The following is a 56,712-nucleotide window of genomic DNA, read 5'->3' as shown; positions in this document are numbered from 1 at the left end:
CGGAGAGCATCAGGACGCGGTGATCGCGGCCGAAATTCTGCGGACTCTCGGCGCGCGAGCAGGGACGACGGCCGGGGAGAACGGTTTCACCTTCGGCCTGCTCTTCGAGCGCGAGCGCCGTGCCGCCGAGATGGCCCGGGACGAGGCGAGTCGGTTGGAGTTCTGATCGCCTGAACCGGTATATTTCCCCGATTCGAGGCTCGAAGGGTACTCTGAGTCGGAATCGAATTCGGGGGAGTCGACGATCATGGCCATTGCGCTCGGGGTGCACGTCGGTGTCGAAGAAGTGTCTGCTTCGCTGGTCGAGGACGATCTGCCCGAACTCGGGCCCATTTCCACTCGCACCGTGTCCGTGTCCGCGGTTCCCGGCGGTGTCGGTGACGCCGTCACCACGATGCTCGGAATCATGAGGGTGCAAGCGGCTCAGAACGACTTGCTGATCAGCGGTTCCGGGGTGGTCTGCGACAGCATCGCGCTCTGCGGGATCGTTCGCGCCGCTCTGGCCGCCCATCATGTTCGCGACGTCGGAGTGGTGGATGCCGGAGATCCACGGCTGGATGCCGACTATTCGCTGGACATCGCGGCGGCACTGATCGGCACCGCTGCCGCTCCCATCGAGTGGACGGGCGAGCCGGTGGCCGTCCCTGCGGAGGCGGTCGACGAGGACTGGAGTGGTTCCGACGGCGATGTGGCCGGTACGCCGCGCAGCGCACGGCTGACGATGATCGGGTTGGGCGTCGCGGTTCTCGCCGCACTGAGCGGAGCCACGGTGTGGGCGCTGTCAGCGGCCGGTCCGACACAGAATCCCGTGGTCGACACCGCGGATGTCGCGGAGATGCCGTCGGGCGGAGACGGCGAAGCCGCGTCGTCTTCGGTGGCGGTGGTCGCCGATTCGGCGGTCCCACCTCCTGGCCCGTCGGCTGTTCCGCCCGTCGAGGCCGGGTTGTCGGCGGCCCCCGTGTACGGGCCGGTGCCGGTCGGTACCTGGAGTGAAGCAGTCCCTGTGGGGCCGGTCCCCACCACGTTCGGCGAGGTGTCTTCGGGTGGCGGCAACTCCGGTGCCGTCGAATCGGGTGGCGGCAGACCGGGCGTGGTCACCGGCGGAGGCGGTAACGCTGGCAGTGGCGACTCGGACGGCGATGCGGGCGGCGGCAACTCGGGTGGTGGTGATTCCGGTGGTGGTGACTCGGGTGGTGGTGATTCGGGCGGAGAGGAAACACCGACCGTCGATCCTGCGCCCGAGCCGGAACCCGAACCCGAGGTGCCGTCCACGGACCCGTCCGAGCCGACCACCGAGGTTCCGGAGACCACCGAGCCCACCACCGATGCAGAACCGTCGGCGGATCCGGTCGAATAGCCTCCGATTCGTTGATTCCATTGTGAGCGAGCGGCTTTGATACTTGGACAAGTCCTTCGCGTGACGGGTATGTGAATTCGACTCCGACACCTGAACTTCTGCTCACGCGTCGCTACCATCGAGTGATCGACCAGTAGACGGTGAGTATCCGATGACCGACCATCCCGCAGTAGAACCGGTGACCCGCACGACTATCGACAGGGCAGTGGGTGTTCTCATCGCGCTGCGTGGCTGTAGTCCGGAGGATGCGTTCGCCGAATTGGCGGCGCACAGCTTCCGTTTCGATGTCTCGCTGGTGCAGTCCGCCCGTTCCATCGTCGCGGCCGCGCGTGGGATGGACTCGGCCAACGGTGTCGCCTGTGCGGCGATGTCGTCGGCGCAGGAGGAGTGGGGTCCACTGCTGGCGGACCGTCGAGATCCTTACGATCACGTCGCCTGAGATCGGACTGTACGAGTTTCGCTGCTTGTCATATCTCCCAAAACAAACCAAAAGTTCATTCAAATACCGAGATTGCTGTCCAGTCGGCGGTTCGGCGGTTACTATCGGCAGGTCGGAGTAGCCAGTCGAGTCGAGGAATCATGAGAACAGTCCTTGGTGTTTCGGTGGGTTCCGCCACTGCCCGAGGGGTCGCAGTCGATGCGATCGACGAGTCGGTGCGGTCGGCCCACATCGTTCACTCGTTCGATCCTGACGACCACCTGCAGGTCGCCATCGACTTGCTGGACTCCATGTCACGCGACCAGATGGTCGACCGAACCGACATCGTGTTGGCCGTACCCGACGATCCCGGTGCTCGCGCGCGGACGTCCGCCTACTCCACCTACGAGGCCGATCGCCTGCTGGTCGCTTCCGAACTCGGTGCTCAGCTGCGGTATCTGTGGGGCACGGGCCAGCTCGAGGGCGCTCGCACCGTCGCGGTCTGCGACGTTGGGGCGTCCGGCACCACGGTGTCCGTCGCAGACCCGGCCAGCGGTACGGTCTTCAGTTCGGTGCGCACCACGCTGTTCGGAGGCAACAGCTGCGACGAGCAGCTCGCCCGCTACCTGCTCTCGACGTACGGAGCGGACGAGTTGACGTCCGATCACGCCCGCGCAGAATTGGCGGTGTCGGTCCGCACGGCACGCGAGCAGCTTTCTCGACTGCGGGTGGCGGAAGTTGCCGGACCCTTCATCGGTGGTCCTGTCAGGTTGTGGCGCAATACCTTCGACGATGTCCTCGAGCGCAGTATTCGCTCTTTGGAGGACTGGGTGGCCAGTGTCATCGTCGACGCACCCTGCGCCGTGAACGCCCTGGTGATGGTCGGCGGCTGCGCCAACATCCCGACGCTCCGGCGCCTGTTTCGTCGTGATCTGTTGCTGCCGGTCGTTGCGCCGGCCAATCCGGAGTCCCTCACCGCGCACGGTGCGGCTCTGATGGCCGTCGACGCGGTCGCGTCGCGTCGACATCGCCCGCGTGGTGCCACGATCGCCAACGTTGCGCCGTCGCAACACGCCTCGATGGTGGGCATGGTGGGCTACCACGACTCTCCGCGACACCGCTCGGCTTGAACCCTCCGGCCTGGCCAACGAACGCCGTTGTTCGGTAGGTTGCTCGGGTAATGGTGAACAGTGGGGTACGAGACGGTGGGACAACAGTGGCAGAGCAGGTAGCGGAGTCCGGTACGGCAGCAACCGACGGGGAAGCATTCGATCCGGCAGAGCATGCTCGGAGCATGGTCGGTTATCACTACCGCACCGAGGACTACTACGAGGTGGGCCGCGAAAAGGTCCGTGAGTATGCCCGCGCCGTCCAGGACTTCCACCCCGCCCACTGGGACGGTGACGCCGCGGCCGCGCTGGGTCACAGCGCCCTCGTCGCACCTCTGACGTTCATGTCGCTGGTCGGCACCCTCGCGCAGAAGAAGCTTCTCCAGTCCATCGCCGAGGGCTACGACCTGAGCCAGATTCTGCAGACCGATCAGGTGCTGGTGTTCCAGAAGCCGATCCTTGCCGGCGATCAGCTGACGTGCGATGTCTCGCTCGACTCGTTCAAGACGGTCATGGGTCGCGACATGATGGTCACCAAGAACGTCGTGTCCAACCAGAAGAACGAACTGGTGCAGACCACGTACACCACGCTCCTCGTCGGTCGGTCCGGCGAGATCGATCCGGCCATCGCCGAGTCCGCGCAGAATCTGGTGATGTTCGGCGCGACGACCGATACCAGCGGTGCCGATTCGAGTGAGCACGACACTCTGTCCACTCCGCAGGAACACGAGCCGCTGATCATCGAGGAGTACCGGGGTCGGCCGGCGCAGAAGTTCGACGACGTGAACGTCGGAGACGAACTGCCGTCGCGCACGGTGCGCCTGACCCGCGGTGATCTGGTCAACTACGCGGGCGTGGCCGGCGATGCGAACCCGATTCACTGGAGCGAGCAGTTCGCCAAGCTGATCGATCTCGAGAACGTGCTGGCTCACGGGATGCTCACGATGGGCGTCGGTGGCGGTTACATCACCGAGTGGCTCGGCGACCCGGGTGCTGTGAAGGACTACACCGTCCGCTTCACCACCCCTATCCCGGTGGACACCCACAAGGCCGCCGAAATCGTCTTCACCGGCAAGATCAAGTCCAAGGACGAGGCGACGCGTACTGCAGTGATCTCACTGGGCGCGACATTCGAGGGCAAGCGAATCTTCGGTCACCGCGCTACGGCAACAGTGCAATTGGGCTGAGTGCCTGCGGCAGTGGTGTGGTTGAGTGCCCCGGGCGGCACTTGACCACACCACTCGATGCCCGGCTGACTGGCGAGTTGGTGGGCGTGGTCGCCTTCGCCGCGGATCGGCTCCCCGGTTTTGGATTTCTGACTCCGATCGGCGTCGGGTATCCATATCTGGGGAGCTGATGTGCAGGTGGGGGAGTGGATGTGTGGGTGGGGTCGCAATCTACGCCCCGGTTCGGAATCTACGCCCCCTGCGGGGGGGTGTGGATTGCTGCTAGGGGCGTAAATGTGTCGGCTGAACTCGGCGAGCGTCCGTGCAGTCGAGTACCACCTGGCGTACCGAAATGTTCATGATCCGCGCTTCTCCTTTGCGTGGTGTCGGGCCGCACGTGCGCGATTCCCGCATGCGCGGCAACACCATTGCTGATTGGGCCGATCCTTAAGAAACAGTTGACCGCATCGCGGGGCTTCGCACAATGCCAGGCGATCTCGATCCGGCGGGAGCCCTGTTCGTCGATGGCGTCAGCGCCGGTCGACTATGTGTTGGATGCCGGCGAACACGGCACCGATCACGATCGACGCCGTCAGGCATTCGGTCAAGAATACGAGACTCGACTCTCTGAACAGCGGCGACTCCGACATCTGCGCGGCCAGCGAGTCGGGGTGAACCAAGGCAATGCCGGAGACCGGCGGAGGACTGACGGTGGCGGCGGCCCACAAGGAACCTCCCAGAAACACCGAAATCGGCAAGGGCCACCAGAACAGCGACTGCCGAGATCTGCGAATCCATGCTGCCGCTGCAACCGTGCAGAGTGTCAGCGCGCTGATGACGAGCGACGACGGAAACCACGGCGGACCCTGTTCGGTGAACAGTTGCGCATAACCGAGGATCGATATGCTTCCGGACTCGCCGGAGATAGCCGCTGGGTCGAAGGGCGCAAGGGGCGCGGCGAAGTGCCACAGAAATGACAACGCTGTGGCCAGGGTCAGACCGAAAACTATTGCGGTCCAGCGCATCAGGATGACTCGCTCAGTGGACTATCCCCGTGTTCGGATCGTACTTGGGAGTGCGGTCCCATAGCGACGCGTCCGACTCCAGCGCCTGGCCCTCCTGGGTTGGTTCCACGCTGCCCGGTAGCTTCCGCCACTTGGCTCGCGGATCGGCCTCCGCTGCAGCACTCCGATCATCGCCCATGAGCAGCAGGCTACGCGTCGTGCACGCTGTGCGGGCGCTTCTCCGATTCGAATAGCGGCGGCTACGCGATGCGCACTCTGAGCTCGTTCACTTCCGAGCCATTCTTGTCGGTGACGCTGGGCGGCCTGTCGAACGCCACCATCGTCGAACGCCTGTAAGTGCCTGCGGCAGTGGTGTGGTCGAGTGACATGGACGGCATTCAATCGCACCACTGCGTAGCAATTCCCTCTTGGCACTCTCCGGTGGAGAGTGCTAATTTGGGTCTCGCACAGTGAGAGGCGGCCCGCCGCTGGGGCGGACGCATCGTCGTACAGGAGGTGGTTGCTGTGCTTCGCTTCGATCCGTTCCGTGACCTCGATTCCATTGCTGCCGGGATGCTCGGCGCGACCAGTGGTTCGGACCGCGCACCCAGGTTCATGCCGATGGATCTGTACAAACTCGATGACCACTACGTTCTCAATGCGGATCTGCCCGGTGTCGATCCGGGCTCGATCGATGTCGACGTCGATCGTGGCACTCTCACGTTGACCGCGCATCGCACCGCGCCCACCAGTGATGGCGTGCAGTGGCTTTCGTCGGAGCGTTTCGCCGGAACGTATCGCCGGCAGCTCTCGCTCGGTGACGGTGTCGACGCGGAAAAGATTTCGGCGTCGTACGACAACGGCGTGCTGACGGTGACGATTCCCCTCGCGGCCCGTGCCAAGCCCCGCAAGATCGAGATCGCCCACGACAACACGCAGCGAACCATCGAGACCCAGACCAACTGATCCAGCGCCGACGAGCTCGCAGTTATGCAGACGAATCGGACCCGAAACCCTGCGTAACTGCGAGTTCGGCGTTGGTCAGGATCGCGGTGGCGGCGGCATCCGGTGCTTGGGTCGGAATCCAGTGCGACACATCAGGTAACACCGTCAATGTGTAGTGGGCATCGACGTAGCGTTGCGCACCCTCGACGGCGGATCGTCCGATGAACGTGTCTCCGTCACTCCACACCATCGACGTCGGCACGGTGATGCGCAGACGGCCGATGCCCGGGTTCGAGAACGGCAGTCCGCGGTACCAGGTGATCGCGTGGTGCATGGCCCCGTAGTCGACGACCTCCTCCACGGTTCGTGCGAGATCGGATTCGCTCATTCCGCTTTTCTCGTACCACTTCTCGGCCCTCTTGCCCGGTCTCGTCATCCATCGCTCGGGCAGGATCGGCAGCTGGAAGAACGCGAAGTACCAGGAAAGTCGGAACTGCTTCGAGGTGAGCAGGGCAGTCATGAAGGCACCCGGGTGCGGAACCGAGAACGCCGTCAGCGACGCAACGAGTCGGGGGTGTCGGCCAGCGGTGACCCAGGCGATGTTCGCTCCCCAATCGTGTCCGACCAGGTGAACCGGTCTTCCGATCACCGCCATCAAGGCAACCACATCGTCCACCAACGCTCCGACGCGATAGTCGCGACGCCGCTTCGGCCGAGCGCGCGGCGAGTAGCCGCGCTGATCCGGGGCGATCGTGCGCATCCCGGCATCGTTGAGTATCGCCATCACCGCAGACCATGACGATGCCCGCTCGGGAAATCCGTGCAGCAGCAACACGACCGGGCCGTCGAGCGGTCCCTGGTCGAGCACATCGAACACGAAACCGTCGCGCATGTACTCGGTGATTCTCTTCGTCGCAGAGCCGGTCGTCAGCATGTGCTGGGCACCGATTGGCCTGCGAACACGGCAGCCAGGAACTGCATGGCCGCCTCGTCGCTGACATCGTGGCCCTGTTCGGGCTGTTCCTGCGCAACGACCGAATCGCCCAGGGCGCATGCCTTTTCGACGCCGTCGGCGGTCCACTGCGGCAGCACGATGTCGTCTTTCGCGCCGTAGGCCACGAACATGGGCACCTCGGTTCGCACCTGGGGGAGCGTGTAGCGATCGATCACGTCGAGCAGCTGTTGCTCCGATTGCGCTGAGTCAGCGGCGAACTCGTCCGGTGCCATCGCCTCGACGGCCCGCTCCTTGCCTTCGACGTCTCCACCCTGGCAGGTGAGCAGGAGCTCGTTGTTCTCTTCGGCGACACTGCCGCTGTAGTTCTTCGGGTCGATGGCGGGGTCGACCTGTTGTGCACCGTAGAGCAGGGACGGCATCAGTTCCTTCTGCGGCGGGGTGAGAGTTCCGTCCATCCCGGCCTGCACCAGGGGCTTGAGGTCAGTGGGCGGAGACAGCGACACCGATCCCACCAGGTCCAAGCCCTGACCGTAGGTGGCGGCGAGTTCGTTTGCAGCCCAGGCTGCTTGGCCACCCTGCGACAACCCTACGGCGGCCCAGCGGGTGGACGTATCGGGCAGTGCGCTCTGGGCTGCACGGGCCGCGTCGATCATGTTGTGTCCCGAGGTGCGCGGTTCCAGGTACGGGTGGGTGCCGCCGCCGGTGCCCAGGCCCTGGTAATCGGGCAGCACGGTGACGTAGCCGAGTTCGGTGAAGTCCTGCACAGCGAATTGGTAGCCGAGCAGGTCGGGGTACAGGGTCGGTCCGCAATCGGCCTGCACTCCGGTGGTGCCGTGCCCGTAGACGACGATCGGCCAACCGCCCTCGGGCGGGGTGCCTGCCGGAACGGCTGCTACTCCTGAGACCGCCGTGGGGGAATTGTCGACACCCGAGGTGGACTCGTAGACGAATCGATACAGCGTGGCGCCGGTGTCGGAGAGCTCTGCCGATCGATCGCCGAAGTCCTCGGAATCGAGAACGGTGCCCGGCACTCCCGTGAGGTCGTACTGCGGGGCCGGTGCGGTCGTCGTCTCGGCGGGCGTGGTCGCGGGCTCGGACTCGGGTGTGGAGCTGCACCCGACGAGCGCGGTCACCGCGCAGGTGGACGCCGCGAGTGCGGCCCCGACGCGTCGAGCTCGGTTCGGTCGACTGATGGCATTCACTCCCGCGTGTCTACCAGACCGTGGCGATAACCGGCAGGCTCAACTGCCAGTGCGCGTCCTGTGGACGTCGTCGACCAGTTCGTGAGTGACCCGGTAACCGGCGCGCATGCGCTGCATTTCCGCGTCGCGCACCAGGTAGGACTGCCGCGTGAGCTCACTCGGTCCGCCGGCCCGGAGCGTGCGCGCTTTGTTCACCAGCGGCAGCAGCGGCCCGACGAGCGACACGACATGCGTGAGTGACGAGGCCGGGATGTGCAGATCGTCCGACGCCTCGTCGCCGATCAACACGCGCTGCAGGGCAGACATCGTCGCCGACGCCACCGCGCGGGTCACCCCATGGGGCCCGGGTAGCAGGTTGGCGAGTTCGGGCACCAGATAGTCGTCGGTCAGGGCAGCGACGAAGTCCCGGTCGTCCTGGCTGGGGCCAGGGGAGGTGAGTCGGTACAGCTGCTCGATGCGGATGTGGTCCGATTCGTCGATCGGGTTGAGCTCGTGGTCGACGCCGACGACATGGCCGACGTAGCGCCACAGGTGGTAGATGTCGCCGAGTTCTGTGTCGGTGAAGCGCACGCCGACCCGGTGCATGGCGTCGAGCGCAATGTGGCCGAACTCGGCGATCGTGAACGCCATGTACGGCTGCGGGATCGGCACACCCCAGGCTTCGTCGTCCCACGTGCCGAGGTGCCGGATTCCTCGTCGGACATAGGCGTGGATCATTCGCACGCGCACCGTGTACGCGAATCCGTCTCCGTGCCTGGCCATTCCGCCCGGGGAGATGACTTTCTGCAGCCAGTTGCCCACTTCGATGGAGCGAATGGCCGGTTGCGAGACGTATCGACCAGTGATGGCCAGCGGTTTGCCGGCAATGGAGTTCTCTGCGCCGCGAAGCAACGATGCCGCTCCCAGCACGATCCCCATCACCGCGCTGTAGCGGACGAGGGCGTCGGCGGCGCGGTCGAGGCGGTCGTGATCGACCCAGTCCGGTTCGGAGTCCAGAAATGCGAACAGCTTTCGAAGCGCAGCCGGGGCATCGGGGTCGATTCCGTTCGTGAGAGCGGCGGAGACGGCGGCAGTCGACGACGAAGAACCGAAGTCCTCGTCGAGCACTCGATCGGCGAGCGGATCGGCTCGCCACATCGCGTCGAGCCATTCGCGTCCTGCCTGGCCGTGCATCGAGACGGCCTCGTCGGTGCGAACCAGGCCACTGGGAGCGCGAGTATTCATACATTTCAGTGGAACACGAGAATTCTTCACTTACTATTCACTTTCATGCCCGCCCAACGCCCGTCGTCACCGCGACCGCGATCGACTCCGCGTCAGCAACGCGCCGTCGAGATGCGGGCCCGACTGTTGACCGGAACCATCGAGTTGTTGCAGAAGAAGCCCGGCTACCTCCCGACGACGTACCAGCTCGCACGGCACGTGCACGTCAGCATCGGCACCGTGTATCGCTATTTCACCGACATCGAGTCCGTCATGGACGAGCTGCGAACCGCAACGATCCACGACATCACGATGCGGCTGGCCACCGGAATCGGACGCGCGATGGATCAAGCACCGGCCGACGCGATCGTCACTATCGTCGAGACACTCACTTCTGCGTTCGAGGAACACGAGGCGGTGGTCCGGACGGCCTTCGCAGCGGGTGGTTCGGAATTGGGTGGCCAGTGGAAAGACATCGAACGTCCACTGCTGCCCCTGGCGCGCATCTTGCCCACTCGCATCCGACCCGATCTCGACGACGACGCCCTCGACGATCTCGTCTTCCTGACGATGGGTGCCACCGCCAGCCTGTGCATGAGAGTCGCGTTGTTCAGACCCACGGGCTCGGACCGAACGATGTTGGTGGCCACGACGGCTCGCATGCTGCTCGCCGCGTTCGAGGGTGCCGACACTAGCGAAATGCAGCCAACATCGAATCCGACGCCTGAAGCGGGGCATAGCCGTCGGGAATGACGCGACGGCACCCGTCGAGTTCGACGGTCAAGGATCGAACGTTCAACGGCCCCGGGCTGACGTAGGTGGTGACGGCAGTTCGCGTTGCGACCAGCGAGCACGGCTCGGCCGGTGGCAAATCCTCGATCGGTAAGCGCATTTCGTCGGTCGTTCCTTTCACGGAGGTGCCGTCGAACAGGCAGTAGACGTAGCCGACCGTGAGGCCGACGGCAGGTTCGGTGCCCTCGTCCGGTGGAGTGAAATGCGGGGCGCAACTGGACAGGCTCAACCGTGGCCGTGCAAGAAGTGGGTCGCGATACTCCACCACGTCGACCACTCGAAGTTTCAGAATGGCGTCGATACCACCGAGCTTCGAGAGACCGCATTCTCCGATGGGCAGTGTCGGTTCCACAGCGCGGCCTCGGGTATCGACGAGCCAGAATTGTGGGGGTTCGACAATGGAGTACATCGGGCACAGATCGGCCGCCAGAGCGCGCTCGGATGGCTCGTTCAGCAGACGAATCGCAGTGGAGAAGTCCCCTTCTCGTCGCTGTTCGCGGTGGGTGACGGTTCCATCGGGCTCCACGGTGTCGCCGCCTTCGCACAGTATCGCGGCTGCGGGCGTGAAGCCGTCCGGGATCATCCCGGGAGTCGGTCGACGCTCCGATGGTCTCGGTCTATCGACCGGTTGCGTGGTCCCGCACTGGAAGGCGTTCGCCGATCCGATCTCGGCGATCGGTCGAACGGGCCCCAGCGAGGTCGGCGAGCCGCAGGTGACTGCCGTTATCGCGACAATCAGTAGGCCCACCGCCCATCGCCACGTCATGCAAGCACGGTAGACGCACTTCGGCAAGGGTGTTTGCGACCGTCGAATTCGGGGGATCAGTGCTGCTATGAAAATCGTGGTCGTCGTCAGTGCGGTCGTGGCAGTCGTGGTGTCGTTTCTCGGGTCGGGTGCGTGGATCGGAACGCCGATTGCCGAGGCGGCCGGTGGGGCGCTCAGTGCCACGTCGACGCTGGTGGCGCCCGCCGGCCCTGCGTTCTCGATCTGGTCGGTGATCTACACCGGGCTCGTCGCCTACGCCGTCTGGCAGTTCCTACCCGGCCGCACCGCACGCCACGACGCGTTGCGAGCACCGATCGTCGCGTCGATGTTGCTCAATCCGGCGTGGATTCTCGCGATTCAGATCGGGCAGGTGTGGCTGAGCGTGATCGTCATCGTCGCGTTGCTGGCGGTGCTCGTCCGCGTGTTCGTGCTGATGCAGCAGCATCGACCGGAGGGCATCGCCGATGCGGTGATCACCGACGGAACGATGGGGATCTACCTCGGGTGGGTGTGTGTGGCGACGATCGCGAACATCTCGGCGTGGCTGGTGAGTCTCGGGTTCACCGGTGGCGCAACGGTATGGGCGGTCATCGTGCTCGCGGTGGCAGCTGGTGTCGGGGTGTTTCTGGCCCGGTACTCGAGTGGTGCGCTCGCACCGATGCTGGCGATCGTCTGGGGACTGGGATGGTTGGCGCAGGGCCGCTTCTCCGGTGAAGTGGTCGATACGACTGTCGGCTGGGCAGCCGTTCTCGCTGCGGTGGTGGTCGCAATTACCACGGTAGGAACAAGGGTGCTTGGGCGAAAGAGAGTCTCGGCGGGTTAACCCCCCGAGGCCTGGTCACTTCCTCGAAGTGATGCGACGGCATCGTCGATGTTCAGCGAAGAATCGAGAACCGGCGCGGTGCGCAGGCACGCGACGATGAGGTGCACCAGCCACTCGACCATCTGCTCGACGTCGATGCTGACGTCCTCTTCGAGCCATCGGGCCGTCGCGCCGTCGATGGCTGCGACGATGCTCCGTCCGACGAGTCTGACGCCGGTGTTCTCCGCGTCCAGTCCGAGGCGCGTGGCCGCCGCTTCCAACACTGCGGTGCGGGCACCTTCGAATACTTCCCAGGCTTCGGGATCGGCACCTCTGCCGCCCAACACCATTCGCAGCGCCAAGCCGCGGTGCACGCTCAAGTACTCGAGATGGCTGGTCAGAGCAGCCCGTATCTGGACGTCGGGTGTCGAATCGGGAATGTCGGCAAAGGCTTGCGACATGGCCGAGGCAGTGGCCCGCATCGACTCGAGGTAGATGCCTCGCTTGTTGCCGAAGTAGTGGAACAACAAGCCATGGGCCACATCCGCCGACTCCACGATGTCTGCCACGCCGACCTTGTCGTAGTCGGCTTCCGCGAACAGGGCGACGGCCGCGTCGATCAGTCGCTGACGTGTTTCGGCGGCTCGGGCGGCCGCCCGGACTGACCGTGCAGCCGGCTTGGTGGCTCGATCTGGCACCGCACATCCAATCTGCCTCGGCTTGTCCGCCCGGCTGTTGCCGTCGGTTGCATACGAGCCTAGGTCGTCTCAGATGATCGGCGTGATGTGGTCGTGCAGTTCGAAGCCGAGCAGCGCCTTGCCGTAGGTTTCGATCGACACCCGCGGCAGCATGACGGCGTGGCGGGCACCGACATTGGAATCTCGCCAAATGCGCTGCAGCGCATTGACGTCGGCGAAGGCACCGGCTCCGGTGGCGTCGACGAGCATGTTGAGTGCCTCGTTGATGCTGCGCAGTGCGACGGCGGCGTCGCCGCGGACACGAGCGCGCGAGAGCAGGTCCGGGTACTCGCCGGCTTCGGCCCACCGCTTGACGTCCTCCGCTGCGCGGTATGCGTGCAGATGTGCGGTATCGACCTTCAGCGACGCTTCGGCGAGCAGCATCTGGAAAGCCACCGAGTCGGCCTGACGGTCGAACACCGTGTAGGCCAGGGCCTTCTGTGATGCCTTGATGCGGACCAGTTCGACTGCGGCACGGCCCATTCCGAGCTGCGGCCCGACGAGCACCATGACCAGCATGGGGCCGAAGGCCGAACGAGCGAATGCGGAGTCGGTACGTTCGGTCGCGTTGGCACCGCTGAACGCCGGAATCATCGAGAGCATGCGGTGTTCGGGAACGAAGACGTCTTCTGCGATGACGGTGTTGCTGCCGGAGGCGCGCATGCCGGCTACGTACCACGTGTCGTCGATGCGGTAGTCCGAGCGGGGCAGCAATGCCATGCCCTGGTCGAGCATGTCACCGTCTTCGTCGTTGATGATGATTCCGCCGGTGAACCACTCCGAATGCAGGCTGGCCGAGGCGTAGGGCCACGTGCCGGTGAGACGGTAGCCGCCCTCTACCTTGCGGGCGGTGCCGCCCGGGGTGACGACGCCGGCGATGATGGCGTCCGGCCCGTTCGCATAGATCTCGGCCTGAGCCTCGTTGCTGTACAGGCCTGCGGCCCAGTTGTTCACGTTGGACAGAGTGGTGACCCAGGATGCGCCGGCGTCACCTTCGGCGATGATCGCCGAGACGTCGAGCATGGTGCGTAGATCGGTTTCGAGTCCGCCGAACTTCGCAGGTGCTGCGACTCGAAATGCGCCCGAGCGTCGGAGGGCGGCGACAGTGTCCTCGGAAAGCCGTCGTGCCTTTTCGTTCTCGGCGGCACCGGCCTTCAGATCGGGTACCAGGGCTCGGAGATTGGTGAGCACATCGGTAGCGGTTGCAATGGGCAGCGCTTCGGTCGTCGTCATGGCTCCTCTTTCGGTTCTGCCCCATACCTGTGAGGCGGGTCTCACGAAACTAAGCCGATGACTGACTTGATGTCAATATTGACTTCAAATCAGGTATGTGGCGTAGTTGTGGGAACAATGCCGTCGAACGGAGGACCCGAGATGTTGAATATCGCCATGACGCAGGAGTTGCCCGCCCCTCAGGACGAGGTGTGGGCAACGATGTCCGATGTGAGTACGTTCGAGAAGTGGCATGCCCTGCACGAGGATTGGGTCGAGACGCCGCCCGAGAATCTCGAGGTCGGGTCGACGATGGTCGAGAAGATCAAGATCGCCAGCATCACCGACACCATCGAGTTTCGAGTCGAAAGCCTCCGTGCGCCGGAGGAATTGGTACTCGTGGGTGCCGGATCCACCGGCTCCAAAATTCGATTGACGATGCACTGCAGCACCCGCGGCACCGGCTCGGTCGTCACCCTCGAATTGGAGGTGACCAGTCCACTGTTGTTCGGCGTGGTGGGCAAAGCGCTGCAGGGCACGTTCAAGAAGAAGCTCACGGCCACACTGACCGGACTCGAGAGCTATCTCGCTACGAACTGACGCGTGAGGACGGACCGACGTCAGTGATCGGTGACATCGAGCGCGGCACCGACGATGGAGTCGGTGTCGATCTTGTGGTGCTTGTACACCTCGTCGAGTGATCCGACCTGCCCGAAGTTGCTCACTCCCAACGACGTCGAGGCCACCCGGTTGACGGTCGCGAGGAAGGCCAGAGTGTGCGGGTGGCCGTCGAGCACGGTCACCATCGGCGTCGCCCGATCGGCGGGGAGCAGCTGATCGAGAATCCACGACTCTCCGACTCCGCGTCCCTGCCTCGCTTGCAGGGCTCGGTAGAGCTCGCCCGGGCTGGTGATGCACAGAACGTCTGCGATCACGCCGACCTTGCTCAATCGCTCGGCAGCCTCGAGTGCTTCGGTGATCACGGCTCCCATGGCCGCGATGGTCACCGTCGCACCGTCCCGACGCACCAGTGGATAACCGCCGGCGACCACCTGGCGACGCCTGCGTTCCCTGGCCGCCGGGTCGGTGGGGACGTCGGCCTTCGACTGGTCGACGGGTCGCGTCGACAATCGTAGGTATGCCGAGGTTCCGTCGGGTCGGCCGAGGCGCGCGATGCTGGCGAGCAGGGTCCATTCGACGTCGATGGCGAATGCGGGTTCGTAGCTGACGCAGCCGGGCTGCTCCAGACCGATCGACGGCGTCTTGATCGATTGGTGCGCACCGCCTTCCGCGGCCAGCGTGACGCCGGACGGCGTGCCGACGAGGATCGATTGGCCGCCGGCGTAGATGCCGTACGACCACGGCTCGAGAGCGCGTTCGACGAACGGGTCGTACATGACGCCGATCGGGAACAACGGCTGTCCCCACCGGCTCCACGTGGCACCGAGTTCGCCCATCAGCCCCACGAGGTTGGTCTCGGCGATGCCGAGTTCCATGTGCTGACCGCTCGGTCCCTCGCGCCAGTGCATGATCGTTTCGGCGTCGTCACCGAACCAGTCGTGCCGATCGGATGATGACCACACGCCGACCTTGTTGACCCAGCCGCCGAGGTTGGTGGTGGAGCTGACGTCGGGGCTCACTGTGACAACCCTTTTCGCTGCTTCCGGGGCCTCGCGGGTGAGGTCTATCAGCGTGCGGCCCAGTGCGGCCTGAGTGGTGGCGGTGCCCTTGGGGGTTCGGCCGATGTCGGTGGGAACGGCGGGAGGAGTCGACGCCGGAACCGGTTCGCGGCGTAGCCGTTCCGCGGTGGCGGCGCACAGTCGTCCCGGTGCGCTGTCGTTTTCGAAGCGACCCCAGGGCGCAGCGGGATCCAGGTCGAGGCTGCGTGCGAGCTCTGCGTACTCGTCGACGGTGAGCAGCGAGGAGTGATTCTGCGGATGTCCCTGAGTGGGCAGCCCGAAACCCTTGACCGTGTACGCGACGATCACGGTGGGTCGGGTGTCGTCGATGCGAGAGTAGGCCTCGCGCAACGCATCCAGGTCGTGTCCGCCCAGGTTTCGAATGGACTCGGTCAACACGGTGTCGTCGAGGTCGGCGATGAGGTCTGCAATCGTCCTCGCATCCGGTCCCGATCCGGGCAGTCGGGTGCGCACTTCTTCGGCCGTGCAGCGCAGCAGACGTTGGTACTCGGGGTTCGGCATGTCCAGGATTCGGGTGCGGAGAGCATCGCCACCGGGTCGAGCGAACAGGTCTTCGAGCAGTCGACCGAATTTGACGGTGATGACCTGCCACCCGGCGGCGTCGAACATCTTCTCGAGACGGCGGGCGGCGATGTTCGGCACGACGCGATCGAGGGACTGGCGGTTGAGGTCGACGATCCAGACGATCTCGCCCAGTTCTGCGATACCCGGGTCGATGATCGCTTCCCACACGGCACCTTCGTCGAGCTCGGCGTCACCGACCAGTGAGTACTGGCGTCCGCTGAAGCCGGTTCGGGCGGAGTCGTCCGGGCCGAAGCGGTCCTCGACGAAGCGTCGCGACATCGCACCCCAGATCGGTGCGGTGGCACCGATTCCCACCGAGCCGGTCGAATAATCGACGGTGTCGGGGTCTTTCGAGCGCGACGGGTAGGACTGCAGACCGCCGTAGGCACGGAGCGTCGTCAGATACTTCTCGTCCAGTTCGCCGAGGAGATAGTTGATCGCGTGCAGCACCGGGGAGGCGTGGGGTTTGACCGACACGCGGTCTCCCGATTGCAGTTGCTCGAACCACAGCGACGTCATGATCGACACCATCGACGCGCAGGATGCCTGGTGCCCGCCGACCTTCAGTCCGGTGGGGTTCGGCCGAATCCGGTTGGCGTGGTGGATCATCGAAGTCGACAGCCACAGCACACGCTCGGCGATGTCGTGCAGGTCTTTGCCGTCACCGACCGGCGATCGGCGGTCGGCGGGGCTGATGCTGGTCATGGCAGATGGCTCCTGAATCGACGATGAAGAACGTCCTGATGCCGGCCGAGGCCGAAGGGCACGCGAGAAGAGCGGACGACGCGGGACCGAGTGTGGTCCTGTGGTCCGGGCGGGCGTTCGGGTTGCGAATCGCCGGATGGGTGCCACTGAGCTGCGATGGGGGACAGTGGACCAGTCGCTTCCCTTGTTGCGCAAGTGATGCCGCAGAAATAGTGCAGATTGCACAGTTCAGGGGTGCCTGCTGCTACCGAACTTGGTCGTATTGACCTCAATCGACTTTCTCGGGACGAGGGTGCGTTGCTGCCACGACCGCCTCGAAGGTGTCGACGACCAATTCGACCACCGCGTCGAGTCCGAGATCGGGGGTGTCGAAGTACGCATCGGCGGTCCGGTCGAGAAAGCCGGTCCACCCGGAGATGGCGGCACTCTGCAACGGAGACAGGGGTTCCGAAAGTCCGGCGAGGGCTGCCACCTGTCGAGCGCCCTCCGTGCGGGCTTCTTTGACGGCGTCTTCGACGACGGAATCGCCCAGTTCTCCTTCGCGAATCACCCGGACGTAGAGGGCGCGGTGACGTTCGAGGAACTCGATGTGGCGTCGGACGAAACCTTCCACGCGAGCCCGCACCGATTGCTCATCGGCCTCGGGTTCCTGGAATTCGGCCAGCTTCGCCAGGACGTCGGCCAACGCTGCCGCAACGAGGCCCTGTTTGTCGGTGAAGTAGTAGAACAGCAGCCCGTGCGCCACCCCTGCGCGACGCGATATCGCTGCTGCGCTGATGTCGGCACTGTTGCCCTCGGCCAGTAGCTCGATGGCGGCGTCGATCAGGGCCTGTCGACGGTCCATCCGGGGACGGGCTCGGCGGGACCGCTCGGCACCGGGGGACGCGTTGGTCGACACCGATCCGACATTAGTGCACGAACGGCCTGCTGGTTTGACCGATGCTCAATATATTGACTGCTAGTCAAACCCGTCGTAGCGTAGGTCACATCAGCGTTGCCGAGGAGAGGCGAGTTCGATGAGTTCGACGCAGGAAGAACAGGGCCGAGCGCCGTCGCGGGTGGGGCCCGACTACATCGCCCACTGGGTGGTGAAGTCCGCTCGTACCGAGGAGATGGTGCGGTGGTACGGCACGGTGTTCGGTGCCGAAATTGCGTACCAGGACGAGCAGATCACGTTCTTGACCTGGGACGACGAGTCGCACCGCCTGGCGATCGTCGCGGTGCCCAAGCCGGTGCGGTTCCTCCTCCCGCTGGCCAAGCTTCGGCGCAAGGCCTACGGAATCGACCACATCGCGTTGACCTTCGTCTCGCTCGAACGGCTCCTCGAGAACTACGTCCGGCTCAAGCGTCTGGGCATTCTCCCGGTGTGGTCCATCAACCACGGGCCCACGATCTCGCTCTACTACGAGGATCCCGACGGGATTCGCCTCGAGTTCCAGGTCGAGAACTTCGACCCCGACAACACCGCTGCGTTCTTCTTCACCGAGGAGTTCGCGAAGAACCCGATCGGCGTCAACATCGACCCCGATTACCTGCTCAGCCAGCTACGCAACGGCGTGCCGCACGAGGAACTTCGTCGGCGTGAAGCCGGAACTCGGCCCGGGCACCCGGTGATCGCCAACAAGAAGACCATCACGCCGAAAACTCTGTAGGGGGACTTCAAAGCTATGCCTGTCAACGTAATCCGTACCGCCGATGCCTGGTGGCGTCTCGATGGCGACCGCGCGATCGAGATCGACACGACGGCCGAGACCACCGGGCAGCTGCTCGGCGACCGCGATGCGATCACCGCCGCGTCGGGACCCGGCACGAGCGTCGCCGAACTCGAGCTCGTCTCTCCCGTCACCGCCCCGTGTCGGGTGGTGGCGCAGCTGCTCAACTATCGCTCGCACGCCATCGACGCCGGGTCGGACCCGAAGACTCTGCAGCCCACGTTCTTCCGCAAGTCCTCGGCGTCGATCAGCGGGCCGTTCGATCCCATCAGGCAGCCACCCGAGGTCGCACTGCTCGATTACGAGATCGAGTTGGGTGTCGTGGTCGGAGCTGAGATTCCGATCGGAACCACGGTCACCGACGACACGCTCTCGAAGTACGTCGCCGGGTTGGTGGTGGCCAACGACGTCTCTGCGCGTGAGATCCAGCTGACCAAAGTGCAGGTGTACGAGAGCAAGTCGTATCCCACGTTCACTCCACTCGGGCCGCGGTTGGTGCTTCTCGACAACGACGAACTGCGTCGCATCCCCGAGTTGCACATGAGCCTGGCCGTCAACGGAGAATCGCGTCAGGATCAGACGATCGGCAACGACCTGATCACCCCGCCCGCCGAGGCGCTGACCAGGTTGGCCAGGTTTCAGAACATGACGGCCGGTGATGTGCTGCTGACCGGCACGCCGATCGGGACCGCCATTTCTGCTCCGCCCAAGTTCGTGCAGAAGGTCGGCGAGTTGATTCCGCCTGCCCTCAAGTGGAAGTTCTTCTTCGCGCGCCAGGCGAAGAACCCGAAGTATCTGTCGGTGGACGACGTCATCACGGCGAGTATCCGTACCGCCGACGGTGCCATCGATCTGGGCATGCAGAGGACCGTGGTCCGATGACCGCACCCGTCGTCATCATCGGGGCGGGGCCGGCGGGAACAACTGCTGCACTTCTGTTGGCTCGCAGAGGGATTCGGAGCATCGTCCTCGAGCGTCGGGACAAACCACTGTTCCATCCGGCCGCGCATGTGATCAATGCCCGCACGTTGGAGATTTGGAGCGAGTACAGCCCGGAGCTGGCGAAGTCGATCGCTGCGATGTCGCCGCCGCACGAGACCGTCAACCTGATCAGCTGGTTCGGCGGTCTGGCCGATGGCGCGATCGGGTCGATCGACCTGCTCTCGGATCCCGAACGCAAGGCCATCGTCGAGAGCCAGAGCCCGTTCATGGTCTCGCACATCGGCCAGCACATCCTGATGCCGGTGCTGTGGGACGCGATCGAGGCCGAGCCGTTGGTCGATTTTCGTCGCGGCGTCAACGTGCGGTCGGTCGACCCAGCCGCGGACGGTGTCCGCGTCACGGTGGGTGGGGATTCCTCCGAGATACAGGCCCAGTACGTGCTCGCGTGCGACGGCGCGAACAGCCCGACTCGTGATGCGGCCGGGATCTCCCTGTCCGGGCCGGTTCTGGCGAACATGGGTAGCGCCTTCTTCACCTCCACGACTCTCTTCCCCGACGACGCACGGCCGCTGCTGAGTTGGATCTACACGCCCGAGCTGTGTGGAGTGCTCATCGCCCACGCCGAGCATCGATACATTCTGATGACGGCGTATCTCCATCCGGACCAGGAGATTGCCCGCAACGGTAGGCAGTTCTGGGCGCAGACGCTGCCGAAGGTGTTGAACGGCCACGACTTCGAGTTGGAGTCGACGGGCACGTGGGTGATGACGTCGCAGACCGCCGACAGCTTTCGGCGGGGTCGACTTCTGCTGCTCGGCGACGCTGCGCATCGGTTTCCGCATACCGGCGGCTTCGGACTCAACTCGGGAGTTCAGGACGCCCACAACATTGCCTGGAAGCTCGACGCAGTCCTGTCGGGAGCCGCGTCTGACTCGTTGCTGGATACCTACGACACCGAACGTCGACCGGTGGTGGAGAAGTTCGCGAAACAGAGCGTGGACAACCACTTTCGGATGGATGCCATCGGCAAGAAGGTAGGCATCACCAATGTCATGCTGGCCAAGGCCACCACTGCGATGGGCCGGGCTCCGCTGAACAAGATCCCCGGTCGATTCATCGCCCCGCTCGCCGCCATGGCAACGCGGAAGCAGATGAGTCGCTCCCGCAGGTTGAACCCACAGGTCGCCGGATCGGCCGGGTTGCGGCAGCAGATCGCCGATGCCATTCCGCTTCAGGTGGAGCACTTCGTCTCGACCGGCCTGCAGTTCGGCTACCTCTACGCCAGTTCGCTGATCGCGCAGGACGCGTCGAACACGCCGGCCGAGGACGTGGTCGATTACGTGCCCACCACCTATCCCGGTGCCCGCCTTCCGCATGCGGTGCTGTCGGTGGACGGCACGCTCGTGGACGCGCACGACGCTCTGGATCCGAACAGGCTGACGCTGTTGACGTTTGCCGGTGACGAGTGGGCTCCGGTGGTCTCGACGCTCGCAGCAGGCGGGCCCGGGGTGGTCACGGTTTCGGCCGATGCGCCGACCGGAACCGAGCGCAGGCACCTGATCGACCTGTACGAGGTGGGCGAGGTCGGGGCCGTACTCGTGCGCCCCGACGGACATGTTGCGTGGCGTACCGCAGGTTCGGCATCCGATGCCGGTGCGTCGCTCAGTAGCTTTCTGAACACGAACTGGGCCCCCTACTTCGCTGCCGTTTCCTAGACCGAAAGCGAACCTCGTATGGATGCGAGTGCGCCCGGCTAGAGTGCGCGCATGCACAAAGTACCTCGCGCGATTAGGGCCATGGGAATCAATGCGGTTCGTCTGTACAACCGCCTCGAAGTCACGGTCGCGCAACCGGTTCCCGACGAGCCCGTGTTGTTCGTGTGCAATCACGGGTTCGGCGGAGTGATCGATCTGAACGTCTTCGCATTCGCTGCGGCGTACGACGATCTGGACCTGTCCAGGGAAGTCATCGCGTTGACGCACCAGATCGCGTGGACGCTGCGTGCAGGGAAGTTGCTCGAGCCGTTCGGCGCTCGGCCGGCTGCTCGACAGAACGCTCTCGATGCGTTCGAAGATGGACACAATGTTCTGGTCTTCCCCGGCGGCGACCTCGATGCACTCAAGTCGTGGCGGCAACGCAACGAGATCGTCTTCGCCGGACGCAGCGGCTACGCCCGTCTGGCAATGGAGGCCGGGGTGCCGATCGGTCCGGTGGTGACTGCGGGAGCGGGTGAGTCTCTCCTGGTCCTCAGTAGCGGAAAGCGCATCGCCAAAGCGCTTCGGCTGCACAAGTCGTCACTCCGGGTCAAGACGGTGCCGCTGTCGATATCCATTCCGTGGGGCGTCAATGTCGGGGTGGTCGGGTTGCTTCCGTATCTCCCACTACCGACGAAGCTCCAGACGTCGGTTCTCGCGCCGATGCGTCCCGAGCCCGACGAGTCCGCAGAGGACTTCGCGCATCGCGTTCACTCGGTGATGCAGGCAGAACTCGACGAACTGACGAAGGACCGCATGCCGGTGATCGGCTGAGCCGAATCAGCGACTCTGATCGCGGGCGTCGGACGTGGGGTCGATGGCCGCGTGCACTCCGCCGCTGTACGACGTCGGAAGTTCCCGGCTGCACAGTGTTTCGGCCTCCTCGGCGGAGATTCCCAGTGCCCGCAGGACCCGCTGTGTCGTGCCGTCCACGGTTGCCGCTTCGTCGCGCTCGGGTTGGGCGAGCAGCAATCGCCCGATGGACAGCAGAGAACCGGCCACGATCGCGAGTGCGACATCTGCATCGTCCACATCGAATCGTCCTTGAGCGACGGCTGATTCGATATCGCGGCGTGAACGCGGTGCCAGGCCGCCGGCTGCGGCGAATGCCGCAGCCTCGGAATTGAGCAGCACGAGACTCAGTTGCGGCTCGAGGCGGAAGAGTCGTCCGGACAACCTGAAGGATTGGGTGAACTTCTCGACCGGGTCGTCCAGGCCCACGGTGAGTGAGTCGAGGTAGTCGCCTGCGGATTCGAGGGCCGCGTCGATGGCCGCCTGCCACAGCTCTTCTTTGGTCTCGAAGTAGTTGTAGAACGATCCATTGCTGACGTCGGCGGCTTGGGTTATTTCCAGGACGGGTGCATTGGTGTTGCCGCTCGCCAGGAATCCTTGCGCGGCCCGAACGAGAGCGGCTCTGGTGCGAGCCTTTCGGCGCGCGACACGGTTGCCTTCGACCACGGGCTGCTCCTACTCGACAAGTTGTGAGGCCAGCCTATCGCCTGTCAAATATGACGATTTCGTCAAAAACCTTGACTGGCGACGCTCTCATGGGTGACGATATCGTCATTAACTGACCTGCATCGAGGACTTGCACATGACTCACGCTGTTTCGATTCCCCAGTACCGAACGAACATCTACTCCACCGACGCCATTCTCGATCCGTACCCGCACTACGCGAGGTTGCGGGAACTGGGCCCGGTGGTGTGGCTCCCAGGTCAGCAGGTGTTCGCGATCACGCGGTACGCCGAGTGCAAGGCGGTGTTGCTCGACGACGAGACCTTCGTCTCCGGGGACGGCGTCGCGCTCAATCCCATTGCCAACCGGCTCGGCCGGGGTACGACCCTCAACAGCGATGGCGACGAGCACGCATCGAAGCGTGCAGTTCTGGCGCACCGACTGACTCCGAAGGCTGTTCGGAAGATGACCACGGCGATCTCGGAGAAGGCAGAAGGCATCGTCGACGCCGCGTTGAGCAAGCAGTTCGTCGACGGCGTCGACGACCTCGCAACGGCACTGCCCATGTCGATCGTTCCCGACCTCGTCGGCTGGCCCGAAGACGGCCGCGAAGACCTCCTCCGTTGGGCCGGCGCAACGTTCGACTCCCTCGGCCCGGTCAATCGACATTCGGCGACCGCGGTGAAGGCTGCCACCGAGATGCTGAGCTTCTCCAAGCGGGTGGTGCGCGAGCGGTCGGTCCTGCCCGGAAGTATGGGCGAGGACGTGCTGATCGCCGCCGACGAGAATCGACTCGAGAAGTCGGCGTGCCCGGCACTGATGATCGACTACCTCGGCCCATCACTCGACACCACCATCGGAGCGATCTCCGGCGCACTGGACCTGTTCGCTCGGCACCCCGAGCAATGGCAGGCGATACGGCAGAACCCCGACCTGATTCCCAACGCCGTCAACGAGGTCGTCCGGTACGAGTCACCCATCCGAGCATTTTCCCGACGGGCAGTGCGCGACGCCGATGTCGGCGGATCGAGGATTCCCGCAGGGGCCCGCGTGCTGGTGATCTACGCGTCGGCGAACCGCGACGAACGGGAATGGGACAACCCCGACGCGTTCGACATCACCCGCGATGCGGCTCGCCAACTCGGCTTCGGTTCGGGTACGCACGGCTGCGCCGGTCAAGGACTGGCGCGTCTCGAAGCGCAGACCATGCTTCGTGTGCTGGCACGTCGGGTCGAACGATTCGTGCCCTCGGGAACACCGAAAAGGGCCGTCAACAACGTCATTCACCGATACGAACGCCTGCCACTGAAATTGGTGGCTGCAGAAGGGACACCGCAATGAGAATCGCCGTCGACTGGGATCGGTGCGAAGGACATGGAATCTGCGCCGATCAAGCGCCCAAGGTCTTCAGCCTGGACGACGAGGGCGAGCTGCACTACGCCTTCGATGGTGGCGACATACCCGACGACCTTGCCTCCGCGGCACGTTCGGCAATCGGCGCGTGTCCGGTAGCGGCTCTCCGAGAGAGCAAGTGAGCGCCGCCGACCGTCGCATCGTCGTCGTCGGAGACTCCATCGCCGGGTGCACCGCCGTCCGCGAGCTCCGCGCCCGTGGGCACCAGGGTTCGATCGTCATGATCGGTGCCGACGAGGACGGCTGCTATGCAAGACCGCCGCTGTCGAAGCATGTGCTCAAAGGTGAAGCAGCCGAGGCAGAAACGTGGGACCTGTCGGATCTCGGTATCACGGCGATCGTCGATCCCGCGGTGTCGATGGATACGACGCGACGAGTGGTCACCACGACTGCCGGAATCGACGTTCCCTACGACGCTCTGATCGTGGCCACCGGAGCGTCCGCCCGGCGCATCGCCGGTCCTGATCAGGCGGGCGAGATCGTGCTGCGGACCTTCGCGGACGTCCGCGCCCTGCGTTCGACACTGGACGAGGCCTCGACCGCAGTCGTGGTGGGTGCAGGGTTCCTCGGCATGGAGTTCGCCAGTGCCTGCGCTGCACGAGGAATCGCGGTGACCGTCGTCGATGTGGATCCACCGTTGCAGCGGCTCCTGGGTTCCTTCCTGTCCGACGCGATAGTCGCGCGAGCCGAGGCTGCGTCGGTCGAGTTCGTTCGGGCGGACGCCCCCGTCACGTTGGTCGGTGATCCCGTCTCGGGTATCGAGTTCGCAGATCGAACGCTGACTGCCGACCTCGTTGTCACCTGCGCCGGTGATGAGCCGCAGACGAGTTGGCTGGACAACACCGGTATCGCGGACCGGATCGGGGTCGGTATCGACTACCGCTGCGCTACAGCGGTTCCCGGTGTCTTCGCTGCCGGGGATGTCGCATACTCGCGCACGGCGTCGCGTCGAGCACCGTTCTGGTCGAATGCCGTCGCGCAGGGCAAAGTTGCTGCGGCCTCCGCTCTCGGCGTCGAACCGACCTGCGCACCCACCGACGACTATTTCTGGACCGAGATCCTGGGGTTGTCCATCAAAGTCGTCGGTCCTCTTCCCCTGCAGGGAGATCCGACGGTTCTGGAAGGATCCGTGGACGACGGGTCTGCTCTGCTGCAGTGGACCCACGAGGACGGCCGCACCACCATCGTCGCATTCGGCATCAAGAAGCCCGTCGGTCTGCTCCGGCGGTTGGCTCGCGAGAACACTGTCTCCACTACCTGAGGAATGTAATCATGGCTATCGGCACCACACTTGTACGACGCCTTCCCGAAATCGTCGGGTTGGGCCGTGCGGCAATCGGAATCGCCCATATGATCGCGCCCACTCGCGCCAACGAACTCCTGGCCGGACCCGACGCCGCTGTGGCAACCACGCGTGCTGCCGCCCGCACCTTCGGAATCCGCGAGATCTACATCGGCGGCGGGCTCTATGCGGCCACCAGGTATGCACCGAAGTTGGTGCGCCCCTTGCTGCGCGCCGGGGTGGCAGTCGATGTCTGGGATACCGGTGCCTTCGCTCTGACCGCGTATCTGCCGCAGCGCACGCGCGTGGCAGGCTGCGCCATCGCCGGAGGTTTCGTTGTTGCCGGTGTGCTTGCCGATATACAGCTCTGACGTAGCAAGAAGGGAGTGGGCCGGTCAGAACACCAGCGAGCGCGCAGGCAGCCCGGCCACTCCTTCTCTGGCGAATGCTGCCCATGTCCGACGTACCCTGGCGGCCAACGCCGTCGGCGGTGTGTGGCCGGCCAGCATGGGCGCGTCCGACCACGCGTCACCGAACAGCAACGGCAATTCGATACAGTGACATGCCCCCAACGGTGCACCTTTCGGTGCCCAGTCGACTCGGTACGAAGCGACCCGTCCACCGGCGCGGTGCCACATCTTCACCATCGAATCCACACCGAACAGCATGTTGGTGACGAGACGGACGACCGGAGCGGTGAGCACCGAACTGACAACACCGAACCTGTTCAGCCACAGCATGTTCGACACGATGTCGACGAACGGCGCAGCATCGTCCCTGGTGTGACCGATCAGCAGTTCGACGCGAGTGGCTGTCTTGCGTAGGGCGGCGTCGGGGTCACCGGACAGTGGCTCTAGGTGAGCAACCGGCCCGAACGGCATTCCGCCCGCGGCGCCGAACCTGCGCACGGCCTGAGTCACGGCTCGCTCTGCATCGAGCACCTCCGACGCAGGTGCGGTGGCCGGGTCCGTGGAGAACCGACTCGCGAAAGCCTTTCGTGCCGTGTCGTACAGCGCCGAACGGCCCGAGCGCAAGCCGAGCGGTGCGCTCTGCACGATTGCTCGCGAGAACAACCCTGCGGCCGCCTCGCAGGCCATCAGCGAGAGGATGGCATCGCCGCCCGCGGACTGACCGAACAGGGTCACAGTGGTCGGGTCGCCGCCGAATCGAGCGATGTTGGTCGACACCCAGCGCAGTGCCGCGATCTGATCCTGAACACCGATGTTGCTGTCTCCCGACTCTTTCGGGGTCAGGTAACCGAAGCCGCCGAGCCTGAAGGTGACGCTGACGACCACGACGCCCTCCCGAACGAGCTGGTCCGCGTCGTACTTCTCGGCCTCGCCGCCGCCGGAGACGTAGCCGCCGCCGTGCAACCAGACCATGACCGGAAGTCCCTCGGCCGCAGCGGGAGCGGTCACCGACAGTACGAGACAGTCCTCGCTCTGTTCGAGCCGGTCGATCATCGGACCGGTGACATTGTCGAGCCGGGAGGGCAATTGAACGCAGGCCGGACCGCGGCGGGTGGCGTCGCGCGTCGTACCCGGGGTGTCGACCGGTTCCGGCCGCCGAAAGCGTGTGGCGGTGGCGTAGGGGATTCCCCGTGCGTGGATCAGCCCGTCGAATTCGACTGTCTCGAGATCTCCGCTGGTGGTGCCCGTGATCGTTCGCCGCGTCGATCCGGCCGTTGTCTCGTCGTTCAAGTCCAGAACCCCCCTGTGTCGAACAGCGTGAGCATATCGTCCGCCCGTGGCGTCATAATCGGACCATGCGGTCCAAGCAGAAGATTCTCGACGCCACACTCGGCTTGATCGCCGAGTCCGGCTTCGAGGGCGTCACGATCGCGGCCGTGGCTCGTGCTGCTGGTGTCACGCGTCAGACGGTGTATTCGATCTTCACCACCCGCGAGGACGTCATTTCCGAGGCGATGGTGGGGCTCATCGTCGAGGTCCTGGGTGGCATCAGGGAAAAGGCCGATCAGGCCGAGACTCCGACGGAGTTCATCGTCGAGACGATCGTCGCCGCGCGCAATCTCATTCGGCGCGAACCGGTGCTCAATTCGTTGTTGCGCTCGGGCAACGCCAACCCGCTGTTCGACGCGGACATGATGGATCGGGCGCTACCGGTGGTTCGTCAGTTCCTCGACGGCTACGTCGAGCGCAATCCAGGTTTCGACTCCGGGCAGTTCGACGGTATCGACGGGGTCATCGTGCGGGTGGGTCTGTCGGTGATCCTGTTCGACGACCCCTCCATTCACGAGGACGACGGTTTGCGTCACTATCTCGAGCGCTGGTTGATTCCCGTCCTGCGTTTTGGTTAGCCCGGAAAACTTGACACCTGTGGGCTCTTCTGTCTAGTTTTGCACGGCGCGTACGTGTGACCCGAGTCTCTGTGCGTGCGCATCCGCGACTGTGGGGGGAACGTGTCGAAGCTGAATCGTCGGTCATTTCTGGGCGCTACTGCGGTGGCCGGCCTGGCTGCAGTGGCGGGTACCGGCGTGGCCCGCGCAGCCACCGGCATTAGAACGCAGGTTCCGCTCACTCGTGAGGACCATCGCGTCGTCGTGATCGGATCGGGATTCGGCGGTGGCGTCGCGGCGTTGCGTCTGGCCGAGGCCGGCATACCCGTTCTGGTGCTCGAGCGCGGAAGGCGTTGGCCCACAGGGCCGAATGCGAATACCTTCCCCAACGCGACCGCGCCGGACAAGAGAATGCTGTGGTACGGCTCGAGCCCCAATCTGTTCGGTAGGCCCGTTCCGTTCGATCCGTACGTCGGTCTGCTCGAGGCCGTCCCCGGCGACAACATGACCGCGCTGTGCGCCGCGGGTGTCGGCGGCGGATCTCTGATCTATCAGGGAATGACGCTGCAGCCGTCGCAGGCCGTGTTCGAGACACACTTTCCGATCGAGCTCGACTGGACGAGGTTGAATGCAGTCCACTATCCCCGGGTCGCGCGGATGCTGCAGCTCGCGCAGGCCCCGGACGAGTTGATCGACACTCCCAACTATCGAGCGGCGCGGGTATTCGCGGACAGTGCGCGTCGAGCGGGGCTGCCGGTGTCGAAGATTCCGATGCCGATCGACTGGAACTACGCGCTCGACGAGACGCGCGGGGTGATGACGCCGTCGTACACCAACGGTGCGGGCGCGTTCGGAGTGAACAACGGCGGCAAGCATTCTGTCGACGTCACCTACATCGCGGCCGCTGAGGCGACCGGTCGGGCAACCGTGGCAACACAGCACAACGTCACGTATGTCGAGCGCGCTGCCGACGGCCGCTGGGTCGTCCACGTGGACCGAATCGATTCCGATGGAACGGTGTTGGAGAACAAGATCCTCACCACCGGTGCACTGATCATGGCGGCGGGAAGCCTGAACACCACCAAGATGCTCGTCCGCTCGAGCGCCACCGGGGCCATTCCCGATCTGCCGGACGAGCTCGGGCAGGGATGGGGCACCAACGCCGACCGCATCTACGTGTGGTCCAGCATCGAGCAGCAATTCGGTGCGCCGCAGGGTGGTCCGGTGGTGTTCGGCAGCTTGAACTGGGACGACCCGCGCACTGCACACACCGTCATCCAGGCATCGATACCACCACTGTCCTTCGACGCCCGCAGCACCATGCTCGTCGGCTACGGAGTCAGCAACGGGCGCGGCCACTTCGGCTACGACTCGGCGCGAGACCAGGCCCAGCTGTACTGGCCGGCCAACGGCGACTCCGTCATTCAGGACGGATCCATCGACCCGACGGTTCGTCGCATCGCCGGTACCGGCAGCATTCTCACCGACACCAATGCGCTGTTTCCATCCACCTGGCATCCGTTGGGCGGGGCCAACATGGGCCCGGTGTGCGACCTCGACGGCCGCGTACACGGCCAACGCGGACTGTACGTGCTCGACGGTGCCCTGATGCCCGGCAACACCGCGGCCTGCAACCCGTCCATGACCATCGCTGCGCTCGCCGAACGAGCACTGGACAACATCGTCGCTCGCGACCTCGGCACCGTCATCTGACACTCGGAAGAAAGAGACCGATGTACCCGTATCGCACCATGATTCGTGTTCTCGTGGGCACCGCACTGCTGGCATCGTCGGTGACCGCGCTCGGTACCTCGACTGCGCACGCCGATCCCGTCGACGACTTCTACGTGTGACCTGCGCAACTCGAAGACAATCCGGGGTCCGTCGTTCGGACGCAACCGATGTCGTTGTTCGCCGCTCTGCCCGGTGCGGACGGGGTGTATCCGGCGCAGGCGCAGCGCGTCATGTACACCTCCCGCACGCAGGACGGTGCGCCCGTCGGGGTGACGGGTACGTTCATCGACACCGAGGTGCCGTGGCGAGGTGCGGGCCCGCGTCCGACGATCGTCGTGGCACCGGGCACGATGGGTCAGGGAGACCAGTGCGCACCGTCGCGAGCCTTCCCGACCTCGATCAACGCTGTGACGCAACCGTTGTCGATCTCGTTCAACCAGGAACTGTTGTCCTCGGCGCTGTGGGGGTCGATGGGCGCGAACGTGTTCGTCACCGACTACATCGGATTGGGAACGCCCGGTATCCACACCTACGTGAACAGGCCGGAGCAAGGTCATGCGGTTCTCGACGGTGCCCGCGCCGCACTCGAACTCGCGGGTGATGCGGACGCGCCCATCGGAATCTGGGGCTACTCGCAGGGCGGTGGTGCCGCAGCGGCCGCCGCCGAACTCGCGTCGGAGTACGCACCGGAACTCGATCTGAAGGGAACGTGGGCCGGCGCACCGACGGCGGACCTACTGGATGTGTTGGGGACGGTCGACGGCACCCTGATCGGCGGTGTGATCGGCTATGCCCTCAACGGTTTCATCGAGCGGGACCCCACGTTGAAGCCGCTCGTGGACAGCAGGCTCACCGATCACGGCAAGGCAGTGCTGAACGAACTGTCGACCGAATGCATCGGCGACACCATTCTCGAGCATCCGTTTCTGCGCACGGAGTCGTTGACGAAGGACGGCAAGTCGATGCTCGAGAACCTTCGCGCCATTCCCCAGGCCGGTGACATCTTCGACGAGCAACGCATCGGTCGACGCACACCCAACGCTCCGGTGTTGATCACCAGCGGAATCAACGACGACACAGTGCCGTACGGCCAGGCCCGGCAGTTGGCGGACGACTGGTGCGGTCGCGGTGCGACCGTGCAGTTCAACAGCAACCCATTGCCGCCGATTCTGCAGGGCGCGGTGTTGCCGAACCACTTCGGTCCGCAGCTGATCGACGGCTACGGTGGAGAAGCTGCCCAGTTCTTGATGGACAGGTTCGCCGATCGTCCCTTGGCAGCATGTACTTTCGACTGATCATCGACCGCTGGCGATGGCGGGAGATGCGAGAGTTCTATCGCCGCAACCGTATCGACGGCGCGCTGAGCGCCGCGCAACGGGTGAACGACTATCTCGCCGTTGCCGACGCCTTCGGCCTCACCTGGCCTCAAAACGAGAGGCGTGTGCACGCACTCCTTCTCGATTTGGGAGAGTCCGATCCCTCGGCGGTGAGCAGGTCGATCAGAGGGAGTGCGGTGTCGGTGACACTCTGTCCGGTCATTCCGTTGCGGGCCCGTGCTACCGACTAGGGACGCCTCCCACCGGCGACACGTATCGCGTCGCATCCGGGCTGTCATCGACTCGGGTGGTCCGACCATCGTCTTTCAGCCGATCGTTCGCGCCGTCGACGGCGCGATCGAGGGATACGAGGCTCTCTCACGTTTTCCGGAAGGCGGCGGCACCACCGAGAGGTGGTTCGCCGACGCCGTGTGCTGTGGACTCGGGGCAGCTCTCGACACGTCTGCCGTCATGAATGCCCTGAAGGAGTCCGCTCAGCTCCCGCACGGATCGTTCCTTGCTGTGAACCTCTGTGCCGCAACACTACTGGCCGACTTCTCGTTGGTGGCGCACCTCGTCGAATTCGGGCAAAAGCGGCACCTGATCGTGGAGATCACCGAGCATGCCACCATCGTCGACGAGGTCGGGGTGCTGGCGGTGCTGGCCGAACTCCGACGCGGCGGCGTCGACATCGCCGTCGACGATGTGGGTTCGGGCTACGCGGGTCTACGTCACCTGGTGCTGCTCGAACCCGATGTCATCAAGCTCGACGCGTTCGTCGTGCACGGCATGAGGGAGAACCGGATCAAGATGGTGGTGGCCGAACTGATCCTGGAATTCGCGCGAAAGACCGGCGCGCGATGCGTGTTCGAGGGCATCGAGACCGACGACGATCTCGAGGCCGCCACGTCGATCGGGGCCGACCTACTGCAGGGCTATCGGTTGGGGCGCCCTGCAGCGATGCATCAGTTCACGCGGGACTGACTACTCCTTCCGCCTAATTTAGGCGATGTTAGGCGGAAGCTAGGCGTTCACTGTCACCAGTACGACGCAGACTCAATCGGCGCGGGTGAGCATCTTCACGTGTGGGATTCCCGCTTCCAGGTACTGCTCGCCCACTCGAACGAATCCGAAGCGCCCGTACCAGTTTTCGAGGTGCGCTTGCGCGGAGATTTCGACCACCCCGGGGTATGCCTTCAGTGCGGCCTCGACGAGTTCTCCGGCATAGCCGCGGCCACGACCCGCAACGGCGGTCGCGACGCGTCCTATGTGGACCGTGTCGTCGACGAGGACACGGAGGGTGGCCAACACCTCGCCGCTCTCGTCCTGGATCCAGAACAATTCCGTCGTCGGAAGTAGGTCCGCGCCATCGAGTTCCGCCTCGTCGACGATCTTCTGTTCGTGTACGAACACCTCGACCCGAAGCGCCATGATGCGGTACAGAGTGCTCGGGTCTACGCCTGCAAGTGGAGCATGGTGAAGGGCGGGCATGGGGTCCGTTTCGTCAGGGGAGTCGAACGATCCTCGCACGTCGGCGGGTGACGGCGCAGGTTCGGATGGGATCAGTGCTGCGGGTTGTGTTCCTCCCGCAGTTTGCGACCCTGCTCGACGGCCTGCGCATCCTTCTCGTCGTTCTTGTCCGATACCCGCGTGTCGCGCGGCGGCAGTTGCAGTCGCTTCTCGGCGACGATTCCTGCCTGGAGTTGACGGCCACGTTCGAGTTCGGAATCGAGTTCGGCTCCGAACAGCAAGGCCAAGTTGGTGATCCAGAGCCAGAGCAGGAACACGATGGCTCCGGCGAGTGAGCCGTAGGTCTTGTTGTAGCTGGAGAAGTTCGCGACGTAGAAGCCGAACGCGATGGTGGCCAGAATCCACACGATGATGCCCACCGCCGCGCCGGAACTGATCCATTTGAACTTGGGCTGCTGCACATTCGGCGTCGCGTAGTACAGCATCGCGACGGCGAGTATCACCACGATCAGAACCAGCGGCCAGCGAGCGATGTTCCAGATCGTCAGTGCGGTATCGCCGAGTCCGACGGCGTCGCCCACCGCTTTGGCCACGGGACCGCTGATCGCCAGCATCACGGCAGCCAGAGCGATGAGGGTGAGAGCGATGAGCGTCACCAGCAGCATCACCGGACGCAGCTTCCAGATGGGCCTGCCCTCGTCCACCTCGTACATGCGGTTCATCGCGCGGCCGAATGCGCCGACGTAGCCGGACGCAGACCACAGCGCGCCGGCGATTCCGATGATCAACGCAAAGCCGGCGGTGGGGGCCTGCACGAGCTGTTCGATCGGTTCGCGCAGGGTGTCGACCGCCGATTGGGGTCCGAGATCGCCGACGATCTGCAGTACACCGTCGACCGTTGCCTGTCCCTGCCCGAACACACCCAACAGCGAGACGATGGCCAGAATCGCCGGGAACAACGACAGCACGGCGTAGTAGGTCAGCGCGGCCGCCAGATCGGTGCACTGATCCCGAGAGAACTCACGAGCCGTCTTCTTCAGTACGTAGATCCACGAGGGTTTGGTCAGGTCTGCAGGTGAGTCTGCTTTACGCGGATCATCGGGGTCGGCTTCGGTGGGTGCGGGATCGGTTGCGTGGTCGGCCATTGTTGGCGCATACCCGGGCAGTGTCGATGAAAACAGAGGTGGTTACGGCGAAGGTTGCAGAGCCGGCTACTTCGCGAGTCGACGCAGCGCCACCTGTGCAGCGTTGTAACCGCCCATACCGTGTACTCCTCCGCCTGGAGGTGTTGCAGCAGAACAGATGTAGACCCCGTCGATGCCGGTCCAGTACGGGTTGATGCTCACGCGCGGCCGCAGGGCAACCTGGCCAGGATCGTTGGACCCGGTGACGATGTCGCCGCCCACGTAGTTGGGGTTGTAGGTGGGCATCTGGGTGGTCGACCGGACAGCCCGCGCCACGATGCGTTTGCGGACTCCGGGGGCGAAACGTTCGATCTGTTCGATGATCGCCTCGCCGGCGTCGCCGGTGTACCCGTTGGGGACATGGGCGTAGGTCCAGATCGGGTGAATGTTGCCCTGCGAGCGGGTGGGGTCGGCCAAGTACTGCTGGCCGAGCAGCACGAACGGCTTTCGCGGCATGACTCCTCGGTGGACGTCACGTTCCGCGGCGGCGACCTCCTCGAAAGTGCCACCGAGATGGACGGTTCCGGCGCGTCGGGCGCTCTGGTTGGTCCACGGAATACCGTCCTCGACGGCCAGATCGACCTTGAACGCACCGGGGCCGTAGCGCCACCGACGGTAGGGCCGAGCCACGCGCTTGGGAAGTGCGTCGCCGGCGATGTCGGCGATCGCGGTGGGGGAGAGATCGAGCATCACGATGTCACTGGTCGGAATCTGTTGCAGCCGAGTCACTCTGACACCTGTCTCGACCTTTCCGCCGTGTTCGGTGAGGATCGATACGAGGGCATCGCTGATCGCGCGCGAGCCGCCTTCGGCCACCGGCCAACCGTACTTGTGACCGGCAGCGATCATCATGACTCCCACGGCTGAGGTGGTGGGTCGAGTCAGCGGGTACAGCGCGTGGGCTGCGACGCCGGAGAACAACGCCCGCGCCTCGGGGGTACGGAACCTGCGGGCGGTCAACGACGCCGGAGCCAGGGCGTTGAGGCCGAACTTGGTCAGCGTGATCGGGTGCCGCGGCACGTGCAGCAGCGGCCGGAAGAAGTCGGTCGTCAGGTCGTCGAAGCGATCCGACAGTGGCCCGAAGAACCGTTGCCAGGCGTCGCCGTCGACGCCGAGCCCGGTCGCCGTCTCGGTGATCGACCGGTGCAGCACCCCGGCACTGCCGTTGTCGAGGGGTTGAACCGCGTCGATTTCCGGATACTTCCACGTCAGTCCGTGGGATTCGAGATCGAGACTCGCGAAGAACGGTGACGCGGCGCCCACCGGGTGCACGGCCGAGCAGTCGTCGTGCAGCACGCCGGGAAGGGTGAGTTCGGAGGTTCGGGTGCCGCCGCCGACCTTGTCGGCCATCTCGAGGACCGTCACCTCTACGCCCGCCATCGCCAGCGTCACCGCGGCCGCGAGACCGTTGGGTCCCGATCCGACGACTGTTGCCGTGGTCATCGCTGCCCGGCCACGTCGGTCGTCGATGTGACGGTCACCGGAATCGACTCCGTCTCGTTCAACCACGACTGACGGGTGATCATGTCGGAGACGGCTACTGTGCCCTCCTCGATGAGACCGGTTGCCGCGTCGACGATTCGGTAGCTCTGGGTTCCTCGGTGCATCGGCTGCCCTTCGATCATGACCACACGGATGTCGCCGTCGGCAAAGTGGCATTTGCGTTGCAGCGCTTCCAACAACTGTTGATTGTGCAGGTGCCCTTCACCGAAGTTCCATCCGAGTATCGCTCCGGCCAGGAATTCGCCCTCTCGGATGACGTACTCCTCGCGGTTGCCCACTGCCCGCGAGATCAAACCCATGTGCGCTCGTCCGTGGCTGTGCATCGACCGCCAGGCAGTGAATTTCTGCATCATGAACTCGCTGGTGTCCTCGTCGTACAGTTTGAGCAGCTGAAACTTCGTCATGGGAGCGGACTTCACGATCTCGTTCTGCAGTCGTTCCTCGATGCCGGGTCGCAGGATCCAGGTGTTGGTGGCCCAGTTGCCGGCGTAGTAGCGCATGCCCATGAGGAACGAGATCCACTGCGGCTTGGTGCCTCCGACGACGATGCCGGCGATCAACGCGACGACGATCAGATACGGCCAGATGCTGGTGGCGTTCCACAGCGAGTACTCGCTGCCGGTGTAGTTGCCGAACAGGAACCACGCCGCTCCGATGACGAAGAGGTTCCATTCCAGAGGTACGCCGGCCGGGAAGGTCGAGAGGATGAACAGGTGAAAGATGGTGAGCCCGATCAGGACCACGGTCGTCAGCGTCGAATTCACCGAGAAGATCAGGATGGCAGGCAGGATGTACTCGATGACGGTTCCCTGATGGGCGGCGAACTTCGCGAAGGTGGACGGCCGCATGTCGTCGGGGAAGTTGCGGTACAGCTTGCGCTTGAGCCACGTGCTCGGCAGCAGTGGGCTGTTGGAGATCATCACCGCCACCACGAACGGGAAGTGATGGTTGAGCTTGGATGTCGCGGCGCCCCACCAGATGGCCAGCATGACCAACTTCAGCGCGATGATCATGTCCACGAAGGGGAACAGGAACGCGATGATCATGACGAAATACTGATCCGAGCGCGCGGCCAGGAAGATGGTCTTGTCGCGCAGGCCCACCAGTATCAGCAGCGCGATCACGGCGATGGGGACGCTCGGTGCGAGCATGCCTGCACTGCCGATGCCGCCTACGACGCCGTCGGAGATCAAGCCCCAGATCAGGACTCCGAGCAGGCCGGCGTATGCGAGCACGTCGACGGGGGTGCGAGTGTCACCGGACGTGAGTGGAATTCGCTTCGGCCACGGCGCGAGCCGCATCGTTCCCGGGCGCAGCCAGTAGGTGAACCCACCGACTGGCGGGAAGAAGCGCATCGTCAACGGCCCTGATCCGCAACCGAATCCCAATACCTCGAACAGGACGGTGAACAGAACGAATTTCTGGAACACGATGGGTTGGGTCCACCACGATCCGATCTCCGACAGTGTTCCCAGTCCCGGCGTCGACGAGGAGATGATCCACAGCGGGATCGTGACGTAGGCGATCATCTTGATCACGTAGAACAGATACGCACCGACGGGTGTGCCGAAACCGTGTTCGCCCCAGTGCTGGACTTGGATTTTCAGGCGTTCGAGCTGGGGGAGGCGACGCCACTGTCCGAGGTCGATATCGGGCAGGGTCGGTGACAGCAGACCCATCGTGAGTCCTTTCGATGAAGGTGGTTTGGAGTTAGGTGGAGGCGGGCGCGGTCACGCGTCGACGCAGTGAGGGTTTGTCGATCTTTCCGACGGGGTTCTTGGGAACCTCGTCGACGACGATGATGTCGACGGGCCACTTGTACTTCGACAGTGAGCGTTGGACGTGCGCGTCGATGTCGGCCTCGGTGACGGTGGCATCTGCGGTGAGCGAGACGAACAGCACCGGTTCCTCGCCCCGGACCTCGTGCGGCCGACCGATTACGGCTGCCTCGTAGACACCCGGTAGTTGGTAGACGACGTTCTCGATCTCCTTGGGGTAGATGTTCTCGCCGCCGCGGATGATCATGTCCTTGGCGCGATCGACCAGGACGAGATAGCCGTCCTCGTCGAGACGGCCGATGTCGCCGGTTCGCAGCCAGCCGTCACGGACGGTCTCGGCGGTTTCCTCGGGGCGTCCGAGGTAGCCACGCATCACGTTGGCTCCCTTGATCAGAACCTCGCCGGGGCGACCGTCGTCGATGGTGTTGCCGTTCTCGTCGACGATTCGAATGCGTTGTCCGAGCAACGGAAGTCCCACTGTTCCCGGCTTACGTAGACCGCCGAGGGGATTGACCGTCGACGCGCAGGTGCCTTCGGACAGGCCGTACCCCTCGACGACGGGAACACCGAACCGGTCCTCGAACGCAGCGAGCAGTGCCGGGCTCGCCGGGGCCGCTCCGCACACGGCGAATCGCAGGGAGCTGGTGTCGGGCACCACCGTGTCGGGGAGGTTGGCCAGCATTGCGTAGATGGTCGGCACACCCGAAAAGAACGTCGGCCGTGCGGATTCGACGCGACCGAAGAATGTTCTCGGGTCGAACCGGCCCGCGATGGTGGCTCGTCCACCGGCGGCGAGGGGCGAAAGAATGCTGACAACGATGCCGTTGACGTGAAACAGCGGCAGGATCAGCAGACTGTGTACCTCGGGGTCGAGGGCGAATGCGTCGATGGACATCGTCGTCATCGCACTGAGGTTGGCGTGATCGAGCATGACGCCCTTGGGTTTTCCCGTTGTACCGCTGGTGTAGATCAGCAGGGCGAGGTCGTCCGTGGCAGTGGCCACCGGGGCATCGGTCAGCCGGGCCTCGTCGGGGCGTTCGGTCAGATCTGTCAGTCGGGTGATGTCGTACGGGGTCTTCAGCACCAGCTCCGGTGCCGTGATCACCAACGCTGCTCCGCAGTCCTCGAGCTGGTAGCCGATCTCCTTCGCAGTCAGCGACGGATTGACCGGTGTCGCAGTCGCACCAAGACGCCACGCCGCGAACAGCGCGATGACGAACTCGACCTGGTTCGGCAGCATGATCGCCACAACATCGCCGTGCGAGATGCCGCGGCCGGACAGCAGCGCTGCCGTCGAGCGCACGGCGTCGCGGAAGTCGGAATTCGACAGTGATACTCGATCGTCGGCGACGGCAGGCACGTCGGGTGCGGTCGACGCGCGGAGATCGACAAGGTCGGGCAGGTGCATGAGGGTCCTTCGCTGGGAGAAGCAGTCGCCACAACGCTAGGGAGGTTGTGTGACGCAGGCCATATCCCCTGGAAATGAAGTTTCCCGCGCCCTTTGTCTCGTGGAGACAAGTCTCCGGTTCGGAGAATGCGTCTGTCCCAGGGACGCGGACGGCCTATTGTCGAATCCGTGCAACCGCCGCTGATCAACGTCCATGCCGAGTCGGCCGTCGAAGTTGTCGTCGCGTCCGTCATCGCCGAGATGAGCGCGCATCTGGTCGAGGAGTCGCGCAACATTCGTGCCGTTCTCGAACGTGAGATCGCGGAGCTGGGTGGGGACAATCAGCTGCTCGAACTGCTCGGCGCAAGTATCGAGGGCAACGTCGACACCGTCTTCCATGTCCTGCAGCACGGCATCACAGCAGACCATCTGCATGCACCCTCCGCAGCGATGGAGTACGCCCGCAGGCTCGCCCAGCATGCGATCCCCGTGACCGCGCTCGTGCGCGCGTATCGGCTCGGCCAGACGACGCTGCTGGATCGAATCTTCGCCAAGCTGCAGGCATCGTCCATCGATCCTGTTCTGGGACTGAAGGTCTCGCATCACATCGTTGCGATCAGCTCGGTGTACATCGACTGGATCTCGGAGCAGGTCGTCTCCGCGTACCAGGTGGAACACGAACGGTGGCTCGCCAACCGGAACAACGTCAGAGCAACTCAGATTCGGGAGCTGCTCTCGACCGGAGGTCCGACGGACGATCGACGCGCGACGATGCAGATCGGATATCAACTGGCGCAACACCATTGCGCGGCAATTCTGTGGATCGACGAGCCCGAATCGGACCGGGACGGTCTGCCGGCGCTCGAACAGTTGGCGTGGCGGATCTGCGAGACGATCGAAGACCGCCCGACGCCTCTGTTCGTGGCCGCCGATCGACTCACCGCCTGGGTGTGGATTCCCTTGGGCCAACGACCGGACAGGCTGGATCTCGGCAGGATTCGCGCCCTACTCAGCGCGGACGAGTCCGGTGATGCCCATGTCGCTCTGGGTACCGTGCAGTTGGGAAGTGCAGGATTCAGAACCTCGCACCTTCAAGCGCAGCGCACCAGAGCGATTGCCGTCCTTGCCGAGGACGGTCGACGTCCTGTCACCTGCTACACCGACCCCGGGCTTGCCGTCAGCTCGCTCGTCAGTTCCGACCCGGTCCGCGCACACGAATGGATCAGGAGCACCCTCGGGCACCTGGCCGACGATACCGAAGTGGCGCACCGTCTTCGAGATACATTGCGCACCTTCTTCGATTGCCGATCGAGTCACAAGGCCACTGCACTGGCACTGCACCTGCACTACAACACCGTCAAATATCGAGTAAAGAGCGCCGAACAGATGCTCGGGCATTCGATCAACGAGAACAGATTCGATATCGAACAGGCTCTGGTGCTTCAATCCTGGCTCGGCAGTGCGCCGGGGTCGATGGAATCGTGATCACGGCACCGTTGCTTCCAGGGGTGTGTGCCTCGCATTGGACGTCATCGAGGTGGGATCAAGAGGTGAACTCTCTCGACCAGGCCCAGTGCGGTGTCGGCATCCACGCCTTCGAATACTGCACTGTGTATCCCCCGCATGGCACCGGTGAGCAGGTGGGCTGCAGCGAATACATCTGTGTCGCTGTGGATTTGCCCTGCTTCCATGGCGGAACGGAGCAGCTGGGCGATCGCGTCGACGAAACTGTCGTGCCAGCGTTCTGCCGAGCCCTCGGATCTCGGTACTCCGAGATTGCGGAACAGGACGTGGGTGCGTGGGGTGTCGTAGATGCTCGCTGCCGCGATGCGGAGAAATGCCTGCAGCTGCTCGAGTGGGGTTTCCGGCCACGTGGCGGCCGCCGATTTCTCATGGATGCGGCCGATCAGCACCGTGGCTGCGTCGTCGACGGCGGCCTGGAAGAGCTCACGTTTGGTGGGAAAGTGGTGGAACGCGGTTCGCGGTGCGAGACCGCATCGGAGAGCGACACTTTCGATCGTGATGTCCGCGTAGTCCGCGTCCTGCAGCAGTTCCTGGGTGGCCTCGATCAGTCGAGCCGCTGCGGGCCCGGGTTCGTCGGTAGCCGAAGACCCGGCCCATCGGTAGAGCGTCGTGGTGTGGATGCCCAGCGAGGTCGCCACGTCCGCCGGGCTCTCGGAACCGCCGAACGCACGGGCGACCGCTTCCTGCCGATCGGCGAGTGTGAATCTGGAGACCCTGGCCATGTTCGTGACACTACATTCCTCGTCGGGTGCCGAGTTCGGCTCGGACCTAGCGGAGCATCCGCGCGAGGGTGGGCAGTAGAACTCGCGCGGGGACGAGACCCGCTGCGATGGCCTGAACAGTGTTTCGTCGGCCCGAAATCACCTGCGGGCGAGACCGTCTGGTGTCGAGTGTGCGCATCGCAGTAGCAACGACCTCAGTCGGTGTTTGGTAGGTGCCGGCTGCTGCAGCGGTGTCTCCGATGACGTCGAAGAATTCGGTGCGGGTCGGGCCGGGATTGAGCGCGAACACTCTGACTCCGTGTTGTCCTGCTTCGTACCACAGGGACTGGCTGAAACTGAGCACGAATGCCTTGGCGGCCGCGTACACCGCGAGCGACGGGACGGGCTGGAATGCAGTCGTGCTGGCGACGTTGACGATGGTTCCGTCCCCGCGGTCGATCATGTCCGGGAGAAACGCCGAGCAGATGTCCACGACAGCGCGGATGTCGACGGCAATGAGGCGCTCGAAGTTTTCGGCATCGCCGTCTGCGAACGGTCCCTGTACCGCGAACCCTGCGTTGTTGACGACGAGATCGATCTGCTCGGGCACGGCCTCGCGTAGTCTGCGTCCGCTCGCTTCCTCGGACAGGTCCCAGGACACTGTGCGGCAACGGATTCCGTGGGTTTGCTCGAGCTCCTTCGCCAAGGCGGTCAGGCGGTCTTCTCGTCGTGCGACGAGTACGAGATCGGAGCCTCGGGCGGCCAGTGCTCGGGCGAACTCGGCACCGATTCCCGAACTTGCACCGGTCACCAAGGAGCGGCCCGGCCGGTAGTGAGAATCTCGGCGGTTCATCGGTCCGAACCGACGGGCGTGCGCCCGAGCTCAGCGGCCGAGCGTCGTGCGAATTCCTCGTACGACGTCGGAGCGTGACCGAGCAGAGTCGGAAGAACCGTCAGGTCTCCGGCCGGGAGGCCGTGGCCGTCGTAGTGGGTCATCATCGTGCGGTACGCCTCGCGTGCATCGGCGGGCCAATTCTTCATGTCACGAGGGTTCGACGCGGCCTGTGCGCCGCGCAGGAGGTGGCCGATGGAGTTCAGTTTCGTCGATTGCACTGCATGCCCGACGACCGAGGCGAGTGCGGGCAGCACGTTCAGTTGGTTCGTCAACGACGATGGGGGGATCCGAATGGCGGTGACCCGGTGGCCCAGCACATCGGACCAGATCTGAGCCATCTCGTGTCGTGTCAGTTCCACGGTGGACAGGTCGTAGACGCAACCGGTGTGCGGGGATGGGTCGATGAGGATGTTCGCGGCTGCTTCGGCGACGTCGGCGACATCGACAACGCCCATCACGCTGTCCGGTGACACCGGGTACGGCATGACTCCGGCCTGCAGGAATTCCCACACTTCCAGGTAGTTCTGCATGTAGTGCGACGGGCGGAGCACCGTAGTTGGAATTCCACTGTTCTGCAGTATTCCTTCGGCGATGTCCTTCTGGTGATGGTGCGTCAATTGATGCAGGTTCGGATGGATCACGGAATGGAAAACTATGTGCTGCAACCTGTTTGCTGGCCCCAGTTCGATCAGGTGATCGATGATGGGTTTCTCGTCGATGATCTGGGTCGGTGCCGCGTGGTAGAGAACGTCGGCCCCGGCCAAGGCCCTACGAAGCGTGTCCTCCGATCTGAGATCGCCCACGACGACCTCGACGGCCCCGTCCTTGCGGGTGGTCGCAGCTTGCGCGCCGTTCTTGACCACCGCCCGCACTGGCACGTCCTGCATTGCGAGCTGTCGAACGAGCAAGCGGCCGACACCACCCGCGGCACTGGTCACTGTGATCATGAGGCCTCCTCGACGGTGAGCTCGGCGGATGCGGAGCGTTGTTGCGAATATTGCATAGTAAATGCAGATAACGCAAGGGCGCTACGACCCCAGAACTGAAAAATCCGGTGCAGCTGACCGCGCTCAGCGCGGCTAGCTGCACCGGATTCGGAGTGGAATCCAGTCTCAGTCGGTGGTCGTGCGTGTCGACTTCACTGCGCGTTGGGCCGGCTGCGGTTCGATCGAACGTCGAGACCAGTAGCTGGCGAGTAGTGAGCCCGAGACGTTGTGCCACACCGAGAAGATGGCCGCGGGCAGGGCTGCCGCGGGGCTGAAATGCACCGATGCCAGAGCCGCGGCCAATCCGGAATTCTGCATGCCGACTTCGATGCTGACCGCGCGTCGGCTGGCGACGTCGAGTCCGCATGCCTTGCCGATGCCGTACCCCACGGCGAGTCCCAGCGAGTTGTGCAGCACGACGGCCAGGACGATGAGGGCTCCGATGGACAGCAGTGTCGGTGCACTGGCTGCAACCACGAACAGCACCACCGCGGTGATTCCCGCCACCGAGACCAGCGGCAGAGCGTCGAGCATGCGGTCGATCACCGCGGGAAACAGCAGGCGCAGAACAACTCCCAGTACGACGGGAACCAGCACGATCTGCAGAATCGAGACGAACAACCCGCCCGCATCGACTGGCAGGAACTCGCCGGCGAGCCACAGCACGAGCAGCGGCGTGAGAATAGGTGCGAGCAAGGTGGACACCGACGTCATGGCCACCGACAGCGCGGTGTCGCCCTTGGCGAGGTAGACCATCACGTTGGACGCTGTGCCGCCCGGAGCCGAACCGACCAACACCATCCCTGCGGTCAGTGCGGCAGAGAGGCCGAGCAGGTTGGCGATGCCCAGACCGAGTAGCGGCATCGCGAGAAACTGCGCGGCAACACCGAGCAAAAGTGCCCACGGTCGTCGAGCGACGACGGCGAAGTCGGACAGCCGCAACGTCATTCCCATGCCGAGCATGATGATCGACAGCAGCCACGGAACGGCCGGAGTGCCGCCGCTGAACGTGTCGGGAGTGATCAGGGCCAGTGCTCCTGCGGCCACGACGATCAGGGCGAACCACTTGCCGGTGAACTCGCTGATGGATTTCAGCTTGGGCATGCGGAGTCTCCTGTGCGGTCGGGGCACGGCCCAGGGCGGGCGCGCAACCCACCGAGCCTAGCGGCAGCCTCGACGGGCAGGTGCTCACGTTGCAGACACTCGAATAGAACGAGACCAATCGGACTCGTTCTGGCAGTATCGACCTTGACGTGAACCGCTGCCGGCCACAACCGAAGGACGACGAACGCATGACGCCACCGTGAAGAAGCTCTCGACGGTGGCATTGCTGATCCTGTTGGGCGCAGCCGGGACGTACAACGGACTGTCGTTGGTCTCCGACCCCAGCGGGCGGTCACTGGGCCTGAACGTCGGAATGCTCCCTGAATGGCATACCTGGGACTACCGCATATCCGGGTTGTTCGTGCTGATCTTCCTCGGTCTCGGACCGTTGATCTGCGTGGCTGCCGTGCTTGTCGACGCCTCCGAAGCTGCCGTGTGTGTCGCATTGGTGGGGTTGGTGACCATCGCGTGGGTGGTGTGGCAGATCGTCGTACTCGACATCGACGCTCCGCTCGCCCAAGTTCCTCTCACCCTGTTGGGGGTTGTGTTGACCGTCCTCGCAATCGGCGAATTCCGTGCGCGTGCCCGCGATCGGAGTCGGCAATAGCGTGACAGCGAGCCGCAGTGGTTGCACGGGACGCTCCACTCGCGGCCCTGGCCGGAGCGAATCCCCGTGTGTCGCCGAGGAGTGGCGCATCAGTTGCTCAGGAGTCGACGTCCGATCGCAGGCCGCGCCGGACTCTGGCAACAGTCACCCCAGCCAGGATCACCCCAGCGACCGTTATGAAGTCGGAGTCGGTCAACCTCTGTTCGCGTCGACCACGTACAGCACTGCGCCTTCGATGGGGGCGTTGAAGAACAGCCACAGGATGGAGGAAGCAACCAGCGATATCGCTGCGGGCCACGAGGGCGTGGCGAGACACCATGAGGCAGAGTCGAACACCGCATTCATCAGAACGAGGGCGTGAACGGATCGGTAGTCGGCACCGGTGCATCATGATCGAATGCGGACCGTCAGGTCCTAGTCTGTTCACGTGCACAACGAGGATCATCGCGAAGCCAACCGCGAACTACTGGACTCGCTCCTGTCTGCGGTAGCCCTTGTTGTCGGAGGTGGGCTGGGTGTGTTGGGTGCCGTGTGGGCACTGAGAGTTGCGCCGGATCTTCCCTCGATTTTCGCCGTGCCGGTTCGAGATCGGGGCGGAAGCGCGCCTGACGTACCCCTCACGTATTGGCTGACCTGGTTGGTTCCGCCGATTATCGTGTACGGCTGCTACGGGCTGATCGTGTGGGCTGCGCGCCCGTCGAGGTGGGTAAGCGTTTGCGCCATTGGATCTTTCGCTGCGGTCTACGGACTTCTGGCCATCTTCTGGATCTCACTGGACGTGGAGGGTTTTTCGCCGGGTTAGGGCTCGCAGCTATTTCGCCTCCTGGTCCGGACTCGAGCTGCCGAACGTGCCGGTCCAAGCACATCGACGTTCGGATACTTGCTCCACCATCTAGCCGTCAGATTTCACCAGGCCGTCAACTGTCTCGGCTGCGGGACTCGGTCGGTCAGCGCCGTGGTGCACACTCCGCGGGGCAGGTCCGTGCACATACGGCGGTTAGGCTTCCTGCATGGTGCGATCAGCGTGGTGGGTTTTGACCGTCGCCGCGCTGGCATTCACCACGTGGGACGCGACCGCGCTGACCATGTCGGATATGTCGATGTCATGCTCGAAGATCGGCGAAGGCGCAACCTATGATTGCGGCGACCGAGCCATCGATGTGCTGGGGGTATGGCCCCTGATCGGAGTGGCACTGTTGCTCGCAACGCCACCAGCAGTGGCGGCGATCGCGATGCAAAAATCGGTGTCCTGGTTTGCTGTCGTCGTCCTCCTGGGCTTGTTCGTCGCCGGAGTGTTCCGCATCACGAGTGACTCCTACTCGAAGTTGCTCATCTTTGCTCTTCCCGTGGCCGTCATCGGATCGATCATCGCGGCGTTCCAACGAACTGTCCCAGGAGAGCGAATGCCAGCAAGTAACCCCGGCGCATTTTCTTAGAGGACTGTTCGTCAGAACCCGCTGGATCAGAAACACCGACGGGCTCATCAGCGGATGGACGATGGGTAGATATTCGGCCCAATCCTGCTCGCTCCGTATGGAAGCGTGGATGCGAGCGTCAGGCGAGAATCAGAGCCTTCAATCCCAGCGGCTGAACCAGCTACCGCCGCGCAGCCCTGCTCCACCCAGTCCGCGCGATGTCCGTGGCTTGGTGGTCCATAAGCGCTCCACACCCTCCGAGCTTCGGGATGGCGGTGATGATCCGAACGGGTCCACATCTCACCGTCCCAGCAACTGCACAAGACGCTCCACTCGACTCCCCGATCGGCGGGATTCACACGTGCGCGTGGAGGAGTGGAGCAGAAGTTGCCTCAGGAGCGGCTGACCGGACCTGAGCGTTCAGTATCGAGTCGAGTGCGCGGAATCCCGCGTGCACGGTGCGATCGTGAACGGTGAGGTGCGCTTCGCCAGCAAGATTGGCGAGCTCTACGAACCCCGCACCACGTCGTAGGCCGGCTTGGGGCTGAAGTCGGTGCGCAGCAGTCCGTAGTTCTGCTCGGAATCGGCGGGGTCGGTGCCCGAGTCACGCAGCGAGTGCACGAATACCGGGCCGACGTACGGCAGCGACGACGCCTTTGCCAGGCTCGAGCCGATGATCGCGGCCTGTGCGTCCTCGGTGACGGCCATTGGTCCGTTGCCGGTGGGTGCGCCGAGTTCGGTGATCCAGATCTTCTTGCCACCGTCGCCGTTGGCCACCATCGTGCCGTAGGCCTGATCCACCTGTGCCCATTGTCCGTTGGGGTCGTTCTCGACGGTGAAGGGGAAGGTGTAGGGGTGCATGGCGACGGCGTCCATGAATCCGCCTGCTCCGGCGGCGTACATCTGCTGCAGGAAGGTCACCGGCGCGGTGGTCCAGGCTCCGGCGTTGATGGTGGTCGCCAATCCGGCGCTCAGCACGGTGGCTCCGGCGTCGGCGTTGTGGATCGCGGGGTAGGCCGCACGCAGCATGTTCGTGTAGCGGACGGCGTCGACGGGTGCGAAGAAGGTCGGGATGTTGGGCTCGTTCCACACCTCGTAGTGGTCGACGCGCTCGCCGAGGTGCGCCGCAGCTGCGCCGGCGAATGCGCCGAAGGCGTTGGGATCCAGGGGAACTGCGCCGGGCAGAGGTGAGGCGATGCCACCCTGCGCCCATCCGGGGGTTCCACCCAGCACGGCCAGTACCGAGTAGCCCTGCGCCGTCGCAGCGTTGATCACGCGATCGGTGTTGCCCCAGTCGAAGACGCCCGGTGCTGTCTCGATTGCCGCCCAGTTCACCACCACCCGTACCCACGATGCACCGATGTCGCGTCCGGCACCGAGTTCGTTGTTCAGCGTTGCGTCGTCGAGCGTCAGAAACGGCGCTCCGCCGGTGAATCCGAGTCCGGCAGGCGGGGCCGCATGTGCGACGGGTGCAGAGAGGCCGACGGCGATCGCGGCGGCTGCGGCAACGGTGAGCAGACGGGAGCGGAGGGTCATGGCGATCATCCTAAGGTGCTCGTGAGCGGGGCGCTGATCAGTGCTTCGACGGTGGAATGGGGCACGCGGTCGTTCCAGCGCGCGGTGTTCAGCTCGTAGATGCGCTCACCTGCCTTGACGGCGGCGGTGCGGTCTAGCAGGTAGCGGCGGCATTCGGCGACGAACTGCTCGGTGTCGTCGAACGTGGGCAACTCGAAGATCGAATCGAGCGACCCGACGGCCGCCGAGGTTCCGACGACGGGTAGTCCCTTGCTGGCTGCGTCGAGAATCTTGACGCGCACGCCGCCTCCGGTGGCGACCGGGGCGATCAACGCTCGGCAGGTGCCGAGGAACTCCTGCAGATCGTCGACGAATCCGAGATCGCGAACCCCGGCTGGATAGACGGGATCCTTGGCACCCGGGGCCTTCGCACCGATGATGCACAGTTCGGCACCGTCGATGCCCGCGGAGATCGCCGGCCAGTACTCGAGCGCGATCTTGAAGGCCTCCTGGTTCGGTGGCCAATCACGAGTTCCCATGAACACCAGGCGTTTCGCGGTCTCGGACAGGTCCAGCTGCGGCGCGGGTTCGAGAGTGAGGTCGATCCACCGAGCGTCGCGCACGCCCTTGCTCCGGTACATCTGCGCTTCGTCGGCATCGTAGGTCCCGACGGCATCTGCCGCGCGGGCGACGCGAATCTCGTCCCGCAGGATGCGTGGTGCCTCGATACGGCCGATCAATCCGCGCGTCACCTTCCACACCTGCGACTCGGTGTTGACGGTGTTGATCGCGAACGGTGACCCCAGCTTGGACGACCTGAGGAACGATTCGGCCATGTAACTGTGTTCGGCCACATACACATCGGAGGTGGATGCGTCGATGGCGTCGCGGAAGGCGTCGACGTCGTAGCGTCCGTGCACCACCGAACGCGTCGGCCGCAGCGACTTCATCAGCAACCCCATATCGACCGTGGGCTTGGGGACGCGCACCACGTCGGGGGCCACGTCGGTCTCCTTGGACAGGCAGATCGAACGAACCTCGAACGCCTCGCGGGCGAGCTGCATCATCAAGCGCGACAACGCGATATCGCCGCCGTGCTCGGTGACGGGGTCTTTGGACAGCAGGAATGTCGCGCGTCTCATTGTGTCACTTCTTCTTTCACCGGATGCCGATACAGGGCGCGCATGAACCAGACCAGCAGCACGGCATCGGTGATCACCGAGGCCACGGCCGCGCCGACAGCATCGAAGGGGAACAGGCACAGGACGAGAACCATCTTCAGCGGTGCCAGCGTCGCTGCTGCCATCACTCGTGTGCGGTCGCGGTGCTGCAGGTAGAGCACCGTGGTGAACACGTGGTTCATCACTCGCATCACCACGAACAACGACATCACCACGAGGGCACCCGCGACCTGCGGGGACGCCGGTGTGAAGAAGAGCAGCAGACCGGCAATCAACAGCAGTGATCCGGCGGCGCAGCCGAGAACCGCGGTGTGCTTCAAGGCCGGTCCGGCACTGACGAGTCCGTCTGCTGCGCGCAGCTTCTCGTGGAAGGTGTTGCCGAAGGCCTGGCCGATGAAAGCCACTGCCCAGGCCGTCACTGCTGCGACGGAGTAGTAGCCGGCGATGGTGGAGTCGGTGAGGAAGCCGAGCAGCAGCACGTCGCCTTGGATGTAGACCGCGTTGGCGAGGTTCTCCGAGAACAGCATCGACATCTCGCGCCACGATCCGGGGATGCGCGGAGCAGCGACGCGCGTCCGCACCGCGGCCAGCACGGCGATGACGAAATACGGTGCGGCGTACAGCAGACTGGCCACCGTCAGATTCGGGTCGGGCACGGCGAACAAGTACGCCGTCGCGAGCGCGATGGACGTGGCTTGGCGTGCTGTGTCCAATCGCTGGGTGATGTCTGGGCGGCCGTCGCGCAGTGCCCTGCTCTTGTAGGCATTGAACACCAGCTCGCCGCCGCCGATCACGAGGGCGAACCAGGCGATGTAGTTCACCTCTACCAGGCACAGTCCGCCGACGATGAGAACGGCACCGAGGAGCACGCGAGTAGTGCGCTCGCCCAGAAACTCTCGTTCGCTCACGCGAATCGAGCGCACGGTGAAGGGATGATCCAGTGGTGCTGCGATGATCGCGGCGAGGGCGAACGCCATCGCGTATTGGCCGTAGTCGGAGATCCCCAACTTGGCGATCAGCGCGATGGTCCACAGCAGGCCGATGCCGCGGCCACCGTAGGTCCACAGTGCAGCGACCCCGGCCTTGAGCAGGTTGGCGTTCATTGCGCCGCCCACACGGAGACGAAGTCCTCGACGACGAGCTCTGCGGTGTGGGAGATGCGAAGCGCCTCGACCTCGCGTCGAAGTTTGCCCAGCGCAATCGGATCGGTGATGAGGTCGGCGGTGGCGTGGGCGAGTTCGGCGACACCTCCGTCGACCACGAGGGCTCCGCTGTCGGACTCGGCGAGAGCGCCGACCTTCAGGCAGGTCACCGGGGTCTGGTACGCGATTGCTCGCGTCACGACCGAGGACGCGGGGAACGCATCTCCGTAGATACTCCGTTTGCCGTAGGGCAGGACGAGTGCGCGGATGGACGCGAAGAAGGCATCCTCGTCCGGTCCGTTCACCTCGCCGAGGATGTCCACGCCGTCGACGGGGTCGAGCAGTTCGGTTCCCCGGCCGGCGATACGGATGGCGATGTCGCGGGGAAGGCTGTCACGGAGTTGCTGGATCTGGTCGAAACCCTTGCCGCGATAGACCAATCCGAAGAGACCGACCGCCAGCGGCCGCTCCTCGGCAGCCTCTATATCAGGGCGCGCGGGAACGAAGAGAGCACTGGCCTTGGCGGTGGCGTCGGGATACTCGCGCGCGAGCGAATCGGCACCGGAGCGGGTGAGAGCGAACAGCGTCCGGCTGCCCGCCACCCGGCGTTCGAGTGCCCGCCATGCCGACCGAAGTGGGTAGTGCAGGCCGTGATTGAGCAACTTCTTGCTCGCGAGGAATCTGGTTCGTGCGGGCCACCAGACCAGTCCGGGCGGGTCGTGCACCGTAGCGGTCACCAACGGGTCGCCGGTGAGTCGGGCGGTTGCCCAGAACGGCATCACCGAACCGCCGCTGAGTTCGCAGTGCACGATGACGCGGCCCGGGTCGGCGTCGACGAGTTCTTGAATCGCTCTGCGGTGACGCAGAATATCGCGCACCGAGTGCGATCCGGGTCCCTCGTGGCGATACTCGATCACCTCGGCGAAGTGTGGCCGAACGGCGTCGGCGAAGTCGTCGGCATAGTCGCCCACGCCGCCCACCCCGGATCGGGGGGCGACGTAGACGAGTCGGCAGTCACGCAGGATCATCAGTAGAACAGCGGCCGATACTTGGGGCGGTAGGCGAGTGCCTTGGGATCACGCATTGCTCGCACCTTCGCGGGCACACCGGCGACCACTTCGAGTTCGCCGACATCCGCGCGCACCATCGAGCAACCACCGACGACGGCACCGCGGCCGAGGGTCACTCCGCTGAGAAGCGTGCTGCGACTGGCGATCCACACGTAATCGCCGATGACGCAGGGCTCGAGGATCGGTGTGAATTCCGGCGAGTTGTGATCGTGGTACCCGCCGATGATGTGGGTGTCGCTGGCGATGACGACGTTGTTGCCGATTGTGATTCCGCCGCGGGCGTCGAGCATGCACCGGAACCCGATGGCGCAGGCGTCACCGATGGTGAGGCCCTCGGGATCGAGGATGGTGGTGCCGCGGAAGATCGAGGTGTCCTTGCCGATCGTCGCACCGAAGGCTCGCAGGAAGTTCTGCCGAATCCAGTGTGACGGAATGTAGGTCACGATCATGTTGAAGCCGAGGGTGCCGATGCGATTGCGCAGCTTCCGCTTGAACGTGATGTCCTGCATCTTGTAGTTCGACACGTCGTAGATCTCGTTCTCGGGCTTTTCCACCGCTGTCATGCTGCAATCTCCTCGGTCATGTCGAACTCGATCATTGCTTGGACGACCTGATCGAACGTCTTCGTCGGTTCCCAGCCCAACAAGTTCCGGGCTTTGGAGGCGTCGCCGACCATTCTGGCCGAATCGGTCGGCCTGAGCATCTCCGAGTCGCTGCGCACGTAGTCGCGCCAATCGTCGATGCCCACCGCCTCGAAGGCAGTCGACACGAAGTCGGCGACACTGTGTGCCTGTCCGGTGGCGACCACGAAGTCGTCACCCTTGCCGTACTCGGCCATCGCGACCATGGCGTCCACATAGTCCGGAGCCCAACCCCAATCGCGTACCGCGGTCAGATTGCCCAGCTCGAGTGTGGTCTGATTCCCTCGGGAGATGGCGACTGCGGCCTTGCTGATCTTCCGAGTCACGAAGGATTCCGGTCGCCGCGGTGATTCGTGGTTGTAGAGAATGGCATTGGTGGCCTCGAGTCCGCGTGATCGATAGACATCGACCATGTGGTGACTGAGCGCCTTCGATGCACCGTAGGGCGATGTGGGTGCAATTCGGGTCGCCTCGCTCTGCAGCGAGACACCGGATCCGGCGAAGATCTCGGCACTGGATGCGTTGATCATCACGATCCGCTTTCCCGACGCCTCCTGGTGGGTGAAGCAGGCATCGAGCAGTGCTGCTGCAGAGACGCCGTTGACCCTGGTGGTCAGTACCGGGTCGTTCCACGACCGCCACACCGAAGAGATTCCGGCGAGATGAAAGACGTAGTCGGGGTCGGTTTCGGTGACCAATGCCGTTGCGGCGGTGTGGTCGCTCAGGTTGGTTTCGTGCTGTTCGATGAGGGGGTTCACCGAGTGGTGGGTCCCGCCAGGCTTGGCGACGCCGTGCACTGCCCAGCCGCGGCCGAGCAGAAGTTCAGCGAGGTAGCTGCCGTCCTGGCCCGCCACTCCGGTGATCAGAGCGGTCGGGTGGGGCCCGGTGTTCACGCGATCTTGACGGTGTCGGGGGACTGTTCGGCGAGGTCGTTGCGCACCATCATGGCCACCAGTTCGGGGAAGGTGACCTTGGGCTTCCAGCCGAGAGCTGCTTGTGCTTTCGACGAATCGCCGACGAGCAGATCGACCTCGGCGGGCCGGAAGAAGCGTGGATCGATCTTGACGTAGGGCTCCCAGTCGTCGATGTCGACGGCAGCGAAGGCATGGTCGAGGAGTTCGCGAATCGAGTGGGTCTCACCGGTGGAGATGACGTAGTCGTCGGCCTGGTCCTGCTGCAGCATCAGGTACATGGCTTCGACGTAGTCGCCGGCGAAGCCCCAGTCGCGCTTGGCATCGAGATTGCCCAGCGAGATCTCGCTCTGCAGCCCCAGTGCGATGCGTGCGACGGCCTGGGAGACCTTTCGGGTGACGAATTCCGGTCCGCGGCGCGGTGATTCGTGGTTGAAGAGAATCCCGGAGCTGGCGTGCATGCCGTAGGACTCGCGGTAGTTGATGGTCATGTAGTGGCCGTAGACCTTGGCGACACCGTACGGCGAGCGTGGCCAGAGCAGTGTGTCCTCGCGCTGCGGCACCTGCTGCACTTTGCCGAACATCTCCGAGCTCGATGCCTGGTAGAAGCGAACCTGCTTTCCTGCCACCTGCTCGTACAACCGGGTCGATTCGAGCATGTTCAGTACTCCGCCGCCGGTGACGTCGGTGGTGAGACGGGCGTTCTCCCAGGAGTACGCCACGAAGGAGACGGCTCCGAGGTTGTAGACCTCGTCGGGATCGGCCACGGCGAACGCGCGCATCAGCGCGGACAAGTCGAGTAGGTCTCCGTGCAGAATCTCGACCTGGGGGAGTACTCGCTCCAGCATCGGTGCTTTCGGATTGTTCTGTCCGCGAAGCAAACCGAACACTTTGTAACCCTTGCTCAGCAGCAGCTCTGCGAGATAGAGGCCGTCCTGTCCGGTGATGCCGGTGATCAAAGCGCGCTTGTTCATCGCGACGCCGTCCTCTCGATTCGTTCTGCATTGATCTCGGATACTGCGGAAATGAGTTCGGCAGCGAAGCGTTCTTCGCTGAACTGCTCCACGTGTGCCTGAATCTTCAGTGGTTCCCAGGCCGTCCGTTCGAGAGCGGTGACCGCGTCGCGAATCGAATCCGGTTGTGGCTGATCGAAGTACACCCCTGAGATGCCTTCCTCGACGGTGTCGAGAAAGCCGCCCCAGCGGAGAACGGCGCTGGGTTTGCCGTGGTAACCCGCTTCGATGGGGGTCAATCCGTAATCTTCATAGCTCGCGGCGATCAAACCGTTACAGCCCTGGTAGAGCCAGGTCATCTGTCCCGATGTCAGATCACTGAGCATGAGAACGTTGTCGGACTTGATCTTTCGTAAACGGTCGGCCTCGGGGCCTCGACCGACGACGATCAGCTTGCGGTCGGTGCCGGCGAATGCGGCCATCACCTTGTCGACGTTCTTGTACGGCAGCAGCCTGGAGATACACAGGTAGTAGCCGCCGCCGTCGAGCCAGGCGGTGGCCTCGGGGATGGCTTCCGCGGGGGCGGCCTCGACCGTGAACGGTGCAGGTACCACCGTGGAGGGAATGCCGTACGCGTCGGTGATGCGCTGCTGTATCACGGTGGAGATGGCGAGGTAGCGATCCGCCGACGCTGCGGCTCGCCGGTCCCACCGGCGCAGCGGCCACGAGAGCGCCTTGAGCGCAACACGTTTGGTGGGGCTGCGGCTTTCGCCCAGATACATCTGCGATTCGTACAACCAACGCGCAGGTGAATAGCAGTAGACGAGTTTGTGGCCGGAGGCGTGGAAGCCGTGCGCCCAGCCGCTGGTGCTGGTGAGTACCACGTCGGCGTCGACTTTGATGGACGAGGATGCGAAGGGCAGCAATGGAAGTGCGGCGCGGTGATTCTTGCGCAGGAAGCCGACGCGGTTCAACGTCGACGGGCGCACGTCGAGTTCGGAGAATTCGGGGAACGTCGTCGACGGCTCGAAGAGCGTGGTGTAGATGGGGGCGTCCGGGAAGGCGCGGGCCATGGCGAGGACGACCTTCTCGGCACCGCCCCGCTGGGTGAGGTAGTCGTGCGCAATCGCGACGCGGAGGCCGTCGGTCATATTGCGAACCGATTAAATACTGGTGTAATCAACTGTGACACAACACTATCCGTCTTCATGAGCTACCCATCGTGTCGGTCCGTACTCGAGTCGAGCTAGGGGCATCTCGAAACGCCTGTTGGCGCTCTGACGTGCGACGGTGCACGACAAGAGCGTCGAAATTCTGGGCGTCCCCCGACGAGACGTGCGAACACTGGACATAATCCTGCCACGAAGAGTCATTCGTTCGCGCTATATGAATATCTGTTCCGACAAGAAATAGATAGCGTTAAGTGAGGTGGTTCACAAGGCAAAATAATTGATCGGTAAAGCGAAACCGCGCCTTTGCGCAGAGTTAACGTGGCCGCAATGATTGCACCGGGAAATGGGCACACTTCACCCAATTAAAAGGGTCGGGCGGTTTGTGAATTATCAATCAATCGATCGAAATCAATTCAGCGGGTGACGGTCGCTCCGACATACGGTGTCCACGTGATCGCGCCGTACTGGAACGTCACCCGCACGCCGCCGCCGTACTGCGGCATCTCGTCGCTCGTTGCGGGGCCCAGGGTGGGATCCCAGGCGCTGTAGATGCCGCCACCGATGTTGTGGGTACCCCCGACGGCAGTGGAGAACACACGAAGGCCGAAGGGGCTGTCGAAATCCTGGTAGGTGCCGTTGAACGGCGTGGTCGGGAGAAATCCGGTGGCGCGGATCGATTCGGCCACCGCGCGAGGAACGGCGACGAAACCGTTCGACATCTCGTAGAGCACCGCATCCTGGCGGTACTGCGCCCACGTATCGCGCACGGGGAACACCGGTCCCAGCACCGCTCCGGAGTTGTTCGGAGCAGCAGCGAATCGGTTGTACTCGGCAGTGCGCGGGATGTTGTTCTGCAGCAGACCCATCAGGCCCCACAGGGCTGGCTTCGCGCCCCAGTTGCTCTCGAGCAGGCCGAATGTGTCTTCCGGATCGTTGCTGCCGGTTGCCTTGTCTCGCATCGTGTAGAGGAAGATCGGCCCGGTGTAGGGCAGCTCGCGCCACTTCTGGATGAAGTCGGTGATCATGGCGTTCTGCTGATCTCCCGACACCACGGAGGTGGGAACCCCGTACTCGGTGGCCCAGATCTTCTTGCTGCCGTCGCCGTTGGCGACCATCGCCGCGCGCATGTCCATGACCTGCCGGGCCGGTGAATGATCGACGTACGGACCTTCGGAGAACTTCAGTGAGTACTGATACGGATGGTAGGAGAGGGCGTCGAAATTGCCGGCCGCACCTGCCGCGTACATCTGGTTGGTGAAGTCGACGGGGTTGACGATGCCCCAACCCTGTTCGGCTGCGCCGAGGACACCGCCGACGACGGTCGCGGCCGAATCGGCTGCCTTGATCTTGGGGTAAGCGGCCTTGAGCAGGGCGGTATAGCCGGCCGCGTCGGGCTGCGGCCCGTAGAACATCGACCCGTTGGGCTCGTTCCAGATCTCGTAGTCGGCAACTTTGCCCTTGTAGCGGGCGGCGACCTTGCCGGCGAAGTCGCCGAACGCTGCAGGCGACGCCGGGCGGGTGCTGATGGGTTGGTTGACCGGGGAGGTCGCCCACGGTGGGGTGTACGCGATGATGCCCAGCATCGAGATGTTCGCTGCTCGGAGCTTGTCCACGACGCGATCGACGGCCGTCCAGTCCAGCTGATTCTGGGTGTACTCGACGGTGGACCACGGAATGGCGATACGCATCGACTTGACGCCCATGCTCGTCATGAATTGCACGGTGGTGTCCAACTCCGCGTCGGAGGCCCACAGCAATCCGCCGCCGTCGGAAATGCCGACGCCGGGTGGATTTGGGGCTGCTTCGGCGCGTGACGGGCCGACGAGGTGGTCGGGTGAAGTGATGACGGACGTGACTCCGAAAGCGAGCCCGGCTGCGACGATCAGAACGGTTGTCGCTGACATTACTGTGCGAAAGCCACCGCGAAAGTGAACCATCTTCAATTCTCTCCACCAGGGGGTCCGTACCAACATTCGACGGGCCGGTGCGCAGAATCATTGCACCTCGAGCGCGCTTTTGTGTAAATCACAAAAAGCGGACCAATAATTATGAAACTGCTGGTCGAGTACCTCCGGCCGAAAGCAAGCTTTTCGTTTTCGTACCCTCGATGTTGTCGCCGTCGGGCTTGGTTTCCGTCGCTTTTTCCCACGCGTAGACGACGAATGCGAGCATCACGGAAAATGCCGTCGTCGTGGAAGGATTGCTGACGACGGGGAAGTCGAGTTGCAGCGCGACCACCGAGAAGCCGATGAATGTGCCGCCGTAGAAGCCGAGTTCCCAGCGTCCCGATCGCAGCATTCGGTAGCCGACAACGGCACCGGCAACGAGAATTGCGGTGAAGGCGAGGCCGGTGAATATGCCGCCGCGGTAGACGGTGAGCAGCGGCGAGTTGGCGACGAAATTCACCTCGAATGCGGTGGCCGGATCGACGAATTCCGGCCGGCCCCAACCGAGGCCGAACAGCCAGTGGCCTTGCATGTGGCCGGGGAATTCGGCGAGGGCATCGCCGCGTGCGCTCGAGCCTGCGTCCTCGTTGCCGAAGGACGAGAAGACGCGGCTGCGGACGCTGGGTACTGCGAGCGCTCCGATGAAGGCCGCTACGAATGCGCCGACGATGGCCAGGCGTTCCCTGGTTCGCAGCTGTTGGAACGCGAACATCAGTACCACGCCGAACACCACCGAGAACAGGGCCGCTCGCGAGAGCGTGAGCACGATCGACAGGAACAGCAGAGACGCGAGGGCGGTACGCAGGTATCCACGCAACAACAGGATGCACAGCATCAGCGCGAGGACGAAGCCGATTCCGGCGGCGTTGGGGTCGATGTACGTCCCTGCCAGGCGAACCGAGGTGGCACCGGTGGGGCTGTAGACGAACCGCGTGCTCTCCTCCTCGGTGCCGTATCCGAGAATCGAGAGGTAGCGAATGAGCTTGCCTGCGGGATCACCGACGAAGATCAGCAATGCAAAAGCGGCGGCCCCGGATGCTGCGTAGACGTAGATCCTGCCGAACACCGCCATTTCGTCCCGCGGC

At 64.1% G+C, this 56,712-nt stretch carries 56 protein-coding genes and 1 pseudogene (2 of these 57 running past the window's edge); 25 read left to right on the top strand and 32 right to left on the bottom strand.

What is annotated here, in order from left to right; genetic code table 11:
- The 5 genes from R3P95_RS22035 to R3P95_RS22015 form a co-directional block, all read left to right on the top strand.
- Positions 1–166, top strand: the final stretch of a protein-coding gene (locus tag R3P95_RS22035) for a CYTH and CHAD domain-containing protein (RefSeq protein WP_317549533.1). It extends 1,277 nt beyond the left edge of the window; only the last 166 of its 1,443 coding nucleotides appear in the window; the start codon falls outside the window, past its left edge; it ends in the stop codon at positions 164–166.
- A gap of 81 nt (positions 167–247) precedes the next feature.
- Positions 248–1,357 (top strand): hypothetical protein, encoded by a 1,110-nt coding sequence (locus R3P95_RS22030; protein ID WP_317549532.1) that lies wholly within the window; start codon positions 248–250, stop codon positions 1,355–1,357.
- 151 nt (positions 1,358–1,508) lie between these two features.
- Positions 1,509–1,796, top strand: a complete 288-nt coding sequence (locus R3P95_RS22025; protein ID WP_317549531.1) for an ANTAR domain-containing protein — start codon at positions 1,509–1,511, stop codon at positions 1,794–1,796.
- A 140-nt stretch (positions 1,797–1,936) separates the two neighbouring features.
- A complete protein-coding gene (locus R3P95_RS22020; protein ID WP_259468059.1) occupies positions 1,937–2,905 on the top strand; it encodes an Hsp70 family protein in 969 nt (322 codons plus the stop codon).
- Between the two features lie 50 nt (positions 2,906–2,955).
- Positions 2,956–4,071, top strand: coding sequence for a fused (3R)-hydroxyacyl-ACP dehydratase subunits HadA/HadB (locus R3P95_RS22015; protein ID WP_394855453.1), 1,116 nt, complete (start codon positions 2,956–2,958; stop codon positions 4,069–4,071).
- A 335-nt stretch (positions 4,072–4,406) separates the two neighbouring features.
- On the opposite strand, the gene R3P95_RS26200 is transcribed toward R3P95_RS22015, so the two are convergent.
- Together R3P95_RS26200 and R3P95_RS22010 are read right to left on the bottom strand one after the other, a co-directional pair.
- Complete coding sequence (locus R3P95_RS26200; protein WP_394855452.1) at positions 4,407–4,535, bottom strand: CGNR zinc finger domain-containing protein; 129 nt, start codon at positions 4,533–4,535, stop codon at positions 4,407–4,409.
- A gap of 45 nt (positions 4,536–4,580) precedes the next feature.
- Positions 4,581–5,075 (bottom strand): hypothetical protein, encoded by a 495-nt coding sequence (locus R3P95_RS22010; RefSeq protein WP_121871229.1) that lies wholly within the window; start codon positions 5,073–5,075, stop codon positions 4,581–4,583.
- Positions 5,076–5,579: 504 nt separating this feature from the next.
- Between R3P95_RS22010 and R3P95_RS22005 the strand changes: the two genes are divergently transcribed.
- A complete protein-coding gene (locus tag R3P95_RS22005; RefSeq protein ID WP_317549530.1) occupies positions 5,580–6,020 on the top strand; it encodes an Hsp20/alpha crystallin family protein in 441 nt (146 codons plus the stop codon).
- Positions 6,021–6,042: 22 nt separating this feature from the next.
- On the opposite strand, the gene R3P95_RS22000 is transcribed toward R3P95_RS22005, so the two are convergent.
- The 3 genes from R3P95_RS22000 to R3P95_RS21990 are packed head-to-tail and all read right to left on the bottom strand — an operon-like array spanning position 6,043 to position 9,380.
- Positions 6,043–6,933, bottom strand: a complete 891-nt coding sequence (locus tag R3P95_RS22000; protein WP_317549529.1) for an alpha/beta fold hydrolase — start codon at positions 6,931–6,933, stop codon at positions 6,043–6,045.
- Entirely contained in the window at positions 6,927–8,156 is a 1,230-nt protein-coding gene (locus tag R3P95_RS21995) for an alpha/beta hydrolase family protein (protein ID WP_317549528.1), read from the bottom strand. Before R3P95_RS21995 ends, R3P95_RS22000 begins: the two co-directional genes overlap by 7 nt.
- 39 nt (positions 8,157–8,195) lie before the next feature.
- On the bottom strand, positions 8,196–9,380 hold the full coding sequence (locus R3P95_RS21990) for an oxygenase MpaB family protein (RefSeq protein WP_317549527.1): 1,185 nt from the start codon (positions 9,378–9,380) through the stop codon (positions 8,196–8,198).
- 45 nt (positions 9,381–9,425) lie between these two features.
- Between R3P95_RS21990 and R3P95_RS21985 the strand changes: the two genes are divergently transcribed.
- On the top strand, positions 9,426–10,112 hold the full coding sequence (locus R3P95_RS21985) for a TetR/AcrR family transcriptional regulator (RefSeq protein ID WP_317549526.1): 687 nt from the start codon (positions 9,426–9,428) through the stop codon (positions 10,110–10,112).
- On the opposite strand, the gene R3P95_RS21980 is transcribed toward R3P95_RS21985, so the two are convergent.
- Positions 10,051–10,917: a hypothetical protein gene (locus R3P95_RS21980; protein WP_317549525.1), complete on the bottom strand. Its 867-nt coding sequence runs from the start codon at positions 10,915–10,917 to the stop codon at positions 10,051–10,053. The genes R3P95_RS21985 and R3P95_RS21980 overlap by 62 nt on opposite strands.
- A gap of 67 nt (positions 10,918–10,984) precedes the next feature.
- On the opposite strand from R3P95_RS21980, the gene R3P95_RS21975 reads away from it, so the two are divergent.
- On the top strand, positions 10,985–11,740 hold the full coding sequence (locus R3P95_RS21975; RefSeq protein ID WP_121871222.1) for a TspO/MBR family protein: 756 nt from the start codon (positions 10,985–10,987) through the stop codon (positions 11,738–11,740).
- Here R3P95_RS21975 and R3P95_RS21970 read toward each other — a convergent pair.
- Positions 11,737–12,417 (bottom strand): TetR/AcrR family transcriptional regulator, encoded by a 681-nt coding sequence (locus R3P95_RS21970; protein WP_183130280.1) that lies wholly within the window; start codon positions 12,415–12,417, stop codon positions 11,737–11,739. The two genes, R3P95_RS21975 and R3P95_RS21970, sit on opposite strands and share 4 nt — an antisense overlap.
- A 69-nt stretch (positions 12,418–12,486) precedes the next feature.
- Complete coding sequence (locus R3P95_RS21965) at positions 12,487–13,689, bottom strand: acyl-CoA dehydrogenase family protein (protein WP_317549524.1); 1,203 nt, start codon at positions 13,687–13,689, stop codon at positions 12,487–12,489.
- 141 nt (positions 13,690–13,830) lie between these two features.
- Between R3P95_RS21965 and R3P95_RS21960 the strand changes: the two genes are divergently transcribed.
- Positions 13,831–14,268 carry a type II toxin-antitoxin system Rv0910 family toxin gene (locus R3P95_RS21960; protein ID WP_183130279.1) on the top strand — a complete coding sequence of 146 codons (438 nt, stop codon included), beginning with the start codon at positions 13,831–13,833 and terminating at the stop codon, positions 14,266–14,268.
- Positions 14,269–14,288: 20 nt separating this feature from the next.
- On the opposite strand, the gene R3P95_RS21955 is transcribed toward R3P95_RS21960, so the two are convergent.
- A complete protein-coding gene (locus tag R3P95_RS21955) occupies positions 14,289–16,637 on the bottom strand; it encodes a transketolase-like TK C-terminal-containing protein (protein WP_317549523.1) in 2,349 nt (782 codons plus the stop codon).
- Between the two features lie 268 nt (positions 16,638–16,905).
- Positions 16,906–17,535, bottom strand: coding sequence for a TetR/AcrR family transcriptional regulator (locus tag R3P95_RS21950; protein WP_147458331.1), 630 nt, complete (start codon positions 17,533–17,535; stop codon positions 16,906–16,908).
- A 118-nt stretch (positions 17,536–17,653) separates the two neighbouring features.
- Here R3P95_RS21950 and R3P95_RS21945 point away from each other — a divergent pair, with 118 nt between their 5' ends.
- From R3P95_RS21945 to R3P95_RS21930, 4 genes are read left to right on the top strand one after another with little or no spacing between them, the layout of a single operon-like run.
- The gene (locus R3P95_RS21945) at positions 17,654–18,289 is read left to right on the top strand and encodes a VOC family protein (protein WP_317549522.1); all 636 of its coding nucleotides are present in this window, start codon (positions 17,654–17,656) and stop codon (positions 18,287–18,289) included.
- A 15-nt stretch (positions 18,290–18,304) separates the two neighbouring features.
- On the top strand, positions 18,305–19,231 hold the full coding sequence (locus tag R3P95_RS21940; RefSeq protein WP_317549521.1) for a fumarylacetoacetate hydrolase family protein: 927 nt from the start codon (positions 18,305–18,307) through the stop codon (positions 19,229–19,231).
- A complete protein-coding gene (locus R3P95_RS21935) occupies positions 19,228–21,006 on the top strand; it encodes an FAD-dependent monooxygenase (RefSeq protein WP_317549520.1) in 1,779 nt (592 codons plus the stop codon). Before R3P95_RS21940 ends, R3P95_RS21935 begins: the two co-directional genes overlap by 4 nt.
- Before the next feature lie 51 nt (positions 21,007–21,057).
- Positions 21,058–21,819 carry a 1-acyl-sn-glycerol-3-phosphate acyltransferase gene (locus tag R3P95_RS21930; RefSeq protein ID WP_317549519.1) on the top strand — a complete coding sequence of 254 codons (762 nt, stop codon included), beginning with the start codon at positions 21,058–21,060 and terminating at the stop codon, positions 21,817–21,819.
- Between the two features lie 6 nt (positions 21,820–21,825).
- Here R3P95_RS21930 and R3P95_RS21925 read toward each other — a convergent pair whose 3' ends face one another.
- On the bottom strand, positions 21,826–22,503 hold the full coding sequence (locus R3P95_RS21925) for a TetR/AcrR family transcriptional regulator (protein WP_317549518.1): 678 nt from the start codon (positions 22,501–22,503) through the stop codon (positions 21,826–21,828).
- 136 nt (positions 22,504–22,639) lie between these two features.
- On the opposite strand from R3P95_RS21925, the gene R3P95_RS21920 reads away from it, so the two are divergent.
- From R3P95_RS21920 to R3P95_RS21905, 4 genes are read left to right on the top strand one after another with little or no spacing between them, the layout of a single operon-like run.
- Positions 22,640–23,842 (top strand): cytochrome P450, encoded by a 1,203-nt coding sequence (locus R3P95_RS21920; RefSeq protein WP_317549517.1) that lies wholly within the window; start codon positions 22,640–22,642, stop codon positions 23,840–23,842.
- Positions 23,839–24,036, top strand: coding sequence for a ferredoxin (locus tag R3P95_RS21915; RefSeq protein WP_121871211.1), 198 nt, complete (start codon positions 23,839–23,841; stop codon positions 24,034–24,036). The genes R3P95_RS21920 and R3P95_RS21915 overlap by 4 nt, the downstream gene beginning before the upstream one ends.
- Positions 24,033–25,175, top strand: a complete 1,143-nt coding sequence (locus R3P95_RS21910) for an NAD(P)/FAD-dependent oxidoreductase (protein ID WP_317549516.1) — start codon at positions 24,033–24,035, stop codon at positions 25,173–25,175. Before R3P95_RS21915 ends, R3P95_RS21910 begins: the two co-directional genes overlap by 4 nt.
- Before the next feature lie 11 nt (positions 25,176–25,186).
- Positions 25,187–25,567, top strand: coding sequence for a hypothetical protein (locus tag R3P95_RS21905; RefSeq protein ID WP_121871209.1), 381 nt, complete (start codon positions 25,187–25,189; stop codon positions 25,565–25,567).
- Positions 25,568–25,591: 24 nt separating this feature from the next.
- Here R3P95_RS21905 and R3P95_RS21900 read toward each other — a convergent pair whose 3' ends face one another.
- On the bottom strand, positions 25,592–26,896 hold the full coding sequence (locus R3P95_RS21900) for a carboxylesterase family protein (protein ID WP_259468055.1): 1,305 nt from the start codon (positions 26,894–26,896) through the stop codon (positions 25,592–25,594).
- 65 nt (positions 26,897–26,961) lie between these two features.
- Between R3P95_RS21900 and R3P95_RS21895 the strand changes: the two genes are divergently transcribed.
- The 5 genes and pseudogenes from R3P95_RS21895 to R3P95_RS21875 all read left to right on the top strand — a co-directional run bounded on the left by R3P95_RS21895 (position 26,962) and on the right by R3P95_RS21875 (position 31,526).
- Positions 26,962–27,513 carry a TetR/AcrR family transcriptional regulator gene (locus R3P95_RS21895; protein ID WP_121871206.1) on the top strand — a complete coding sequence of 184 codons (552 nt, stop codon included), beginning with the start codon at positions 26,962–26,964 and terminating at the stop codon, positions 27,511–27,513.
- 102 nt (positions 27,514–27,615) lie between these two features.
- Entirely contained in the window at positions 27,616–29,205 is a 1,590-nt protein-coding gene (locus R3P95_RS21890) for a GMC oxidoreductase (RefSeq protein ID WP_317549515.1), read from the top strand.
- 20 nt (positions 29,206–29,225) lie between these two features.
- Positions 29,226–30,521, top strand: a pseudogene (locus R3P95_RS21885) (lipase family protein).
- Complete coding sequence (locus R3P95_RS21880) at positions 30,506–30,793, top strand: hypothetical protein (RefSeq protein ID WP_121871204.1); 288 nt, start codon at positions 30,506–30,508, stop codon at positions 30,791–30,793. Before R3P95_RS21885 ends, R3P95_RS21880 begins: the two are co-directional and overlap by 16 nt.
- Positions 30,780–31,526, top strand: a complete 747-nt coding sequence (locus R3P95_RS21875; protein ID WP_317549513.1) for an EAL domain-containing protein — start codon at positions 30,780–30,782, stop codon at positions 31,524–31,526. The genes R3P95_RS21880 and R3P95_RS21875 overlap by 14 nt, the downstream gene beginning before the upstream one ends.
- Positions 31,527–31,598: 72 nt before the next feature.
- Here the strand turns inward: R3P95_RS21875 and R3P95_RS21870 are convergent, their stop codons facing one another.
- From R3P95_RS21870 to R3P95_RS21850, 5 genes are all read right to left on the bottom strand, one after another.
- Positions 31,599–32,033 carry a GNAT family N-acetyltransferase gene (locus tag R3P95_RS21870; RefSeq protein ID WP_317549512.1) on the bottom strand — a complete coding sequence of 145 codons (435 nt, stop codon included), beginning with the start codon at positions 32,031–32,033 and terminating at the stop codon, positions 31,599–31,601.
- Positions 32,034–32,104: 71 nt separating this feature from the next.
- Complete coding sequence (locus R3P95_RS21865; protein WP_317549511.1) at positions 32,105–33,157, bottom strand: YihY/virulence factor BrkB family protein; 1,053 nt, start codon at positions 33,155–33,157, stop codon at positions 32,105–32,107.
- Positions 33,158–33,223: 66 nt separating this feature from the next.
- Positions 33,224–34,639 carry a phytoene desaturase family protein gene (locus R3P95_RS21860; protein ID WP_317549510.1) on the bottom strand — a complete coding sequence of 472 codons (1,416 nt, stop codon included), beginning with the start codon at positions 34,637–34,639 and terminating at the stop codon, positions 33,224–33,226.
- A complete protein-coding gene (locus R3P95_RS21855; RefSeq protein WP_317549509.1) occupies positions 34,636–36,378 on the bottom strand; it encodes a DUF3556 domain-containing protein in 1,743 nt (580 codons plus the stop codon). Before R3P95_RS21855 ends, R3P95_RS21860 begins: the two co-directional genes overlap by 4 nt.
- A gap of 31 nt (positions 36,379–36,409) precedes the next feature.
- Positions 36,410–37,885: a class I adenylate-forming enzyme family protein gene (locus R3P95_RS21850; protein WP_317549508.1), complete on the bottom strand. Its 1,476-nt coding sequence runs from the start codon at positions 37,883–37,885 to the stop codon at positions 36,410–36,412.
- Between the two features lie 168 nt (positions 37,886–38,053).
- On the opposite strand from R3P95_RS21850, the gene R3P95_RS21845 reads away from it, so the two are divergent.
- Positions 38,054–39,349, top strand: a complete 1,296-nt coding sequence (locus R3P95_RS21845) for a PucR family transcriptional regulator (protein WP_317549507.1) — start codon at positions 38,054–38,056, stop codon at positions 39,347–39,349.
- A 44-nt stretch (positions 39,350–39,393) separates the two neighbouring features.
- Here R3P95_RS21845 and R3P95_RS21840 read toward each other — a convergent pair whose 3' ends face one another.
- From R3P95_RS21840 to R3P95_RS21825, 4 genes are all read right to left on the bottom strand, one after another.
- Positions 39,394–40,110: a TetR family transcriptional regulator gene (locus R3P95_RS21840; RefSeq protein WP_317549506.1), complete on the bottom strand. Its 717-nt coding sequence runs from the start codon at positions 40,108–40,110 to the stop codon at positions 39,394–39,396.
- Positions 40,111–40,156: 46 nt separating this feature from the next.
- Positions 40,157–40,942, bottom strand: coding sequence for an SDR family NAD(P)-dependent oxidoreductase (locus R3P95_RS21835; RefSeq protein ID WP_317549505.1), 786 nt, complete (start codon positions 40,940–40,942; stop codon positions 40,157–40,159).
- Positions 40,939–41,931 (bottom strand): NmrA family NAD(P)-binding protein, encoded by a 993-nt coding sequence (locus tag R3P95_RS21830; protein WP_317549504.1) that lies wholly within the window; start codon positions 41,929–41,931, stop codon positions 40,939–40,941. Before R3P95_RS21830 ends, R3P95_RS21835 begins: the two co-directional genes overlap by 4 nt.
- 165 nt (positions 41,932–42,096) lie before the next feature.
- A complete protein-coding gene (locus R3P95_RS21825; RefSeq protein WP_317549503.1) occupies positions 42,097–43,074 on the bottom strand; it encodes a bile acid:sodium symporter family protein in 978 nt (325 codons plus the stop codon).
- A gap of 199 nt (positions 43,075–43,273) precedes the next feature.
- Between R3P95_RS21825 and R3P95_RS21820 the strand changes: the two genes are divergently transcribed.
- Entirely contained in the window at positions 43,274–43,681 is a 408-nt protein-coding gene (locus tag R3P95_RS21820) for a hypothetical protein (protein ID WP_317549502.1), read from the top strand.
- A gap of 192 nt (positions 43,682–43,873) precedes the next feature.
- Here the strand turns inward: R3P95_RS21820 and R3P95_RS21815 are convergent, their stop codons facing one another.
- Positions 43,874–44,017 carry a hypothetical protein gene (locus R3P95_RS21815; protein WP_317549501.1) on the bottom strand — a complete coding sequence of 48 codons (144 nt, stop codon included), beginning with the start codon at positions 44,015–44,017 and terminating at the stop codon, positions 43,874–43,876.
- A 674-nt stretch (positions 44,018–44,691) separates the two neighbouring features.
- Here R3P95_RS21815 and R3P95_RS21810 point away from each other — a divergent pair.
- Positions 44,692–45,117: an ABC transporter permease gene (locus R3P95_RS21810; protein ID WP_317549500.1), complete on the top strand. Its 426-nt coding sequence runs from the start codon at positions 44,692–44,694 to the stop codon at positions 45,115–45,117.
- A gap of 486 nt (positions 45,118–45,603) precedes the next feature.
- On the opposite strand, the gene R3P95_RS21805 is transcribed toward R3P95_RS21810, so the two are convergent.
- From R3P95_RS21805 to R3P95_RS21760, 10 genes are all read right to left on the bottom strand, one after another.
- On the bottom strand, positions 45,604–46,632 hold the full coding sequence (locus tag R3P95_RS21805; RefSeq protein WP_121872742.1) for a glycoside hydrolase family protein: 1,029 nt from the start codon (positions 46,630–46,632) through the stop codon (positions 45,604–45,606).
- A gap of 5 nt (positions 46,633–46,637) precedes the next feature.
- Positions 46,638–47,753, bottom strand: coding sequence for a glycosyltransferase (locus R3P95_RS21800; protein WP_317549499.1), 1,116 nt, complete (start codon positions 47,751–47,753; stop codon positions 46,638–46,640).
- Positions 47,750–48,895: a polysaccharide biosynthesis protein gene (locus tag R3P95_RS21795; RefSeq protein ID WP_317549498.1), complete on the bottom strand. Its 1,146-nt coding sequence runs from the start codon at positions 48,893–48,895 to the stop codon at positions 47,750–47,752. The genes R3P95_RS21800 and R3P95_RS21795 overlap by 4 nt, the downstream gene beginning before the upstream one ends.
- Positions 48,892–49,905, bottom strand: coding sequence for a glycosyltransferase (locus tag R3P95_RS21790; protein WP_317549497.1), 1,014 nt, complete (start codon positions 49,903–49,905; stop codon positions 48,892–48,894). Before R3P95_RS21790 ends, R3P95_RS21795 begins: the two co-directional genes overlap by 4 nt.
- Positions 49,906–49,961: 56 nt before the next feature.
- Positions 49,962–50,567, bottom strand: a complete 606-nt coding sequence (locus tag R3P95_RS21785) for an acyltransferase (RefSeq protein ID WP_317549496.1) — start codon at positions 50,565–50,567, stop codon at positions 49,962–49,964.
- Positions 50,564–51,538 (bottom strand): GDP-mannose 4,6-dehydratase, encoded by a 975-nt coding sequence (locus tag R3P95_RS21780; RefSeq protein WP_317549495.1) that lies wholly within the window; start codon positions 51,536–51,538, stop codon positions 50,564–50,566. The genes R3P95_RS21785 and R3P95_RS21780 overlap by 4 nt, the downstream gene beginning before the upstream one ends.
- Positions 51,535–52,530, bottom strand: coding sequence for a GDP-mannose 4,6-dehydratase (locus tag R3P95_RS21775; RefSeq protein ID WP_317549494.1), 996 nt, complete (start codon positions 52,528–52,530; stop codon positions 51,535–51,537). Before R3P95_RS21775 ends, R3P95_RS21780 begins: the two co-directional genes overlap by 4 nt.
- Complete coding sequence (locus R3P95_RS21770) at positions 52,527–53,660, bottom strand: glycosyltransferase (RefSeq protein WP_317549493.1); 1,134 nt, start codon at positions 53,658–53,660, stop codon at positions 52,527–52,529. Before R3P95_RS21770 ends, R3P95_RS21775 begins: the two co-directional genes overlap by 4 nt.
- Positions 53,661–54,094: 434 nt before the next feature.
- Positions 54,095–55,585 (bottom strand): cellulase family glycosylhydrolase, encoded by a 1,491-nt coding sequence (locus R3P95_RS21765; RefSeq protein WP_317549492.1) that lies wholly within the window; start codon positions 55,583–55,585, stop codon positions 54,095–54,097.
- Positions 55,586–55,727: 142 nt separating this feature from the next.
- A protein-coding gene (locus R3P95_RS21760; protein WP_317549491.1) for an O-antigen ligase family protein crosses the window boundary here: on the bottom strand, positions 55,728–56,712 show its 3' portion. Its footprint extends 437 nt past the window's final position; only the last 985 of its 1,422 coding nucleotides appear in the window; its start codon lies beyond the right edge, outside the window — the gene reads right to left on this strand; the stop codon is at positions 55,728–55,730.

The organism is Rhodococcus cercidiphylli (assembly GCF_033042225.1).
In the GTDB taxonomy this organism is placed as follows: domain Bacteria; phylum Actinomycetota; class Actinomycetes; order Mycobacteriales; family Mycobacteriaceae; genus Rhodococcoides.
The sequence above is the reverse complement of the archived record's forward strand: the minus strand, read 5'-3'. Positions and strand labels throughout refer to the sequence as shown.

Bases quoted from the DNA above. Each gene is read 5' to 3' on its own strand.
- R3P95_RS21965 (WP_317549524.1), bottom strand. From the start codon at position 13,689: ATGACGACGACCGAAGCGCTGCCCATTGCAACCGCTACCGATGTGCTC.
- R3P95_RS22015 (WP_394855453.1), top strand. From the start codon at position 2,956: ATGGTGAACAGTGGGGTACGAGACGGTGGGACAACAGTGGCAGAGCAG.
- R3P95_RS21975 (WP_121871222.1), top strand. From the start codon at position 10,985: ATGAAAATCGTGGTCGTCGTCAGTGCGGTCGTGGCAGTCGTGGTGTCG.
- R3P95_RS21765 (WP_317549492.1), bottom strand. From the start codon at position 55,585: ATGTCAGCGACAACCGTTCTGATCGTCGCAGCCGGGCTCGCTTTCGGA.
- R3P95_RS21825 (WP_317549503.1), bottom strand. From the start codon at position 43,074: ATGCCCAAGCTGAAATCCATCAGCGAGTTCACCGGCAAGTGGTTCGCC.
- R3P95_RS22030 (WP_317549532.1), top strand. From the start codon at position 248: ATGGCCATTGCGCTCGGGGTGCACGTCGGTGTCGAAGAAGTGTCTGCT.
- R3P95_RS21830 (WP_317549504.1), bottom strand. From the start codon at position 41,931: ATGATCACAGTGACCAGTGCCGCGGGTGGTGTCGGCCGCTTGCTCGTT.
- R3P95_RS21770 (WP_317549493.1), bottom strand. From the start codon at position 53,660: ATGACCGACGGCCTCCGCGTCGCGATTGCGCACGACTACCTCACCCAG.
- R3P95_RS21990 (WP_317549527.1), bottom strand. From the start codon at position 9,380: ATGAATACTCGCGCTCCCAGTGGCCTGGTTCGCACCGACGAGGCCGTC.
- R3P95_RS21870 (WP_317549512.1), bottom strand. From the start codon at position 32,033: ATGCCCGCCCTTCACCATGCTCCACTTGCAGGCGTAGACCCGAGCACT.
- R3P95_RS21795 (WP_317549498.1), bottom strand. From the start codon at position 48,895: ATGAACGCCAACCTGCTCAAGGCCGGGGTCGCTGCACTGTGGACCTAC.
- R3P95_RS21805 (WP_121872742.1), bottom strand. From the start codon at position 46,632: ATGACCCTCCGCTCCCGTCTGCTCACCGTTGCCGCAGCCGCCGCGATC.
- R3P95_RS21810 (WP_317549500.1), top strand. From the start codon at position 44,692: ATGGTGCGATCAGCGTGGTGGGTTTTGACCGTCGCCGCGCTGGCATTC.
- R3P95_RS21865 (WP_317549511.1), bottom strand. From the start codon at position 33,157: ATGGCCGACCACGCAACCGATCCCGCACCCACCGAAGCCGACCCCGAT.
- R3P95_RS21985 (WP_317549526.1), top strand. From the start codon at position 9,426: ATGCCCGCCCAACGCCCGTCGTCACCGCGACCGCGATCGACTCCGCGT.
- R3P95_RS21855 (WP_317549509.1), bottom strand. From the start codon at position 36,378: ATGGGTCTGCTGTCACCGACCCTGCCCGATATCGACCTCGGACAGTGG.
- R3P95_RS21840 (WP_317549506.1), bottom strand. From the start codon at position 40,110: ATGGCCAGGGTCTCCAGATTCACACTCGCCGATCGGCAGGAAGCGGTC.
- R3P95_RS22010 (WP_121871229.1), bottom strand. From the start codon at position 5,075: ATGCGCTGGACCGCAATAGTTTTCGGTCTGACCCTGGCCACAGCGTTG.
- R3P95_RS21930 (WP_317549519.1), top strand. From the start codon at position 21,058: ATGCACAAAGTACCTCGCGCGATTAGGGCCATGGGAATCAATGCGGTT.
- R3P95_RS21905 (WP_121871209.1), top strand. From the start codon at position 25,187: ATGGCTATCGGCACCACACTTGTACGACGCCTTCCCGAAATCGTCGGG.
- R3P95_RS21920 (WP_317549517.1), top strand. From the start codon at position 22,640: ATGACTCACGCTGTTTCGATTCCCCAGTACCGAACGAACATCTACTCC.
- R3P95_RS21785 (WP_317549496.1), bottom strand. From the start codon at position 50,567: ATGACAGCGGTGGAAAAGCCCGAGAACGAGATCTACGACGTGTCGAAC.
- R3P95_RS21915 (WP_121871211.1), top strand. From the start codon at position 23,839: ATGAGAATCGCCGTCGACTGGGATCGGTGCGAAGGACATGGAATCTGC.
- R3P95_RS21940 (WP_317549521.1), top strand. From the start codon at position 18,305: ATGCCTGTCAACGTAATCCGTACCGCCGATGCCTGGTGGCGTCTCGAT.
- R3P95_RS22000 (WP_317549529.1), bottom strand. From the start codon at position 6,933: ATGCTGACGACCGGCTCTGCGACGAAGAGAATCACCGAGTACATGCGC.
- R3P95_RS21775 (WP_317549494.1), bottom strand. From the start codon at position 52,530: ATGAACAAGCGCGCTTTGATCACCGGCATCACCGGACAGGACGGCCTC.
- R3P95_RS22020 (WP_259468059.1), top strand. From the start codon at position 1,937: ATGAGAACAGTCCTTGGTGTTTCGGTGGGTTCCGCCACTGCCCGAGGG.
- R3P95_RS21880 (WP_121871204.1), top strand. From the start codon at position 30,506: ATGTACTTTCGACTGATCATCGACCGCTGGCGATGGCGGGAGATGCGA.
- R3P95_RS21835 (WP_317549505.1), bottom strand. From the start codon at position 40,942: ATGAACCGCCGAGATTCTCACTACCGGCCGGGCCGCTCCTTGGTGACC.
- R3P95_RS21960 (WP_183130279.1), top strand. From the start codon at position 13,831: ATGTTGAATATCGCCATGACGCAGGAGTTGCCCGCCCCTCAGGACGAG.
- R3P95_RS21980 (WP_317549525.1), bottom strand. From the start codon at position 10,917: ATGACGTGGCGATGGGCGGTGGGCCTACTGATTGTCGCGATAACGGCA.
- R3P95_RS21955 (WP_317549523.1), bottom strand. From the start codon at position 16,637: ATGACCAGCATCAGCCCCGCCGACCGCCGATCGCCGGTCGGTGACGGC.
- R3P95_RS21935 (WP_317549520.1), top strand. From the start codon at position 19,228: ATGACCGCACCCGTCGTCATCATCGGGGCGGGGCCGGCGGGAACAACT.
- R3P95_RS22025 (WP_317549531.1), top strand. From the start codon at position 1,509: ATGACCGACCATCCCGCAGTAGAACCGGTGACCCGCACGACTATCGAC.
- R3P95_RS21945 (WP_317549522.1), top strand. From the start codon at position 17,654: ATGAGTTCGACGCAGGAAGAACAGGGCCGAGCGCCGTCGCGGGTGGGG.
- R3P95_RS21850 (WP_317549508.1), bottom strand. From the start codon at position 37,885: ATGCACCTGCCCGACCTTGTCGATCTCCGCGCGTCGACCGCACCCGAC.
- R3P95_RS21800 (WP_317549499.1), bottom strand. From the start codon at position 47,753: ATGAGACGCGCGACATTCCTGCTGTCCAAAGACCCCGTCACCGAGCAC.
- R3P95_RS21895 (WP_121871206.1), top strand. From the start codon at position 26,962: ATGCGGTCCAAGCAGAAGATTCTCGACGCCACACTCGGCTTGATCGCC.
- R3P95_RS21860 (WP_317549510.1), bottom strand. From the start codon at position 34,639: ATGACCACGGCAACAGTCGTCGGATCGGGACCCAACGGTCTCGCGGCC.